Source organism: Geodermatophilus ruber, assembly GCF_900114385.1.
GTDB classification, from domain to species: Bacteria; Actinomycetota; Actinomycetes; order Mycobacteriales; family Geodermatophilaceae; genus Geodermatophilus; species Geodermatophilus ruber.
The window spans coordinates 1-55,894 of sequence record NZ_FOSW01000006.1 but is presented as its reverse complement, the minus strand read 5'-3'; the positions used below and the strand labels follow the sequence as shown (position 1 = coordinate 55,894).

Genomic DNA, 55,894 nt, shown 5'->3' with positions numbered 1-55,894 from the left:
CCATGCCGAGAACCGCGACCGCCGACCGGGTCGACCGCGCCGCCCTGGAGGAGTTCCTGCGCCCGAGGCACCGGGCGGTGCTGATGACCCGCCGCAGCGAGGGCGGCGCCCAGCTCTCGCCGGTGACCTGCGGCCTCGACGACCAGGGGCGGGTCGTCGTCTCCACCTACCCCCAGCGGGCCAAGGTGGCCAACGCCCGGCGCGACCCGGCCGTCTCGCTGTGCGTGCTCTCCGACGACTGGGACGGGCCATGGGCGCAGGTCGACGGGCGGGCGGAGGTCCTGGACCTGCCCGAGGCACTGGAGCCGCTGGTCGACTACTACCGCGCGATCAGCGGGGAGCACCCCGACTGGTCCGAGTACCGCGCGGCCATGACCCGGCAGGGCAAGTCGCTGCTGCGGATCACCATCGAGCGCTGGGGGCCGATCGCGACCGGCGGCTTTCCGCCGGAGGTCGTCGACAAGCTCTGAAGCTTGCCTGCGACGGGGGCCGGTTGCGAGGCTGGCCGGGTGCCGTACGTCCTCCTCCTCGACCCGGATGCGCGGAGCGCACGGGACCGGGTGCCGGACGCCGTGCGGCGGCTCAACGAGACGGTGCCGACGGTTCTGCCGTTCGAGCGGACCACCGGGACCGAGTTCCAAGGGGTCCTGGCCGAGCCCGACGCCGTCGTCGACGTCGTACTGGAGCTGGTCCGCGCGGCGGGCTGGTGCATCGGCGTGGGCGCCGGCCCGGTGCCCGACGGCCCGCGCACCGGCGCCGGGACCGCGTTCCGCTGTGCCCGCCGTGCGGTCGACGCGGCCGGGCAGCGCGCGGCCCGCCTGGCCGTGCGGGGCGCGGTCCCGGCCGAGGCCGGCGACGCCCAGGCGGTGCTGACCGCGCTGGCCGCGCTCGTGCAGCGGCGCAGCGCGCACGCCTGGGAGGCGATCGGGCTGGTCGCCGCCGGCCGCACCCAGGCCGAGGCGGCTGCGGCGCTGGGCATCTCCCGGCAGGCCGTGGGCCAGCGGCTGGCCGCCGGCTCCTGGGAGCTCGAGCGGGAGCTGCGGCCCACCGCCGCCCGCCTGCTCGCCCGCGCGGCCGGGTGAGCCCAGCACGCCGTCGCCGCGCGCCGGGTTCACCGGGCGACGAGAATGGCGCCACCGCCGTCCTGTCGTCCCTGGGAGTGCCCGTGTCGTCCGCACCGAGTGGGATCCGCAACCTCGAGCTGCTCGGCATCTATCTCAATGACCACCTGGCCGCGTCCACCGGCGGGATCGAGCTGGTCAGGCGCATGCTGGGCCGCCACCGTGCCAGCACCTACGGGCCGCGGCTGGAGGAGCTGCTCGGCGAGCTGCGCGAGGAGCGGAGCGCGCTGAAGACGACCATGCAGGCGCTCGGCATCCCCGTCCGCCAGTACAAGCAGGCCCTCACCTGGGTGGGGGAGAAGCTGGCGCGGGGCAAGCTCAACGGCGCCCTGCTGTCCCGGTCCCCGCTCAGCGACCTCGTCGAGTTCGAGTTCATCGCCATCGCGGTGCTGGCCAAGCGCGCCGGGTTCGAGACGCTGCTCTCGCTCACCGACGTCGACCCGCGGATCGACCGCGTCCTGTTCGAGCGGCTGATCAACCAGGCCGACAAGCAGCACCACTGGCTCGCCGACGCCCGCCGTGAGGTGGCGGCGGAGCTCTTCGGCGGCCGGTCGGAGCTCGCGGACGCCGCCGCCGACACCTGAGCACGGCTCGCTGGGCGGCCCGGTCCCGGCCCCGGTACAAATCGGGGCATGTGCCATGACCCCGACAGCCGACCGCCCGCGCCGCCCCGGACCGGGGACGTCGCCGAACGAGGACTGCTGACCCTGACCGCCGCTGACGGCACCGAGGTGGCCGCGGCCCATGCCACCCCCGCAGCCCCCGCGCGCGTAGGCGTCGTCGTCCTCCCCGACATCCGCGGCCTGCACCCCTACTACGTGGCGCTGACGGAGCGGTTCGCCGAGGCCGGGCTGGCCGCGGTCGCGATCGACTACTTCGGGCGCACCGCCGAGCCCTCGCCCACCGGCACCCGCGACCAGGACTTCGACTGGCAGGCGCACATCCCGCAGACCACGGAGGCCGGCGTCGACGCCGACGTCGCCGCGGCGATCGGCTACCTGCGGGAGCGGACCGGCCCGGACCTGCCGGTGGTCACCGTCGGGTTCTGCTTCGGCGGCAGCCACTCCTGGCGGCTGGCCGGTGGCGAGCTGGATCTCGCGGCCTGCATCGGCTTCTACGGCCGGCCCTCCATGGTGGGCGAGGCCGCCAAGCGCGCGTCCCGGCCGACGCTCATGATCATCGCCGGGGCCGACAGCGCCACCCCCGTGGCCGACCAGCTGGCCCTGGCCGAGACCATGCGCGCGGGCGGGGCCGAGGTCACCACCGCGGTCTACGACGGCGCGCCCCACTCGTTCTTCGACCGGGCGCACGGCCAGTGGGCCGACGCCTGCCAGGACGTCTGGCGGCGGGTGCTCGCGCTCACCGACCGGGTCGCCGCCGGCTGACCGCACGCCGGGCGCCACCGCCCTTGCGCGCGGCCGCCCGCGGGTCTAGGACGAACGGCACGGGCGGGGGCCCACGCCCCCGGCCGCGGTGGTGCCCGGTCGCCCGCGGGCCCACCGGGGAGCCGCCGGTGCACGAGCTCGCGATCACCCAGGCCGTCGTGGACGCCGTCGTCGAGCAGGTCGGCGGTGCGCGGATCGGCGACGCGCGGATCACGGCGGTGCACCTGCGGATCGGCCGCGTGTCGGGGGTCGTGCCCGACGCCGTGCGGTTCTGCTTCGACCTCGTCGCCGCGGGGACCCCGGTCGCCGGGGCCCGCCTGGAGATCGACGAACCCCCCGGGGTCGGCTGCTGCAACTCCTGCGGGGCCGTCTTCGCCGTGGAGGACCTGCTGCTGGGCTGCCGGTGCGGCAGCACCGACGTGCGGGTCCGCGGCGGGGACGATCTCGTCGTCACGGCCGTGGAGGTGGCCTGACATGTGCCGAACCTGCGGGTGCGGCGACGACGGCGCGCGGCTCACCCGGCTCGACGCCGGGCCTTCCGCCGCCCACGACCCCGCGCACCACGGCCACCCCCACCACGCCCCCGAGGTGGACGGCGGGTCCCGCACCGTCCGCCTCGAGGAGGCGGTGCTCTCCCGCAACGAGGAACTGGCCGCAGGCAACCGGGCCGAGTTCGCCGCCCGGGGCCTGGTCGTGGTGAACCTGATGAGCTCGCCGGGCTCGGGGAAGACGACGCTGCTCGAGCGCACCATCCGCACGCTCGGCCGGCCCGTCGGCGTCGTCGAAGGCGATCAGGAGACCGTCGTCGACGCCGAGCGGGTGCGCGCGGCCGGGGCGCCGGTCGTGCAGGTCAACACCGGCTCGGGCTGCCATCTCGACGCCGGCATGCTGCACCGGGCCATGGCCGCGCTGGACCCGGCCGACGGCACGCTGGTCGTCGTCGAGAACGTCGGCAACCTCGTCTGCCCGGCGCTGTTCGACCTGGGCGAGACCTGCCGCGCCGTGGTGATGTCGGTGCCCGAGGGCGAGGACAAGCCCGCCAAGTACCCCCACATGTTCCGCACCGCCGACGTGGTGCTGGTCAACAAGGTCGACCTGCTGCCCTACGTGTCCTTCGACCTCGCCCGCTGCCTGGACCTGCTGCGCCGGCTGCGCCCGGAGATCACCGTGCTGCCCGTGTCGGCCACCCGCGGTGACGGGATGGCCGACTGGCTCGGCTGGCTGCGCACCCGTGCCGCGGCCGCCGTCGGCCCCGCGCTCCCGGTGATTGACAGCCCCGCGCGCCCAGGTGTCTGATCCGTGCCACGTCTGCTGTGCCGGTACGGCGGAGGGCGGTGAGAGCTCCGATGCGCGCAGCCCTCGCCGCGGCCCTCCGGATCGACCGCCCACCCGGGCCGCCGCCCGAACCGGGAAGCGCCGCGCGATGACGCCGGCGGCCGGACGGACCGGGACCCCGCTGCCCAGCGGTGCTCCCCGGAATGCCTCACGGCCGCCGTCCGGGCGCGACACCCCCGCACCTCCCGCCGGTCTCGCGCGGGCCCGCGCCGTCGCGGACGCCGTCCTCTGGGAGGGCTACCTGCTCTACCCGTACCGGCGTTCGTCGGGCAAGAACCGCGTGCGCTGGCAGTTCGGCGTGCTCGCCCCCCGCCCGTGGCTGGAGGCTCGCGGGTCGGTCCGCGCCACCGTCGCCGGCTCCGCCGACGCCTGGCACCAGCTGACCGAGTGCCTGCTCGAGGCAGCCGACGAGGCCGCCCTGGACGAGGCGTGGCTGCACGTGTGCGTGCGCTTCCTGCAGGTGCAGCACCGGTCCGTCCAGCGAGCCGCGGCCGACGGCTGGGTCACGGTCGACGCGCTGGAGGCCGGCGACCGGCGCTGGCTGACCTTCGACGAGGCCGTCGCCCGCGAGGTCGCCGTCGCCGCCCGGGTCGGCGACCTGGCCACCGGCCGGCGGGTCCCCGTCGAGGTGCCCGGCGGGGAGGAGGTAGAGCTGCTGGACGGCGGTGCCGGCCGGCTGGTCCGCCGCCGGTGCCCCCTGCGCGGCGAGCTGCTCCTGGAGACCAGCCCGACGCCCGCACCGGGCCCGCTGCGGCGGCTGCGCCTGGTGCTGGCGAACACCACCGGTGCCGCCGAGCTGCCGCCGGACGCCCCGCGGGACGAGGCGGTCCGGCGCTCGCTGGTCGCCGCGCACTGCCTCGCCGGCGTCACCGGGGGCGCGTTCGTCTCGCTGCTCGAGCCGCCGGAGGAGGCGGCCGCGGCCGCCCGGGCCTGCCGGAACGAGCACACCTTCCCCGTGCTGGCCGGGGCGCCCGGCGAGCGTGACGTGCTGCTCTCCTCGCCGATCATCCTGTACGACCATCCGCGGATCGCCCCCGAGAGCCCGGGGGAGCTGTTCGACTCCGGCGAGATCGACGAGATCCTGTCGCTGCGCACGCTGACGCTCACCGACGAGGAGAAGCGTGAGGCCCGGGCCACCGATCCGCGCGCCGCCGCCATCCTCGACCGGGTCGACGCGTTGCCGGGCGAGGTCTGGAACCGGCTGCACGGCGCGATCCGGTCGCTGCGCCCGGTCCCTCCCGGTGGCGAGGCCGAGGCCGGCACGCTGCCCTGGTGGGACCCCGGCGCCGACGCCGCCGTCTCGCCGGAGAGCGACGCGGTGGTCGTCGACGGCGTGCGGGTGGCCCGGGGGTCGCGGGTGCGGCTGCGGCCGCGCCTGCGCGGGACCGATCCGCAGGACCGCTTCCTCGACGGGCGCAGCGCCCGCGTCGCCGCGGTGTTCCTCGACGTCGACGGCGGCCGGCACGTGGCGGTGACCCTCGAGGACGACCCCGCCGCCGACCTGGCCGGGGCGTCGGGCCGCTACCGCTACTTCGCCCCGGAGGAGCTGCGTCCCCTCGGGCACGAGCCGGGGCCGTGACCGGCCGGGTGCTCGTCGCCGGCATCGGCAACGTCTTCCTCGGCGACGACGGGTTCGGCGTCGAGGTCGTCCGGCGGATCGACCCGGCGGCCCTGCCCCCGGGCGTCGACGTCGTCGACTACGGCATCCGCGGCGTGCACCTCGCCTACGACCTGCTCGACGGGGCCCACGACACCGTCGTCCTCGTCGACGCCGTCCCGCTCGACGGGCCGCCCGGCACCCTCGCCGTCCTGGAGGTGCCGGCCCCCGGGGCGGGCGGGCACGCCCCCGCGGGGTCCGCGGCGGTGGTGGACGGGCACGGGTTGGACCCCGACGCCGTCCTCCACCTGCTCGGCGACCTGGGCGGCTCGGTCGCCCGCGTGCTGGTGGTCGGCTGCGCACCGGCCGACGTGCACCCGGCCATGCACCTGTCACCGCCGGTCGCGGCGGCGGTCGGGCCCGCCGTCGCACTGGTGCACGAGGTGGTGTCCGGCGCGGCCGCCCGGCCGGGGGAGGAGGACGGCGTCCGCGGCTGAGCCCGCGCAGGGATCGACACGAGAGGGGACGGCGGGCCGGAACGACCCCCGACCGGACGGAGCGACAGATGACCGCAACGCGCGAGGCGACCCCGGCGCGCGAGGCCGGGTTCGACGAGGTGCACATCCTCTGGATCTCCGAGGGGATGAGCTGCGACGGGGACACGGTCTCGGTGACCGCCTGCGACCAGCCCAGCATCGAGGACGTGGTCACCGGGGTGGTGCCCGGCCTGCCGACGGTCCACCTGCACAACAAGGTGCTCTCCCCGACGCTCGGTGGTGAGGAGTTCCTGGCGCCGTTCCGCGCGGCCGCCGAGGGCGAGCTGACGCCGTTCATCCTCGTCATCGAGGGCTCGATCCCGAACGAGAAGATCAACGGCGAGGGTTACTGGACCAGCTTCGGCAACGACCCGCAGACCGGGGAGCCGCTGACCCTGAACTGGTGGTTGGACCGGCTGGCCCCGCGGGCGTGGGCGACCGTCGCCGTGGGCACCTGCGCCGCCTACGGCGGCATCCACGCGATGGCCGGCAACCCGACCGGGTCGATGGGCCTGGCCGACTACCTGGGGTGGGACTACCGCAGTACCGGCGGCCTGCCGATCGTCAACATCCCGGGCTGCCCGGTGCAGCCGGAGAACTTCATGGAGACCCTCACCTGGGTGCTCTACCACGCCGCCGGTGCCGCGCCCCCGCCGCCGCTGGACGACCAGCTGCGCCCGCAGTGGCTGTTCGGCCGGACCGTGCACGAGGGCTGCGACCGCGCCGGGTACTACGAGCAGGGCGACTTCGCCGCGGACTACAACTCGCCCAAGTGCCAGGTGAAGATCGGCTGCTGGGGGCCGGTCGTCAACTGCAACGTGCCCAAGCGCGGCTGGATGCGAGGCGTGGGCGGCTGCCCGAACGTCGGCGGGATCTGCATCGCCTGCACCATGCCGGGCTTCCCCGACAAGTTCATGCCGTTCATGGACATGCCGCCCGGCGCCAGCCTCTCCTCGGTGCTGATCAAGCCCTACGGCGCCTTCACCCGCCGGCTGCGCGGCATCACCAACCGCACCGTCAACAAGGAACCGAAGTGGCGGCACAACCGCGACGTGCTGACCTCCGGCTACGACCCCCGGTACCGGCGGTGAGCGCCGCGGGCACCCCCGACCCGGCACGTTCCCGCGACCCCCGAGGAGGGACGCAACGATGACCGCCACCGACCGGGCACCGGCAGTCGAGAAGCCGGGCCAGCTCATCGAGATGTCGTGGGACCCGATCACCCGCATCGTCGGGAACCTGGGGATCTACACGAAGATCGACTTTCCCAACCAGCGGGTGGCCGAGTGCCACAGCACCTCGTCGCTGTTCCGCGGCTACTCGGTCTTCATGAGGGGCAAGGACCCGCGCGACGCCGGATTCATCACCAGCCGGATCTGCGGGATCTGCGGCGACAACCACACGACCTGCTCGATCTACGCGCAGAACATGGCCTACGGCATCAAGACCCCGCCGATGGCGGAATGGATCATCAATCTCGGCGAGGCGGCCGAGTACATCTTCGACCACACCATTTTCCAGGACAACCTGATCTTCGTGGACTTCTGCGAGGCGATGGTCAAGGACACCAATCCCAGCGTCCTGGCCCGGGCGGAGAACACCCCGGCACCGCACGCCGACGTGCACGGCTACCGGACGATCGCCGACATCATGCGCTCGTTCAACCCGTTCGAGGGGGAGACCTACAAGCAGGCGCTGAAGGTCAGCCGGATCACCCGCGAGATGTTCTGCCTGATGGAGGGCAGGCACGTGCACCCCTCGACGCTCTACCCCGGCGGGGTGGGCACGATGCCGACCCCGACGCTGTTCACCGACTACCTCTCCCGGCTGCTGCAGGTGCTCGACTTCGTGAAGAAGTCGGTCGCGCTCAACGACGACGTCTTCGACTTCTTCTACGAGGCGCTGCCCGGCTACGAGGAGGTCGGCCGGCGCCGGGTGCTGCTCGGCTGCTGGGGCGCGTTCCAGGACCCCGCCGTCGTCGACTACCGCTACGAGTCGATGAACGCGTGGGGCAAGGCCATGTACGTCACGCCCGGCGTGGTGGTCGACGGGCGGCTGGTGACCACCGACCTGGTCGACATCAACCTCGGCATGCGCATCCTGCTGGGCAGCTCGTACTACGAGGACTGGGTCGGCGAGGAGCCGTTCGTCACCCACGACCCGCTCGGCAACCCCGTGGACATGCGCCACCCGTGGAACCAGACGACCCTGCCGGCGCCCGGCAAGCGGGACTTCGGGGACAAGTACAGCTGGGTGATGAGCCCGCGCTGGCTGCACCCGGAGACCGGCGAGCACCTCGCCCTCGACACCGGTGGGGGCGCCTACGCCCGCCTGTACACGACCGCGCTGGCCGACATCGTGGACACCCCGTACGTGAGGTCGACCGGGCACAGCGTGCAGATCCACCTGCCGAGGAGCCACCAGCTGCCCGAGCAGACCCTCGAGTGGCGGATCCCGCTGTGGTCCAACGCGATCGAGCGGGACCGCGCGCGGGTCTACTTCATCGCCTACGCCTGCGCCATGGCCCTCTACTTCCTGGAGCGGGCGATGGCCGGCCTCCGCCGCGGGGACCTGAAGGTGTTCCAGGACTTCGAGGTGCCCGACGCGGCCATCGGCGTCGGCTTCCACGAGGCCGTGCGCGGTGTGCTCTCCCACCACCTGGTGATCCGCGACGGCATGATCGCGAACTACCACCCGTACCCGCCGACCCCGTGGAACGGCAGCCCGCGGGACCGGTTCGGCACGCCGGGGCCGTACGAGGACGCCATCCAGGACATGCCGCTGTTCGAGGAGAACGGCCCGGACGACTTCCGGGGCATCGACATCATGCGGGCCGTCCGCAGCTTCGACCCCTGCCTGCCGTGCGGCGTGCACATGTACCTCGGGGGCGGGCGGACCCTGCAGCAGGCGCACTCGCCGATGTTCGGCGCCAGCCATGGCTGATCAGCGGCTCGACGACCCGCAGGTCGAGCAGCGGTTGACCCGGCTGGACGACCTGCTCGCCCAGGTGGAGGCCACGCCCGGGCCGGCCGGTGCGCTGGCGATGGAGGCGGTCACCGCGCTCGCGGAGGTCTACGGGGAGGCGCTGGCCCGCGCGCTGGCCGCCGCGCCGCCCGCCGCGGTCGAGGTGATGCTGGGCGATCCGCTGCTGGGGCACCTGCTCGTCCTGCACGGCATCCACCCCGAGCCGGTCGAGCGGCGCATCGAGCGGGTGCTCGAGGGCCTGCACCCCGGCCTCGGCGGGGAGGTCTCGCTGGTCGGCGTCGCCGACGGCGTGGCGGCCGTCCGGCTGCCGGCCGGCTGCGGGCACACCACGGCGGAGGCCGCGCACGTCGTCCGGGAGGCGGTCCTCGCCGTGGCGCCGGAGCTGGCCGACGTCCGGCCGGTGGCGGCTGCGCGGGCCCCGGCGTTCGTGCCGCTGGACGCCCTGCGCCGCCCGGCGGGCACGCCGTGACCGCCGTGCCCACCCCGGCGCTGGAGCGGGTCGTCCGCCGGGCGGCGACCCGGGCCGAGGAGAGCCCGCGCTGCGACCTGTGCGCCGCGCCGCTGGCCGAACGGCACCGGCACCTCGTCGACCAGGAGCGCGCGGACCTGATGTGCGCCTGCCGGGCCTGCGCCCTGCTGTTCTCCCGCGAGGCGGCCGGCCGCGGCCACTACCGGCTGGTGCCCGAGCAGCGGCGGCGGCTGGGCGGCGCCGAGCCGGGCGAGCTGGGTGTGCCCGTCGGCCTGGCCTTCTTCGTCCGGCGGCCGGACGGGTCGGTGGAGGCGCACTACCCGAGCCCGCTCGGCGCGACCCGGTGGGACGTCGCCGACGACGTCTGGGCCCGGCTGGCGGCCGAGTCCCCCGAACTGGGTGCGCTGCAGCCCGACGTGCAGGCGCTGCTGGTCAACACCGCCCGCGGCGCGCGGGAGCGCTGGATCGTGCCGATCGACGACTGCTACCGGCTGGTGGCGCTGGTGCGTCGCACCTGGACCGGGCTGTCCGGCGGCGACCGGGTCTGGCCGGCCATCGAGGGGTTCTTCGCCGAGCTGGCCGGCCGGGCACCCGGCGCGGCCTCGGTGGACAGCGGCAGGGACGACCGAGGAGGGAACCAGCGATGATCCGTGTGGGCAGGCCCGACGTGGCACCCGACGCGCCGGCGCACGTACCCGGTGTGCCGGAGGGCAACGAGGGCGACGCCTTCCACAACGAGCCCGGATTCCACCCGGACGGCACCGTCGACGCGCGGCGCTCCACCGGCATCGACCCGTCGCGGCGCAACCCGATCGTGGCCGCGATGCCCAACCTGCCGCCCGGCTGACACCCTCGCGAGGAGGACCGACGTGAAGGCACGCCCGATGCTGCTGGCCGCCGGCCTGGGAGCCGCGGTGGCGCTGCGGCACGAGTACCCGTCGTTGGTGCGGTACCTGAGGATCCGGCGGATGTGACCACGACCGGGCCGTCCCGGCTGACCACCCCGGCGCCCCCGGCGGGGATCCGGCGGCGGCTGGTGCTGTCCGGCGTCGTCCAGGGCGTCGGGTTCCGGCCCTACGTGCACGGGCTGGCCACCGGCCTCGGGCTGGCCGGCACGGTCCGCAACGACGCCGGTGGCCTGGTCTGCGAGGTGGAGGGCACGCCGGGCGCCGTCGCGGAGTTCACCGCCCGGCTGGTGCCCGGCGCCCCGCCGCTGGCGGTGATCGACGACGTCCGAACCGCTGACCTGCCGCCCTCGGGCGGGCACGGCTTCACCATCGAGCGCTCGGCCGCCGGGTCGGCGGCCGAGCCCACGCTGGCCGCCCCGGACGTCGCCACCTGCGCCGACTGCCTGCGCGAGGTCCGCGACCCGCGCGACCGCCGCTACCGGCACCCCTTCGCCACCTGCACCAACTGCGGCCCGCGGTTCACCATCACCACCGCGCTGCCCTACGACCGGGCCACGACCACGATGGCCGGGTTCCCGATGTGCCCGCGCTGCGCCCGGGAGTACGCCGACCCCGCCGACCGCCGCTTCCACGCCCAGCCGATCGCCTGCCGCGACTGCGGCCCGCGCCTGGAGTTCCGGCCGGCCGACGGTGAGCCGGTGCCCGGGAACGAGCCGGCGCTGGCCGCCGCGCGCGCCCTGCTCGGCGGCGGCGGCGTCCTCGCGGTCAAGGGCATCGGCGGCTACCACCTGGCCTGCCGGGCCGGCGACGCCGCCGCCGTCGGGACGCTGCGCCGGCGCAAGCGCCGCGGCGCCAAGCCCTTCGCCGTCATGGTGGCCGACCTGCCCGCCGCCCGGGCGCTGGCCGAGGTGGACGACGCCGCCGCCCGGCTGCTCACCGGCCCGGCCCGGCCGATCGTGCTGCTCCCACGCCGGGCGACCGCGGCGGCCGCCGCCGCGGTCGCCCCCGGCAACCCCGACCTCGGGCTGCTGCTGCCCTACACCCCGCTGCACCACCTGCTGCTGGGCCCCGGACCCGACGGGCCGGGGCCCGGGCCCCTGGTCATGACCTCGGGCAACCTCGGCGGGGAGCCGATCGTCGCCGACGACGGCGAGGCGCTGACCCGGCTGGCCGCGCTCGCGGACGGGTGGCTGCGGCACGACCGGCCGATCCACGTGCCCTGCGACGACTCGGTGGTGCGGATCGTCGACGGCGAGGAGCTGCCGGTGCGCCGGTCCCGGGGCTACGCGCCGCTGCCGGTGCGGCTCCCCGTCGCCGTCCCGCCGGTGCTCGGGGCCGGGGCGGAGCTGAAGAACACCCTGTGCCTGGCCGCGGGCCGGCGGGCGTGGCTGTCCGGCCACATCGGCGACATGGACGACCTGGCCACGCTGGACACCGCCACCGCCGCCGAGCGGCACCTCGAGCACCTCACCGCCGTCCGGCCGCGGGTGGTCGCCGCCGACGCCCACCCGGGCTACCGGTCCCGGGCGTGGGCGCAGCGGCGAGCCGGGAAGCAGGGCGTGCGGTCGGTGCAGCACCACCACGCGCACGTCGCCTCGCTGATCGCCGAGTCCGGCCGGCCCGCCGACCGGCCGATCGTGGGCGTCGCGTTCGACGGCACCGGCTACGGCACCGACGGCGCGGTCTGGGGCGGGGAGGTGCTGCTGGCCGACGGGGCCGGGTTCACGCGCCGGGCGCACCTGGCCTACGTGCCGCTGCCCGGCGGGGACGCCACCGTCGACCGGCCGTACCGGATGGCGCTGGCGCACCTGGCGGCCGCCGGCGTGCCCTGGCACCCGGACCTGCCACCGGTCGCCGCCTGCCCCGCGCCGGAGCGGCGGGTGCTCGCCCACCAGCTGGCCACCGGGCTGGGCTGCGTGCCCACCTCCAGCGTCGGCCGGCTCTTCGACGCGGTCGCCGCGCTGGCCGGGATCCGGCAGGTGGTCGACTTCGAGGCGCAGGCGGCCATCGAGCTGGAGGCCGCCGCCCGCGGCACCGACCCGGGGGAGCGGCGCTACGCCTTCCCGGTCCGGCCGGGCCCGGTGCGCACCGCCGACCCCGGCCCCGTGGTGCGCGCGGTCGCCGACGACGTCCGCGCCGGCGTGCCGCCCGCCGTGGTGGCCGCCCGCTTCCACGCGGCGCTGGCCGACCTCGTCCGCCGCCTCGCCGGAGACGTCTGCCGCGACACCGGCTGCGACGTGGTCGGGCTGACCGGCGGGGTCTTCCAGAACGCCGTCCTGCTGTCCGCCGCCGGCCGGGGGCTGCGGGAGGACGGGCTGACCGTGCTGCGGCACCGCGTGGTGCCGCCCAACGACGGGGGGCTCGCCCTCGGCCAGGTGCTCGTGGCCGGGAGCGCCCCGCGCGACGGAGAGGAGTGAGCGCCATGTGCCTCGCGGTACCGGGTCGGGTGGTGGGGCGGTACGACCGGGACGGCACGGCCATGGCCGAGGTCGACTTCGGCGGGGTCCGCAAGCAGGTCTGCCTGCAGTACCTGCCCGAGGTGGTGCACGGCGACTACGTGATCGTGCACGTCGGCTTCGCCATCCAGCGGCTCGACGAGCGCTCCGCGCTGGAGAGCCTGGCCGAGTTCGAGCGGCTCGGGGTGCTCGAGGAGGAGTTCGGCGACGGGTTCACCGCCGCGGCGCGGCAGGCCGGCCGCGGGCCGGCCGAGGGGGAGGGACGACCGTGAAGTACCTCGACGAGTTCAGCGATCCGGACCTGGCCCGGCGGCTGCTGGACCGGATCGCGGCGCTGACCACCCGGCCGTGGGCGCTCATGGAGGTCTGCGGCGGCCAGACGCACTCGATCATCCGCCACGGCATCGACCAGCTGCTGCCCGACGGGATCGAGATGATCCACGGACCCGGCTGCCCGGTGTGCGTCACCCCGCTGGAGCTGATCGACAAGGCGCTGGCGATCGCCGCCCGGCCGGAGGTCACCTTCTGCTCCTTCGGGGACATGCTGCGGGTGCCGGGCAGCGACGCGGACCTGTTCCGGGTGAAGAGCGCCGGCGGGGACGTGCGGGTCGTCTACTCCCCGCTGGACGCCCTGCAGCTGGCCCGGGAGCAGCCCGACCGGCAGGTGGTCTTCTTCGGTATCGGCTTCGAGACCACCGCCCCGGCCAACGCGATGACGGTGTACGAGGCCCGGCGGCTGGGCATCGGCAACTTCTCGCTGCTGGTCAGCCACGTGCTGGTGCCGCCGGCGATCGCGGCGATCATGGAGTCGCCGTCCTGCCGGGTGCAGGGCTTCCTCGCCGCCGGGCACGTGTGCAGCGTCATGGGCACCCGGGAGTACCCGCCGCTGGCGCAGCGCTACGGGGTGCCGATCGTGGTCACCGGGTTCGAGCCGCTGGACGTCCTCGAGGGGATCCGGCGCACCGTGGCCCAGCTCGAGGAGGGCCGGCACGAGGTCGAGAACGCCTACCGCCGGGCCGTGCCGCCCGAGGGCAACCCGGCCGCCCAGGCGATGCTGCGGGACGTCTTCGAGGTCACCGACCGGGCCTGGCGGGGCATCGGCGTCATCCCGGACAGCGGCTGGCGGCTGGCCGACGCCTACCGGGAGTTCGACGCGGAGGCCCGCTTCGACGTCGGCGGGCTGCACACCGACGAATCCGCGGTCTGCCGCTCCGGCGAGGTGCTGCAGGGGCTGATCAAGCCGCACGAGTGCGCCGCGTTCGGGCACGAGTGCACGCCGCGCAACCCGCTGGGCGCGACCATGGTCAGCTCCGAGGGCGCGTGCGCGGCCTACTACCTCTACCGGCGGCTGGAACTGCTGGAGCCGGAACCGACGGGCGCTCGCCGTGGCTGATCACGTCGCCCCGCCCGCCCGGGCCGGCGACCGCCCGGACATCACCGGCTGGAGCTGCCCGCTGCCCCTGGCCGACTCGCCGACGATCGTCATGGGGCACGGCGGCGGTGGGCAGATGTCGGGGGAGCTCGTCGAGCACCTCTTCCGCCCGGCGTTCGGCGGTCAGGGGGAGCTGACCGACTCCGCCGTCCTGCCGGTCGGGGCCGCGCGGGTGGCGTTCTCCACCGACTCCTTCGTCGTCCGCCCGCTGTTCTTCCCCGGCGGCAGCATCGGCGACCTGGCGGTCAACGGCACGGTCAACGACCTGGCCATGTCCGGTGCGGTGCCGCTGGCCCTGTCGACGGCGTTCATCGTCGAGGAGGGGACGGCCCTGGCCGAGCTGGGCCGGGTGGCCACCGCGCTGGGCGCGGCGGCCCGGGCGGCGGGCGTCGCGGTGGTCACCGGCGACACCAAGGTCGTCGACGCCGGTCACGGCGACCGGGTCTACGTGACCACCACCGGCGTCGGGCTGGTGCGCGAGGGCGCCGACATCCGGCCGGGCCGGGCCCGGCCCGGCGACGTGGTGCTGGTCAGCGGGGAGGTCGGCCGGCACGGCGTGGCGGTGCTCAGCTGCCGCGAGGGGCTGGCGTTCGGGACGACGGTGGAGAGCGACACCGCCCCGTTGCACGGGCTGGTCGCGGCGATGCTGGACACCGGCGTGGACGTGCACGTGCTGCGCGACCCGACGCGGGGCGGGCTGGCGGCCGCGCTCAACGAGATCGCCCGCACCGCCGGGGTGGGCGTCGAACTGGTGGAGCGGCAGGTGCCGGTGCCGGCCCCGGTCGTCGACGCCTGCGCGCTGCTGGGGCTGGACCCGTTCTACGTGGCCAACGAGGGGCTGCTGGTCGCCTTCGTGCCGCCGGAGGGTGCCGAGCAGGTGCTGGCCGCGATGCGGGCCCGGCCGGAGGGCACGGCCGCCGCGGTGATCGGCACGGTCGTCGACCGGCACCCCGGCATGGTGGTGGCGCGCACCGGCCTCGGCGGTACGCGGGTGGTCGACCTGCCGGCCGGGGAGCAGCTGCCGCGCATCTGCTGAGCCGTCCCCGCCGGGACCTCCTACGCTCGGCTCGTGACCGAGGAGCAGGGCGGCGGGATCGACCCGGGCGTCATCGAGCTGGCCGGTCGGGTCTTCGACCTGGCCCGCGGTGGGTACACCGAGGAGCTGGCGGCCTACGTCGACGCGGGCGTGCCCGCGAACCTGACCAACGACAAGGGCGACACCCTGCTGCTGCTGGCCGCCTACCGCGGGCACCCCGACACCGTGGCCGCGCTGCTGTCCCGCGGCGCCGACCCCGGGCGGGTCAACGACCGCGGCCAGACGGCGCTGGCCGCCGCGGTCTTCAAGCAGTCCGCCGACACCGTCCGGCAGCTGCTCGCCGCGGGCGCCGATCCCGACGCCGGGGGTCCCACCGCCCGGGAGACCGCCGCGTTCTTCGGCCTGCCCGACATGACGGCGCTGCTGGACGGTGGGGAGTCCTGAGGAAGCGGCCCCGACATGTCAGGCTGGGGCCCAGAGAGTGCGGCGCCGCACGGGGGGAGAGCGGAGGGCTCATGGTCGCCACCGGCATCGGGACGTCCTGCAGGCACGGGTCCGACCGCTCCCGCCGCACGGCCTGAGCCGGCGGAGCGGGAACGATGGTCGCGCAGCGGGGGCTGTCGCAGGGGGGCGCTGCCTGCGCCCGGGCCGCCGGTGCCACGGCGCTGTCTCCGGCCGACGTGGCCGAGGTGAAGGCCGGCCAGGAGACCGCCGGGGACGGCGGCCCGGCCCGCTCCGAGGAGCTCGCCGCCCCGTCGACCGGGGGGATCCCGCGCTGGCTGGTGCTGCTGGTCGGTGGGGCGGCTGCGACCGTCGTGATCGCCGGCGTCCGGTCCCTGGCCTGGCTGGTCGGCCCGGTGCTCCTCGCCCTGGTCGTGGTCGTCGCGCTCATGCCGGTCCAGCGCTTCCTGCAGCGGCACGGCTGGCCGCGGTGGGCCAGCGCCACCGTGCTGCTGGTCCTGGTCTGGACCGTGCTGCTGGCCTTCGTGGCGCTCCTGGTGGTGTCCATAGCCCAGTTCGCGGCGCTGCTGCCGGACTACGCCGGCCAGGCCGAGGTGCTCCTGGCCCAGGTGGTCGCCGATCTCAACGACGCGGGGATCGCCTCCGGCCAGCTCTCCGACCTGGTCGCCCAGTTCGACTACAGCCAGCTGGTCGGCGTGGCCACCGGGCTGCTGTCCCGGCTCACCGACGCGGCCACCACGCTGGTCCTGCTGCTGTCGGCGCTGGTGTTCCTCTCCATCGAGTCCGGGGGGTTCGGCCGGCGGCTGGCGCTGGTCGCCGCCGAGCGGCCGCACCTGCCGATCGCCCTGGGGCTGTTCGCCCGCGGCACCCGCAGCTACCTGCTGGTCAGCACGGTGTTCGGGGGGGTCGTCGCGATCGGCGACACGATCGCGCTGGCCGTCCTCGGGATCCCGCTGCCGGTGGTGTGGGGGCTGCTGGCCTTCATCACCAACTACGTGCCGAACATCGGGTTCGTCCTCGGCCTGGTGCCGCCGGCGATCCTGGCCCTGCTGGCCGGCGGATGGACCGCGTTCTGGATCGTCGTCGCGGTCTACTCGCTGCTGAACTTCGTCGTCCAGACGCTGGTCCAGCCCCGGTTCGTCGGCGACTCGGTCGGGCTGTCGATGACCGTCACGTTCGTCGCGCTGCTGTTCTGGGGCTGGGTGCTGGGGGCGCTCGGTGCGCTGCTGGCCATCCCGCTGACCCTGCTGGTCAAGGCGTTGCTGGTGGACGTCGACCCGCGCGGGCACTGGCTGGACGCGCTGCTGCGCGAGGAACCCCGGGCGCCCCGGACCAGCCGCGCCCGGCAGCGGGCCGACGCCCGCCGGGCGGCGCTGGCCGCGGTCCGCGCGCTGCACGTCCCGCGCCCCCACCGACGGTCCTCCGAGGAGGGAACGCCCAGGTCAGCGGGGAATGTCGGACCCCCGGAGGACGTTGACACGTAGTCGGGCGCACGGCCCGGCGAGACGTCTTCGGAGGCATGCGATGAAGGGCGACCGCGTAGAGGTCGTGATCGACGCCGGCGGCAGCACCCGCACGTACGAGATCGAGGCCACCCGGGCCGGGCGGCGGGTGGACGTCACCCACGGCCGCGGGCTGGTGGAGGTCACCGAGAGCACCCGCGGGGGCACCGCGGTCCGCACGGCCCGGTTCATGTCCGGCCGGGTCCTCGCGCTGGTGGAGCACCCGGCCCCCCGGCCGGCGCTGGACGACGACGCGGCGGTCACGCCGCTGCGGCCGTCCGCCTGAGGATGGACCCCCTCCCGGGCCCGGGGGCGTCGAGGAGGGGGCCGGAGCTGGTCGTGATGGCCGGCGTGCAGGGCAGCGGCAAGTCCACCTGGGTGGGCGAGCACCTGGCCGGCACCCACGTGGTGGTCAGCAAGGACCACTGGCCCAACGCCCGGCGCCGCGAGGCCCGCCAGCGGCGGGTGGTCGCGGAGCTGCTCGCCGGGGGCGAGAGCGTCGTCGTGGACAACACCAACCCCACGCCCGAGGACCGCGCGCCCCTGGTGGCCGCGGCCCGGGCGGCCGGTGCCGCCGTCCGGGCGGTCTGGCTGGACACCCCGGTGACCACCAGCGCCGAGCGCAACGCGGCCCGCGCCGGCCGGGCCCGGGTACCGCCGGCCGGGCTCTACGGCACGGCGAAGCGGTTCGTGCCGCCGTCCACGGCCGAGGGGTTCGACCGGGTGGAGGTCGTCCGGCCCGGGAGTGGGCATGCCGCCACCGACGAGTGGAGGCCGGTGCGGTAGACCTGTGGTCCGCCGCCCCCTGCCCTGGAGGTCCCGCCCGTGCTGGCCAGCATCGGCTACGCCGTCGCCTACACCGGAGTCGGCATCGCGCTGCTGACCCTCGGGTTCTTCGTCCTCGACCTGCTCACCCCCGGTCACCTGGGCCGGCACATCCACGAGCAGCGCTCGGTCAACGCCGGGCTGGTCCTCGCCGCCGGGTTCCTCGGCCAGGGCGCCGTGGTCTTCGCCGCGATCTGGACGAACGCGACCAGCGGCTTCGGCCCGGCGTTGCTGTGGACCGTCGTGTTCGGGGTGCTGGGCGTCCTGCTGCAGGCGGTGGCTTTCCTCGTGCTCGACCTCATCACCCCCGGCCGGCTGGGCCAGCACGTCACCGAGGTCCCGTTCCACCCGGCCAGCCTGGTGCTCGCGGCGATGCAGCTGGCGGTCGCGGCGATCATCATCGCCTCGATCTGGCCCTGACCCGCGCCGTCCGCTACCGGCCGGTAGGGCCGGGAGGGCGCGGACGTACCGTGTCCCCCGAGCAGTCGGACGGTTGCAGACGGGAAGGAACACGTATGAGCGAGGCAAGCAGCACCGGGTCCCGCGTGGCCATCGTGACCGGCGCCGCCCGCGGTATCGGGGCCGCCACCGCGCTGCGGCTGGCGCAGGACGGGTGCGCGGTGGGCGTGCTGGACCTGGAGGAGTCCGCGGGCAAGGACACCGTGCAGGCCATCGAGGCCGCCGGTGGCCGGGCCCTGGCCGTCGGCGCGGACGTCAGCGACGCCGAGCAGGTCGAGGCCGCGGTCGCCCGGGTCGCCGCCGAGCTCGGTGCGCCGACCGTGCTGGTCAACAACGCCGGGGTCACCCGGGACAACATGCTGTTCAAGATGACCGAGGCGGACTGGGACGTCGTCATGAACGTGCACCTGCGCGGCGCGTTCCTCATGACCCGCGCGGTGCAGAAGCACATGATCGACGCCAAGTGGGGCCGGATCGTCAACCTCTCCAGCGTCTCGGCGCTGGGCAACCGCGGCCAGGCCAACTACTCCACGGCCAAGGCCGGGCTGCAGGGCTTCACCAAGACCCTCGCCATCGAGCTGGGCAAGTTCGGGGTGACCGCCAACGCGATCGCGCCCGGCTTCATCCAGACGGACATGACCAAGGCGACCGCCGAGCGGATCGGCATCCCGTTCGAGGACTTCATCGCCGGCGCCGCCAAGGAGATCCCGGTGCAGCGGGTGGGCCAGCCCGAGGACATCGCCCACCTGGTGTCCTTCTTCGTCAGCGAGGGTGCCGGCTTCGTCTCCGGCCAGGTGGTCTACGCCGCGGGCGGCCCGAAGGCCTGACCCGGCCCGCAGCCCGCTGTCGATCATGGGGTTGTCGCACGCGGACACGCCGCTCCCGGCGTGATCGCGTGCGACAACCCCATGATCATCTCCGGGCGGGGGGCGTGGCCGGCGCGCCCGGGCGGGCAGCCACGTCTCCGCGAGGTCCACGGCCCGGTCGTGGCAGGCGGCGGCGGCGCCGTCAGGAGGTCCCGGGCAGCCGCTCCGCGAGCAGCTCGGCGAGGTGGACGCCGCGGCGGCCGGCGAGCTGGTCGAGCTGGGTCCGGCAGGAGAACCCGTCGGCGAGCACGACCGCGTCCGGTCCGGCCTCCCGGACCGCGGGCAGCAGCTGCTGCTCGGCGATCGCCACGGACACCTCGTGGTGGCCGCGCTCCACGCCCCAGTTGCCGGCCAGCCCGCAGCAGCCGCCCAGCCGGCGCACCGCGGCGCCGGCCCCGCGCAGCAGCCGCTCGTCGGCCGCCCAGCCCAGGACCGCGTGGTGGTGGCAGTGCGGCTGGGCCACCACCTCCACCCCGGCCAGGGACGGCGGCGTGAAGCCCGGCGTCTCCCGGAGCAGCTCGGCCAGGGTGCGGGTGGCGGCGGCGACCCGTTCCGCGTTGCCTCCCCCGGCCGGCCCCCCGACCAGCTCGAGCGCCTCGCCGCGCAGGACCGCGGTGCACGAGGGCTCCACGCCGACCACCGGGATACCGGCCTCGGCCAGCGGGGCGAGCAGCTCCACCGTGCGTCCGAGGGTGCGGCGCGCGGCGTCGAGCTGGCCGGTGGTGATCCAGGTCAGCCCGCAGCAGGCCTCGGCCGGCGGCACCAGCACCCGGTAGCCGGCCGCCTCGAGGACGGCGACGGTGGCCTCGGCGACCTCGGGGGCGAAATGGTCGGTGAAGGAGTCCACCCACAGCGCCACCGGCCGCCCGCCCTCCACCGGGGCTCGGCCGTGCCATCGCTGCCGGAAGGTCTGCTCGGCGAAGGCCGGGAGGCTGCGACGCCGGTCCACCCCGGCACCCCACCGGGCCAGCCGGCCGCCGAGCCGAGAGGCCATCACCGCGTTGACCAGCCGGGGTGCCCGGGCGGCCAGGTCGGCCCACCGGGGCAGCCGGCCCAGGGTGTAGTGCGAGCGCGGCCGCAGCCGGCGCCGGTAGCTCTGGTGCAGCACCTCGGCCTTGTAGGCGGCCATGTCCACGCCGGTCGGGCAGTCCCGCGAGCAGCCCTTGCAGGACAGGCACAGGTCCAGGGCGGCGTGCACCTCCGGCGAGCGCCAGTCCCGCACCGGACCGCCGGGGGCGAGCATCTCCTGCAGCACCCGCGCGCGGCCGCGGGTGGTGTCCTTCTCCTCCCGCGTCGCCGGCCAGGACGGGCACATCACCCCGCCGCTGCCGAGGTCGGCCCGGCACTTGCCGACGCCGGTGCAGCGGTGCACCGCCGCGCTGAAGTCCCCGCCGTCGTGGCGGTAGGCCAGCGCCAGCCCCTCGGTGAGGCGGGGGGCGGCGGCCACCCGGATGTCGTCGTCGATCCGTGCCGGGTGCACCAGGACCCCGGGGTTGAGCAGGTCGCCGGGGTCGAAGAGCCCCTTCACCCGCTCGAACAGCCCCAGGGCCTCGGGGGAGTACATGTGCGGCAGCAGCTCGCTGCGGGCCCGCCCGTCGCCGTGCTCCCCGGAGATCGACCCGCCGAAGCGGGCCACCAGCGCGGCCGCGTCGGTGACGAAGGCGCGGTAGGCGCCGCGCCCCCGGTCCTCGCCGCGCCCGAAGGGGAAGTCGATCCGGACGTGCACGCAGCCGTCGCCGAAGTGCCCGTAGGGGACCCCCTGCAGGCCGTGCTCGGTCAGCAGCGCCTCGAAGCCGCGCAGGTAGGCGCCCAGATGCTCGACGGGCACGGCGGCGTCCTCCCAGCCGGCGTGGGCGGGGCGGCCGTCGGAGGTGCGGGCGGCCAGCCCCGCGCCGTCCTCGCGGATCCGCCAGATCGCCGCCGCGTCGGCCGGGTCGGTGACCACCAGGGTGTCCAGCGCGCCGGCGTCGGCCACCACCTTCTGCGCCGCGTCGGCCACCTCGGCCGCGCTCGCGCCGGTGAGCTCGACGATCAGCCACCCCTCGCCGCGCGGCAGGTCGGGCACGACCGCCGCCGGGACGTCGCGCAGCCGCTGCACGATCCGCTGGTCCAGGCCCTCGCAGGCGGTGGGCCGGTGCCGCAGCAGGGTGGGGGTCGCGTCGGCGGCGTCGGCCATCGACGGGTAGCCGAGCACGACCAGCCCGCGGTGCGGGGCGTCCGCGACCAGCCGCACGGTCGCGCCGCGCACCAGGACCAGGGTCCCCTCGCTGCCGACCAGCGCCTTGGCGACGTCGAAGCCGCGCTCGGGTAGCAGGTGCTCCAGCGAGTAGCCCGACACCTGCCGGCCGAAGCGACCGAACTCGGTGCGGAGCAGCGCGAGCTCGCCCGCCACCAGTCGCTGCAGCTCCCCGAGCACCCCGGCCGCCCCTGTGGCCACTGTGGCCGCCGGATCCTGGGCCCGTGTGGCCACGGAGGCCGTCGGCGAGGTGAGGGTCAGCCGGTCGCCGGCGCCGGTGGTGACGTCGAGGCCGACCACGTTGTCCGACGTCCGGCCGTAGCCCAGGGCCCGCGAGCCGCAGGCGTTGTTGCCGATCATCCCGCCGACCGTGCACCGGTTGTGGGTGCTCGGGTCGGGGCCGAACCGCAGCCCGTGCGGCTGGGCGGCCGCCTGCAGCGCCGCCTGCACGACGCCGGGGTCGACGGTCGCCGTCCGCGCCTCGGGGTCGATGTTCCGGACCCGGGCGAGGTGCCGGCTGGTGTCGACGACGACGCCGGGGCCGACCGCGTTCCCCGCGATCGAGGTGCCCGCCCCGCGGGCGGTGAGCGGCACCGCCAGTTCGCGGCACACGGCCAGCACCGCGTCCAGCTCGTCGGGGTGCCGCGGCCGCACCACGGCGCGCGGGAGCACCCGGTACAGCGAGCCGTCGGAGGAGTACAGCGCCCGAGCCAGCCCCGAGCCGTCCACGTCGGCCACCCCGGCGCGGCGCAGGGCGGCGAGCAGGTCGGCGTCGGAGAGATCGGGCCCGGTTCCCGAGGGGCTGCTCACCCGGCCAGTCTCTGCCCGCGGGCCGGGCAGCGGCGACCGGGGTCAGTTCCAGTGCGCGGCGGGGTCCTCGGGCAGGTGGGTGCGGGCCCACAGCGCGGCCGAGGTCCGGTCCCGCACCCCGATGCGTTGGAACACGCTGGTCAGGTGTGCCTTCACCGTCCCCTCGCGGATGCCGAGGGCCCGGGCGATCTGCTTGTTGGCCAGCCCGCGGCCGACCAGCGCGAGCACCTCCTGCTCCCGCTCGGTGAGGTCTGCCAGCCGGGCCGGACCGCGCCGCGCGTGCAGCACGGTGCGGGCCACCCGGGGATCCAGCGGTGAGTACCCGCGGGCCGTGGAGCGGATCGCGGCCAGCAGGTCGGCCGGCTCGGTGTCCTTGAGCACGTAGCCGCCGGCCCCGGCGTCGAGGGCCTCCATGACGCGCTGCTGGTCGGAGAAGGAGGTGAGCACGAGCACCTCCACGTGCGGGTGCTCCGCGGCGATGCGCCGGGTGGCCGCGACGCCGTCCATGACCGGCATGGACAGGTCCATCAGCACCACGTGCGGGGACAGCCGGGTGACCGCGGCGAGGGCCTCGGCGCCGTCGGCGGCGGTGCCCACCACCCGCATGTCGTCGGTGGCGTCGATCAGACCGGACAGCCCCGTCCGCATGAGCGCATGGTCGTCGACCACCAGGACGTCGATCACGACCACGGCACCTCCAGCCGGAGGCTGGTGCCCGCTCCGGGTGCGGTGCGCACCGCGAGGAAGGCGCCCTCGGTGGCAGCCAGGTCGCCGAGCAGCCGCAGGCCCAGGTGGTGGTCGGCGCTGCGCCTGGGCGCGGCGAGGTCGAACCCGACGCCGTCGTCGGTGACCTCCAGGACCAGGCCCGCCGCGGTCTGCTCGACGGTGACGTCGACGCTGCGCGCACCGGCGTGCTTGACGACGTTGCGCAGTGCCTCCTGGACCGTCCGCAGCACCACGGAGGCGGCCGCGGGGGGCGGATCGAGGTCGTCGTCGACGTGCAGACGGACCTCGATCCCGCGGGGTCGCAGGCGGCCGGCCAGGTCGGCGAGGGCCATCGGCAGCCCGGCCTGCTCGAGGGTCGCCGGATAGATCTCCACCAGCAGGGAGCGCAGCGAGCCGACGGACTCCCGCAGCGCCCCCGCGGCCTGCCCGAGGCCCTCCCCGACCTGGCGTGCGCCGGCCGCGCGCAACTGGTCGGCGGCCCGCGCCACGAGCAGCGCCGAGGCCGAGACGTCCTGCACGATCCCGTCGTGCAGGCTGCCGGCGATCAGCCGGCGCTCCTCGGTGGAGGCGTCCAGCGCGCGGGCCTGCAGCTGCTCCCGCTCGCGCTGGGTGGCCCGCAGCTGGGTGGCCATGCGGTGGCCCAGCGGCAGCTGGACCGCGACGAGGATGAGCACGACCGCCACCAGGATCGGCGCGAACCCCCACCAGATCTCCCGCTGCCGGGCCGTGGCCTGCTCGTAGGGCGTGTAGGTCTCCAGCAGCAGCGGCTGGCTCGCCGGCCCGTCGATCTGCCGGTAGACCTCCAGCAGCCGGCCTTCCGAGCGCTCGAACCGGTTCTCGGGGCGGCTCAGATCACTGACCTCCGCCCGGGTGACGCCGTCCCGGAGGGCCCGCCGGTCCTCGGCGTCCAACTGGTACGGCTGGCCGATCAGCGCCGCCTCGTCGGAGTAGACGATCCGGCCGTCGGCCGTCCAGATCTTGACCCGGATGACGCCCGCCTCGGCCAGCCGCTCGCCGAGCGAGGTGTCGAACGCGGCCAGGGCCGCCGGGTCACCGGCCATCACCCGCTCATCGAGGGTCGGCTCGACCAGCAGGGTGGCCAGCAGGTCGGTGGTGTGGCGGGCGTCGGCGAGGGCCTCGTTCTCGGCTGCTTCGATGCTGGCCCACACCCCGCCGGCCAGCAGCAGCAGCACGGCGACCAGGTTGGCCGCGACGAAGCGGCTGACGACCTGGCGCACCGACGGCGACCGGCGGCGCGAGCGGCCCGCGCTCGCACCGTCGACGAGGACGACCCACTCGGGCCCGCCGTCTCCCGGCGCGCGCTGCCCGGCGGTCGCCGTTCGCTCCGCGGTCCGCACGGTGTCCGTGGTCATCGCCCACCCCCGCCTGCGCCGACGACGCACCCGACACCCCATCCGGACCCCAGCGGCACCGGCCTGCCCGGGAGTTGTGCCACTCCGGAGGTGGGGAGCGCAAGGGGACGGAGGTCTTACGACCTCATCCGGTGACCCTCTGCCACAGCCACTGGAGCCGGCCGCCGCCCGGGTCGCCGTCGGGCAACCCGGCCACCGCCTGGCGCCCGGCGCTGCTCAGCGCGGCCGCCCGGTCGGGATCGTCGAGCAGGCCGGCGACCGCCAGGGCGAGGGCGACCGGGTCCTCCGGCGGCACGAGCAGTCCGGTCTCGCCGTGCCGCAGGACGTGCGGGGCCACCGCGCGCGTGGCCACCACCGGGCGGGCGCAGGCCAGGGCGTGCCGCAGCACGGGCAGGAGTGCGCCCTGCCCGTCGTGGTCGTTGCTGCCGGCGACGTCCGCCCGGTGGGGGAGGACCAGCATCGCGCTGCGCTGCACCACCGCCCGCACGGCCGGCCAGGGCTGCGGTCCGCGGAAGTGCACCCTCTCGGCCAGCCCCATCTCCTCGGCGGTGCGGCGCAGCACCCGGCCGAGCGGCCCGCCGCCGACGATCTCCAGGGCGAGCCCGGGCCGGTCGTCGACGAGGAGGCCGAAGGCGGTGAGCAGGATGTCGACCCCGCCTGCCGGGACCAGCCGGGAGACGCACACCAGCGGGCGTCCGGCAGGCGCTGGTGCCCTGGTGGCCATGGGTTGCTCCCTCGTACCGGTCCCGTTCACGGGCGGTAGTCGACCAGCGGCCCGGTCGAGCGCGCATCTGGACGGGCGACGTAGGACCTCCCCGGACGCACCGGAGTGGATCCGTCCGCGTCACGCCGACGGATCCACTCCGGTGCGCGGCCTCATTCGGTCGGCGGCTCGTCCTTGCCCTCCTCCTCGAGCCGGTCGGCCTCCTCCTTGGTCTTGTGCACCGCGCCGTCGGCGTGCTCCGGCGGGCCGTAGACGGTGTAGAGGACCAGCGGGTTGGGCCCGGTGTTGACGAAGTTGTGCTTGAGCCCGGCCGGGACGACGACCAGGTCGCCCTGGGCCACGTTCTTCTCCGAGCCCGAGACGATCGCCTTCCCGGTGCCGCTGACGAAGGTGAGGATCTGGTCGGTGTCCTCGTGCACCTCCTCGCCGATCTCGCCGCCCGGCGGGATGGTCATGATGACCAGTTGGGTGTGCTGGCCGGTCCACAGGACGCGGCGGAAGTCGGCGGACTTCTCGGCCTCGGTGGCGATGGTGAAGTGGATGACGGACGCCATGGACGGCGCTCCTCTCGTCGGGCGGATCAGCTGCGTCCGGGCGAGGGGCAGGCGACCGGACGGACGCCGTCCCTTCTGCCCGTCTGCCCCGGCGCTTACTCGTCGTGGAGCGAGAAAATGATCACTCCGGGTGAACGGGTGAGGCGGTTCACCCGTCGGCCCGGAACAATCCGGGCCCGGCAGGTGTCGCAACCGGGGTGACGACCCCGACCGCTGCCCGCCCCACGGCCCGCGCCTACGTCGTCTGGCTCGTGGCGCTCGCCGCCTACGCCGTCGCCGTCTTCCACCGCGGCTCCCTGGGGGTGGCGGGGGTGCAGGCGCAGGAGCGGTTCTCGGCGGGCGCCTCGGCGGTCTCGCTGTTCCTCGTCCTCCAGCTGGCCGTCTACGCCGCCCTGCAGGTGCCCGTGGGGGTGGCCCTGGACCGGTTCGGCTCCCGGCGGCTGATCCTCGCGGGCGCGCTGACCATGGCTGCCGGGCAGGCGCTGCTCGCGCTCGCCACCGACGTGCCCACCGCAGCCGCGGCGCGGGTGCTGGTCGGCGCCGGGGACGCGATGACCTTCGTCAGCGTGCTGCGGGTGATCGGCTTCTGGTTCCCCGGGCGCACGGTCCCGCTGATCACCCAGCTGACCGGCATGCTCGGCCAGCTGGGGCAGGTGGTGGCGGCCTACCCGCTGGTCGCGCTGCTGCACGGCACCTCCTGGGAGCGGACGTTCCTCGGGGCCGCGGCGGTCGGCGTCCTGGTCGCCGTCCTCGTGCTGGTGGCCCTGCGCGACGCCCCGGCCGGCACGGAGCCGGCCGCGCCGGCCGGGCTGGCCGCCGTCCGGCGCAGCCTGACCCTCACCTGGCAGGAGCCGGGCACCCGGATCGGGCTGTACACCCACCTGGTCACCCAGTTCTCCGGCACGGCGTTCGCCCTGCTCTGGGGCTACCCGTTCCTGGTGGTCGGCCAGGGGCTCAGCCCCGCGGCGGCGGCCTCCCTGCTCACCGTCCTGGTCGTGGTCGCGATCCTGGTCGGCCCATTGCTGGGCCGGCTGTGCGGCCGCTGGCCGCTGCGCCGCTCGGTCCTGGTCTTCGCCATCCTCGGGGCGACCGCGGGGGTGTGGACGGTGGTCCTGCTGTGGCCGGGGCGGGCGCCGCTGCCGCTGCTGGTGCTGCTGGTCGTCGTCCTCGGCACCAACGGGCCGGGCTCGATGATCGGCTTCGACTTCGCCCGCACGTGGAACCCCGCCGAGCGGCAGGGGAGCGCCAGCGGCGTGGTGAACGTCGGCGGCTTCCTGGCCTCGCTGCTCACGATCCTCGCCATCGGGGCGGTGCTGGACGTGCTCACCCCCGGCGCGTCCACGGACTACTCGCTGGACGCCTTCCGCGCCGCCTTCGCGGTGCAGTACGTCTTCTGGGCCGTAGGGCTGGTCGGCGTGCTGCGGCACCGGCGCGAGCTGCGCGCCCGGCTGGCCGGCGACGGCGTCGTCCTGACGCCCCTGCGGGTCGCCGTCGGCGCCCGCCTGCGGGGTTCCGCCGACCACTGACGCGGTCGGAGTAACGAACGGTAGCCGTTCCGGTACCTGGGGGCGGGGTACGCCGGGAGGCCTCCGCACCCGCTCCCGGAGGGGCTGCCGGGGCGGCCGGGTCTGGCAATCTCGCCTTCCTCAGCAGTTGCCGAACTGGCCGGGCGCCCGGACCGGGGCGAGCAGTGCGGAGGAGCGGGCGCCGGTCCCGAGGGAGACCCACATGTTCCGACGCAGCGAGGGCGTGGTCGTCGATGGCTCCCGGCAGCAGGACGCGCCGGCGACCGCGCCGGGGGCCGAGATCCGGTTCCGCCGTCCCAATCTCGCCGGTGACCTGGAGAGCATGCTCGATCCCGGCCCGATCTTCCGGTCCGCGCTGCGCGGCTACGACCGGCTGCAGGTGGACAACTACGTCTCCTGGGTGGAGATCGAGCTGCGGGCGGTCCGCCGCGAGAACGACGACCTGCTGAACCGCTACGGGGCCTCCTCGGCCGAGCTGGAGATCTCCCGGCGCCTGCTGGCCTGCTCGCCGGAGGGGCGCGAGCTGGTCCGGACCTCCCAGCGGGTGGGGGAGATCCTCCGGCTGGCCGCCGACGAGGCCGCCGGGCTCACCCAGGCCGGCGCCGCCGAGGCCGACCGGGTGCGCGCGAAGGCGCGGGCCGAGGCCGACGGCGTGCTGCGCCGGGCGCACGAGATCAAGACCGCCGCGGTCGCGGAGAGCATGCGGCTCGGCGAGGAGGTGGAGCAGACCCGGGAGGAGTTGGCCACGGAGGTGCAGCAGGCCCGCGACACCGCGGCGGCCCACCTGCAGCAGGCCCGCGTGGAGGCCGACCGGGTGCTGGCCGCCGCCGCCGCAGAGCGGGCCCGGCTCGCCCAGGAGGCCGCCGCCGAGCGGGCCCGGCTCGCCCAGGAGGCCGCCGCCGAGAGGGCCCGCGCCGCCACTGCCGCAGCCGACCAGCTGGCCGAGCTCGAGGCCCGCACCCGCAGCGCGCTCGCGGAGGAATGCGCCGGCCGGGTGGCCGCGGCCCAGGCCGAGGTCGATGCCCTGCACCGCCGGCGCGAGGAGGCGCGGGCGGCCCTGCGGCGGCTGACCGGCCAGATCGACGCGGCACTGCGCGACCTCACCACGGTCCTCGCCGACGAGCTCGGGGACGACGAGGAGCCGCAGCTCGCCAGCTGATCCCGGTGGCGGGCGAGCCGGGGCGTCAGGCGCCGCGGAGCAGGTCCTCGAACGAGGGCACGTCCTCGAACGGGTCCACCGGGCGGACAGCGGCCGGCCGGCCGGCGACCAGGCCGGCCAGCTCCCCGGCGGCGCGGTCGATCCGACCGGCCAGCGCCCGGTCGATCCCGTCGCCGCCGGCCCAGTCCTCCGTCGCGGCGAAGACCCCGGTCGGGACCGGGACCGCCCGCAGGTAGGCGAACAGCGGCCGCAGCGCGTGGTCGATCACCAGGGAGTGCCGGGCGGTGCCCGCGGTGGCGCCGAGCAGCACCGGCGTGCCGGTGAGGGAGTCCTTGTCCAGGACGTCGAAGAACGTCTTGAACAACCCGCTGTAGGAGGCGGAGAACACCGGGGTGACCGCGATCAGCGCGTCGGCGCCCACGACGGTGTCGACGGAGCTGCGCAGCGCGGCGTTGGCGAAGCCGGTGACCAGGTTGTCGGCGAGGTCGCGGGCGTGCTCGCGCAGCTCCACGACCTCCACCGTCGCGTCGTCCCCCCGGTCGCGGAGGGCGGCGACGGTGGCGGAGGTCAGCCGGTCGGCCAGCAGCCGGCTGGTCGACGGGGTGCCCAACCCGGCGCTGACGACGGCCAGGGTGCGGGTGCTCATCGGGCGTCGACCTCCTGGGGAGCCGCGGACGCGGTGCGGGCCGCGACGCGCGCGGCGTGGGTGGGGGCGTCCGGCACGTGCGCGGGCTTGAGCGCGGCGAACTCCTTCCGGAGCACCGGCACGACCTCCTCGCCGAGGATGTCCAGCTGCTCGAGCACGGTCGTCAGCGGCAGGCCGGCGTGGTCGATGAGGAACAGCTGCCGCTGGTAGTCCCCGACGTAGTCCCGGAAGCCGAGGGTGCGCTCGATGACCTGCTGGGGCGAGCCGACGGTCAGCGGGGTCTCCCGGGTGAACTCCTCCAGCGACGGGCCGTGCCCGTAGACGGGGGCGTTGTCGAAGTAGGGCCGGAACTCGTTGACGGCGTCCTGGCTGTTCTTGCGCATGAAGACCTGCCCGCCCAGGCCGACGATGGCCTGGTCGGCGGCGCCGTGGCCGTGGTGCTCGAAGCGGCGGCGGTAGAACTCGACCATCCGGGCGGTGTGCTCGGCCGGCCAGAAGATGTGGTTGTGGAAGAACCCGTCGCCGTAGTAGGCGGCCTGCTCGGCGATCTGCGGGGAGCGGATCGAGCCGTGCCAGACGAACGGCGGCACGCCGTCCAGCGGCCGCGGGGTGGAGGTGAAGCCCTGCAGCGGCGTGCGGAACTGCCCGGACCAGTCGACGACGTCCTCGGTCCACAGCCGGCGCAGCAGCGCGTAGTTCTCCACCGCGAGCGGGATGCCGTTGCGGATGTCCTGCCCGAACCACGGGTAGACCGGCCCGGTGTTGCCGCGGCCCATCATCAGGTCGACCCGGCCGCCGGCCAGGTGCTGCAGCATCGCGTAGTCCTCGGCGATCTTCACCGGGTCGTTGGTGGTGATCAGCGTGGTCGCCGTCGACAGCTGCAGGGTCTGCGTCTGCGCGGCGATGAAGCCGAGCGTGGTGGTGGGGGAGGAGGAGAAGAACGGCGGGTTGTGGTGCTCGCCCAGGGCGAAGACGTCCAGCCCGACCTCCTCGGCCTTCTTCGCGATCGTGAGGATCGCCTGGATCCGCTCGGCCTCGCTGGGCGTGCGGCCGGTCGTGGGGTCGGTCGTGATGTCGCTGACCGTGAAGATGCCGAACTGCATGTCCGTCTCCGGTTGCTAGTTGAGAGTGCAACTACTGGCCACTGCAACACCGGCTCTCTCGCCGCTATGCCCGGCTGCCGGCTCCTACCCTCGGTCACCCCGCCCCGGCCGCCGGTAGGGGCGCCCGGCGCGTCGCTACCGGGCAGGTGAGTACCGGCCCCGTCCCCGTGTCGGGGCCACTAGCTTCGCCCCCTCAGCCGAGCCCCGTGAGACCAGGGGGTGCCGCCGATGGCCGGTCGCCGGCGTACCGATCGCCCGCAGCCGCCCGCGCCCCCGCACCCGGCCGCGGCCCGGGACTCCGCCACGATGCCGGCCGCGCCCGCCACCGACGGCCCGCTCCCCGCGGGCTGATCCGTCCCGTCAACGCAGATCGGAGAGTGGCGACATGCCAGACGTGGTGTTCACGGTCGACCAGGCCAAGTCGATGCGGGACCAGGCGGTACCCGGTCACAACCGGTGGCACCCCGACGTCCCCGTCGCCACGATGGTGCGCCCCGGGCAGACGCTCCGGGTCGAGTGCCGGGAGTGGACCGACGGCCAGATCGGCAACAACGACTCGGCCAACGACGTCCGCGACGTCGACCTGACCCGGGCGCACATGCTCAGCGGGCCGATCGGGGTCGAGGGTGCGGAGCCCGGCGACCTGCTGGTCGTCGACATCCTCGACCTGGGCCCGGTCCAGCCGCCGCAGGAGTACGGCGACGCGCCCGGCCAGGGCTGGGGCTACACCGGGATCTTCGCCAAGGTCAACGGTGGCGGCTTCCTGACCGACTACTTCCCCGACGCCTACAAGGCGATCTGGGACTTCCAGGGCCAGTTCGCGACGTCCCGCCACATCCCGGGAGTCCGGTACGCCGGCATCACCCACCCGGGGCTGTTCGGGACGGCGCCGTCGGCCGAGCTGCTCGCCCGGTGGAACGCCCGGGAGCGGGCGCTCATCGATACCGACCCGGACCGGGTGCCGCCGCTGGCCCTGCCGCCGCTGGAGGACCAGGCCCTCGGCGGGACGGCGAGCGGGGACGTCGCCCAGGGCATCGCCCGGGACGGCGCCCGCACGGTGCCGGCCCGCGAGAACGGCGGCAACCACGACATCAAGAACTTCTCGCGTGGTTCACGGGTCTTCTACCCGGTGCACGTCAGGGACGCGAAGCTCTCCGGCGGCGACCTGCACTTCAGCCAGGGCGACGGCGAGATCACCTTCTGCGGCGCCATCGAGATGGGCGGGTTCATCGACTTCCACGTCGACCTGATCAAGGGCGGCATGGAGACCTACGGGGTGACCACCAACCCGGTGTTCATGCCGGGCATCGTGGAGCCGCGCTACTCGGAGTTCCTGACGTTCATCGGGGTCTCGGTGGACCACGACACCGACACGAACTACTACCTGGACGCCACGGTGGCCTACCGGCGGGCGTGCCTGAACGCCGTCGAGTACCTGAAGAAGTTCGGCTACTCGGGGGAGCAGGCCTACCTGCTGCTCGGCTCGGCGCCGATCGAGGGGCGGGTCAGCGGCGTGGTCGACATCCCGAATGCCTGCTGCTCGCTCTACCTGCCGACGGCGATCTTCGACTTCGACATCCGGCCGTCGGCGTCCGGACCGGTCCGGGCCGACAGGGGGCAGTGCGCGGTCACCTCGTGACGCTCACCCGCGAGTGATCCGTGCGGACGGGCCCGGGCGCTGTTTCCTGGTGGCCGGGCCCGTCCCGTCGTGACCGTCGGCCGGGCCGTGACGACGACCGGTCCGCCGCAGTTCCAGCACGACGGCTCTGCTCCACGACCGTCGGTCGCGTCCCGCCCCTCGACCTCGCAGGGACGGCACGCCCAGCACACTTCGATCCGGGAATCCACGGATCGTCTCCTCGGGGTGGATCCAGTGGCTCCCGGGGTACTCAGGTTGCCGCAGAGTCCCTACCCACCGCGCGCCGTTTACCCACCCGAGTCCGGGGATGACCCAGGGTCACCCGGTGGCGGTCGGTGCACCCCTGGAGCGGCCCGATGACCGAGCAGCGCCCCTCGACCGAGCGCGCGCCGATCGAGCCGCATGCCGCCCGCGACCGGTTCGGGAAGACCGCGTTGCGCACCGCCGCCGCCATCTCCGGCGCGCTCGCCGGCCCCGAGGGGGGCGAGGACCCGGTCGTCCTCCGGACCGACCGGCCGCACGTCAGCATCGCCGGGCTGCGGGCCCTTCTCGACGAGGCCCTGCGCGACGAGGACGACGCTGTCGGCCGTTCTGGTTCCGATTCATAGCCGGACGGCCGGACGGCGGCCCTCATCCGGCGGTGGCGACGCGAGTCACCCCACAAATCTTCAGCCAGAGATTGTCACGGCTGTGTAACGACCCCTACGGTGTGAGGCGTCCGGCCGGTCGTCACTCCCCGCTCGGGGAGCCTGGCCGGACGCCGCCGAGTCAGGTCCACCCCGCGTGGAGCTGAGCCGGGGACCCACCGAAGTACTGGGGTGAATCCTGCCCGCCGAGCCTCGCTCGGCGGCCGGGTAGGGCGCCTTCCCGCCCGAATCCGTCAGCTAACCCGGTAGGCGGCCACGGAAGAAACGGAGAGCCTCCGCATGCCCCGCACACGGGCCCTGGCCGCACGCTGCGACAGCCGACCACGCGCACCACGCGCCTTCTTCCCGGGTCGCTGATCCCGCCTGCCGCCGCCGCGCCGTCCGGTCCGGACGCCGCCGCCACCCCGTAGACCCGCCGCCGTCGCAGGCTGCCCTCCGCACGGGAGGGGGCCGGTTCGCGCGCGCCCTCTCGCTCCGGAGCACCCCACCCGATGACGCACCGCCCGCAGTTCTCCCGCCCGCTCGAGGACGGCCAGACCGCCCCTGACCTCGAGCTCCCCGCCGGCGACAGCACGGCCGAGCTCGACACCGCGGCCGCCCCCGACGCCGACGCCGACGCCGAGGCGGCCCCGGCCGGCCGTCGCCGGCTGCGGCTGCCGGCCAGGGGCCGCCGCCCGGCGATCCTGCTGGCCGCGGCCGCCGCCGGTGCCCTCGTGGTCAACGTCCTCGTCAGCGGCCAACCCGCAGCCGAGGCCGAGCCGGTCAGCGCCTCCACCAGCGTCGCCGAGCAGCTCGGCATCACCACCGAGTCCGCCGCCGGCGACGACCTCGCCGCGCTCGAGCAGCTGGCCGCGTCCCGCAGCGAGCGCGACGCCGCGCAGGCCAGTGCCGCCGAGGCCCAGGCCGCCGCCGACCAGGCCGAGCTGGACCGCCAGGCCGCCGAGCGTGCCGCCGCGGAGAAGGCTGCCGCGGAGAAGGCCGCCGCCGAGCAGGCGGCTGCGGAGGCCGCCGCGGCCGAGGCCGCGCGCGCTGCCGAGGCCGAGCGGGCCGCCGCCGAGCAGGCCGCTGCCGCGCCGCCCCCGGCCGCCCCCGCCGCCCGGGGCTCCTTCAAGGAGTACGCGATGAGCCAGGTGGGCGCCCAGCAGTTCGGCTGCCTGGAGAACCTGTGGGGCAAGGAGAGCGGGTGGAACCCGAACGCCCAGAACCGCACCAGCACCGCCTACGGCATCCCGCAGTTCCTCGACTCCACGTGGGCGAGCACCGGGATCGCGAAGACCTCCGACGGCTACCGGCAGATCGACGCGGGGCTCATCTACATCGAGAGCCGCTACGGCAGCCCCTGCGCGGCCTGGGCGCACTCGCAGGCCAAGAACTGGTACTAGGCCCCCTCCACACGCCGACCGGCGCCGGGCCCCTCTCGGGGGTCCGGCGCCGGACGCGTTCGCGGGGTGCTGGACTGCAGGTGTGAGTTCCCGCGTCATCCCCGCCTGGTTCGTCCGCGCCCACACCCAGGTCGGCCGGCCGTCCTCCGTGCCCGAGGTGCGGCTGCACGTCGCCCAGGACGTCGTCGCGCTCTGGGAGGCGATGGAGGCCGAGCGCGGCGGTGCGGGCGAGGCGCCGCCCTTCTGGGCCGCGGCCTGGCCGGGCGGGCAGGCGCTGGCCCGGTACGTCCTGGACGAGCCGGCCGCGGTCGCCGGGCGCAGCGTGCTGGACCTGGGCTCGGGCAGCGGCCTGGTGGCGATCGCCGCGGTGCGGGCCGGGGCCAGGAGTGTGCTGGCCAGCGACGTCGACCCGTTCAGCCGGACGGCGATCGGCGTCAACGCCGGGCTCAACGGCGTCCCCGGGATCAGCGTGACCGGGGACGTCCTGGGGCGGGACCTGCCCGGCGTCGAGGTGATCCTGGCCGGCGACGTCTGCTACGACCGGGAGATGACCGAGCGGTTGCTGCCCTTCCTCGAGCGGGCCCGCGCCCGCGGCTGCGCGGTCTACCTCGGCGACCCGGGGCGGATGTACCTGCCGCACGACCGGCTGACCGCCGTGGCCCGCTACGAGATCCCGGAGACCGAGGGCCCGGGGTTGCGGCCCACGACGGTCTGGCGGCTGCCCTGATCGACAGGGCCCCGACCGTGGCGCCCCGCCGCCCGGCGCCTCCGTGGCCGGCGTCCCCGCCGATCGCGGACGCCGCAACCGCCGCCCTGGCCGTCGGTCTGAGGCGCGGGGTCACCTCGCGTGGCCGGCGGCGTTCCACATGTCGAGGATCGCGTCGATCCGGTCCCGGCACTCCTCGACGCGCCGCCGGGTCGCGGGGGTGTCCCGGGACCGGCACACCGCCTCGGCATCGGCCAGCTCGACGCACGCGGCCCGGAAGTCGGACGCCATGGCCTCGCCGGGGCTCTCGCTGAGCAGCATCACCGCCGCCTCCAGGCTGGTCCGGGCGGTCACGCGGGTGGCCGCGGCTTGAGCACTCCGCCCCCTCCAGGGTGCGCGCTCGGCCGCCATATGCACAGGGCCCACGCCACGACCCGGAGGCCGACCGGGCGCAGGGAGCGCGGCCCGGGTGCAGGAACGGGACACTGGGCAGCGGTCGAGCGAGCGAGGAGGAGCCGCATGAGTGAGCCCGAGGACGGCCGCCGGGAGCCGGGGTCCGGGCGGGTCGCCCGCTCGGTCGAGGAGTTCGTCAGCCAGCTGCGCGCGTTCACCGACCGGGCGCGGGGGCTCGCCGGGAGCGCGGTCCCGTTCTCGCTGCCCCGGCTGCCCTCGCCGCCGGGGGCGCTGTCGGCCGCCCAGCTGCGGGCGATCGACCAGGCGGTGCGTGGCCAGCGGCAGCAGATCGCGGCCATGATCGCCCAGCTGCAGGCCTTCGACGAGCAGCTGGCGGTCTTCGAGCGGATCCTCGACCCGCTGGTCGAGTGGAGCGCCACCTGGGCGCGGCTGGAGGAGTCGGTCGCCGACCTCGTCCGCGGCCCGGTCGACGGTCCCGACCCGAAGAGCTGAGCTCAGCGCTGGTCGCGGCGCAGCGGGTGGTCCGCCGGCACCTCCACCACGACGATGCGGATGCCGTCGGGGTCGGCCACCCACATCTCGACCAGCCCCCACGGCTCCCGGTGCGGCTCGCGGAGCACCGGCACCCCGGCGGCCCGCAGCCGGTCGTGCTCGGCGGCGACGTCGCGCACCTGGAGCCACAGCGCGAGCCCCTGCGGCGGCGCGCCGTCCCCGCCGGAGATCTCGAGCAGGCCGTTGCCGAGGAAGAACACCACCCCCGGGTGCTCGGGGGGGCCGAACTCGCGGTACACCGCCAGCCCCAGGACGTCGCGGTAGAAGGCCTGCGACCGCTCCGGGTCCTCCGGGCGCAGCAGGATCCGGCTGCTCAGCACGTCCATTCCGGCATCATGCGGGGTGGACGACCACCCCGGCAGGCCAGGCAGGAGGACGCCGTGATCGGCCAGCGTGTCGAGTACAAGGTGATCGAGCTCCGGGAGGGGCTCCTCGGGGGGAAGATGTCCGGTGAGAAGCTGGAGAAGGTGCTCAACGACCACGCCCGCGAGGGGTGGCAGCTGAAGGCGGTCACGTCGGTCGACGTGAAGGGGCGCATCGGCCCCGGCAGCGTCGAGGGCGTGCTGGTCACCCTGGAGCGCCCGATCGCCTGAAGCCACCCCCGGAGGACGCCGGTGCCCGACGACGACCACCTCCGCTCCGGGTTGCGCGCCGACTGCGCCCGGTGCGCGGGGCTGTGCTGCGTGGCCCCGGCGTTCGCCGCGTCGGCCGACTTCGCCGTCGACAAGCCCGCGGGCCGGCCGTGCGGCAACCTGCAGCCGGACTTCCGCTGCGGCATCCACGCCGACCTGCGCGACCGCGGCTTCCCCGGCTGCACCGTGTTCGACTGCTTCGGGGCCGGCCAGCAGACCGTGCAGCACACCTTCGGCGGGCGGGACTGGCGCAGCTCGCCGGAGCTCGCCGCGCCCATGTTCGCGGCCTTCGGGGTGCTCCGGCAGCTGCACGAGCTGCTGTGGTACCTGACCGAGGCGCTGACCCTGCCCGCGGCCGCCCCGCTGCACGCCGAGCTGCGCGCCGCCCGGGACCGCACGCAGCGGCTGGCCGACGCCGGGCCCGACGAGCTGGCCGCCGTCGACACCGCGCTGCTGCGGCAGGAGGCCGGCGCGCTGCTGCTGTCGGTCAGCGAGCTGGTCCGCTCCGGCCTGCCGGGCCGGGCCCGGGACCGGCGGGGCGCGGACCTGATGGGCGCCGACCTGCGCGGCGCGAACCTGCGGGGCGCCGGCCTGCGCGGCGCCTACCTCATCGGCGCCGATCTGCGCGGTGCCGACCTGCGGACCGCGGACCTGCTCGGTGCCGACCTGCGGGCCGCCGACCTGCGCGGGACGGACCTGACCGGCGTCCTCTTCCTCACCCGGCCGCAGCTGGCCGCCGCCCGGGGCGACGGCAGCACCCGGATCCCGGCCGCGCTGGACCGGCCGGCGCACTGGACGGCGGCCGCGCCGCCGGCGGCGCCCCGGCGCCGGCGACGGTGACCCGGGCCGACCCCGAGGACGCCGTCCGCTGGCTGGACCGGCACCGGGGCGGAGCGGCCCCGGGCGACGTCCTCGCCTTCTTCGACCGGCTGCCCGCCGTCGGCCCGGCCTCCCTGATCGGCCGCTGGCGCGGCGCCGAGCTACCCACGGGGTCCCCGCTCGACGGGCTGCTGACCGCCCACCGCTGGCACGGCAAGGAGGTCGTGGACGCCGAGACGGTCCACCCGCTGCTGTTCCCCGACCGGGCCGGCGTGCCGCGGCCGGTGCAGCCGGCGTTCGTGCCGCTGTCGGTCCTGCGTTTCCTGCCGCAGTCGGCCCGCAGTGCCCCGGCCCGGGTCGCGTTCGCCGCGGCGCGGCCGCTGCTGCGCACCCGGCGGTCGGCGGCGCGGCTGCGCGTCGTGGAGCACCGCGGGGTGGCGACGGCGGCGCTGGTCTACGACCGGCTGCCGGTCATCGACGTGTTCCGGCAGGTCGGCCCGGGGCTGCTGCTCGGGCTCATGGACCTGCGGGGCCTGGGCGCCCCGTTCTTCTTCGTGCTGGAGGGCGACCGCGGCGCAGTACCCGGGGGCGGCGGCGGATCAGACCGGCGCGCCGTCCTCCGGCCGGCCGCGGCGGCGCAGGACGCCGGTGACCGCGCCCACCCGCGCGGTCGCCTGGCGCAGCCCGTGGATGAGGGGCAGCAGGTCCTCCGAGATCAGCCGCAGGGTGTCCGGGACGGTGTCGATCGCCGGGTCGTCGAGCACCCGGCCCGCCCGCTCGAGCCCCGGCTTCAGCGCCCGCACCGGCTCCTCGAGCTCCTCGACCAGGCCCTCCAGGCGCTCGGCGGTCCGCTGCGCGGAGGCGATCGCCTCGGTGGCCACCGCGGTCGCGGCGATCAGCTCCCGGACGGCGCTGTTGAGGTCGGTCATCGTGCGGGGCAGCTGCGCCAGCGCCTCGGTCTGGGCCTGCAGCGCGGCGATGAGCTCGGACAGCCCCGGGATGCGCGGGAGCCCCAGGCTCCGGAAGGGGTCCATCCCGCAACCGTCCGCGCCCTGAGCTCCCGCCGCAACCGGCGGGAGCCGCTCACAGCGCCTTGAGGATGTCCTCGACCCGCTCCCGGGCGTCGCCGAAGAGCATCCGCGTGTTCTCCCGGAAGAACAGCGGGTTCTGCACGCCGGCGTAGCCGGTGTTCATCGACCGCTTGAACACGATCACCTGCTCCGCCTCCCAGACCGCCAGCACCGGCATGCCGGCGATGGGGCTGCCCGGGTCCTCCAGCGCGGCCGGGTTCACCGTGTCGTTGGCGCCGATGACCAGGACGACCGAGGTGTCGGGGAAGTCGTCGTTGATCTCGTCCATCTCCAGGACGATGTCGTAGGGCACCTTCGCCTCGGCCAGCAGCACGTTCATGTGGCCGGGGAGCCGGCCGGCGACCGGGTGGATGCCGAAGCGGACCTCGACGCCGGCCTCGGTGAGCTTCCGGGTGAGGTCGGCGACCGGGCCCTGGGCGTGCGCCACGGCCATGCCGTAGCCGGGGGTGATGATCACCGACTTGGCGTCGCGCAGCAGGTCGGCGGCGTCGTCGGCGGTGATCTCGGTGTGCTCCCCCTGCGCCCCCGCGGCGACGGTGGCGCCCTCGTTGCCGAACCCGCCGGCGATCACCGACAGGAAGGACCGGTTCATCGCCTTGCACATGATGTAGGAGAGGTAGGCACCGGAGGAGCCGACCAGCGCGCCGGTGAGGATCAGCAGGTTGTTGTCCAGCAGGAAGCCCGACGCCGCCGCGGCCCACCCCGAGTAGCTGTTGAGCATCGACACGACCACCGGCATGTCGCCGCCGCCGATCGAGGCGACCAGGTGCCAGCCGAGGGCGAGCGCGAGGACGGTGACGGCGGTCAGCTCCCCGAGGCTCGGGCTGGCCACGAACGTGCCGGTCAGGACGACGAAGGCGGCCAGTGCCCCGAGGTTGAGCCAGTTGCGGCCGGGCAGCATGAGCGGGTTGCTCTTGATCCGCGCCGAGAGCTTGAGGAAGGCGACGATCGAGCCGGTGAGGGTCACCGCGCCGACGAAGACACCGATCGCGACCTCGGCGGAGTGGATGCCGAGCAGGTTCGCGGGCACCTCGGTCTGGCTGCCGCTGCGGGCCTCGACCGACAGGTAGCCGTTCCAGCCGACCAGCACCGCGGCCAGGCCGACGAAGCTGTGCAGCAGGGCGATCAGCTCGGGCATGCCGGTCATCTCGACCCGGCGGGCGCGCCAGAGCCCGATGACGGCGCCGACGGCCATCGCGACGAGGATCAGGGCGATCGCGGAGGCCTCCACGCTGCGGGCGGCCAGGCCGACGGTCGCCGCCAGCGCGATCGCCATGCCGGTGATGCCGTAGACGATGCCGGAGCGGGCCGACTCGTGCCGGGACAGGGCGGCCAGGCTCAGGACGAACAGCAGGCCGGCGACGATGTAGGCGGCCGACGCGGCGGTGGTGGCGGTCATGACGGGGTCCGGGTGGGCCGGGTGGTGGTGAACATGCCGAGCATGCGCCGGGTCACCGCGAAGCCGCCGAAGACGTTGATGCTGGCCACCAGGACGGCGACGAACGCGAGCACGCCCACCAGGGTGCTGGTGTGGCCCAGCTGCAGCAGGGCGCCGACCACGATGATCCCCGAGATCGCGTTGGTCACCGACATCAGCGGGGTGTGCAGCGCGTGGTGCACGTGCCCGATGACGTAGAAGCCGACCACGATCGCCAGCGCGAACACGGTGAAGTTCTCGATCAGCTGGTCGGGCGAGAACGCGGTGACCAGGAAGAGCAGCACCGCGCCGATCCCGACCACCGCGAACGTGCGGGCGGGGGAGGCCGGTGGCTTCTCCCGCGCAGGGGCCGGCGGGGGCGACGCCTGCGCGGCGGCCGGGGTCGCCGAGACCTGCACCGGGGGCGGGGGCCACAGCGTCTCGCCGTCCCGGACGACGGTCATCGACCGCTGCACGACGTCGTCCAGGTCGAGCACGATCTGCCCGTCCTTGCCGGGGGTCAGCAGCTTCACCAGGTTGACCAGGTTGGTGGCGAACAGCTGCGAGGCCTGCGCCGGCAGCCGCCCGGGCAGGTCGGTGTAGCCGATGATCGTCACCCCGTGCGGTGTGGTGACCTTCTCGTCGGGCACCGAGCCGGCCACGTTTCCGCCCTGGGCCGCGGCCATGTCGACGATCACGCTGCCCGGCCGCATGCTCGCGACCATCTCCTCGGTGATCAGCCGCGGCGCCGACCGGCCGGGGATCAGCGCGGTGGTGATCACGATGTCGACGTCCCGGGCCTGCTCGGCGTAGAGCTCGGCGGCCCGCAGGTTGTAGTCGTCGGACATCTCGCGGGCGTAGCCGTCGCTGCTGACCTGCGTCTCGGCCGCGCGCACGGCCACGTACTCACCCCCCAGCGAGCGGACCTGCTCGGCGACCTCCGGGCGCACGTCGGTGGCCCGCACGATCGCGCCCAGGCTGCTGGCCGCGCCGATCGCGGCCAGCCCCGCGACGCCGGCGCCGACCACGAGCACCTTCGCCGGGGGCACCTTGCCGGCCGCGGTGACCTGGCCGGTGAAGAAGCGGCCGAAGGCGTGCGCGGCCTCGACGACGGCGCGGTAGCCGGCGATGTTGGCCATGGAGCTGAGCACGTCCAGCGACTGGGCGCGGGAGATCCGGGGGACGGCGTCCATCGCCAGCGCGGTGATCGGGCGGGCAGCGAGCGTGTCCACCAGCTCGGGGTCCAACGCCGGGGTCAGCGAGCTGATCAGCAGCGCCCCGTCGCGTAGCTGCGCCACCTCCCCGGGGGTCGGCTTGGACACGTGCAGGACCACGTCGGCCGACCACGCCTCGGCGGCCGTGCCGACCCGCGCACCCGCCTGGGCGAAGGCCTCGTCGGGGAAGCTGCTGGCCGACCCGGCCCCGCTCTGGACGAGTACGTCGTAGCCGAGGCCGATCAGCTGCCGCACGGTGACCGGTGTCGCCGCGACCCGTGTCTCCCCGGGGCGAGCCTCCCGCGGAACTCCGATGAGCACGTCCACTCCCCTTCCGGCAGGTCGGTCGGCCGCCGGCGGGGCCGCGACCGCGAGGTGCGTGGTGCGAGGCGAAGCAGGGCCCGCCTGTGCCGGCGGGGACCGGGGTGGCGTGCGGGGTGCCGCAGCCGTCCCCGATCATGCCGTCCGCGTTCCGACGCCGCCCGAAGGGGTGACACGCCGGTGCGTCGGCTGCAGGTACGGCCCCACGCTGCCGTACTGGGAGGTGGGTCGGAGAGGTCCGGCCCTGGCCGGAGCCACCCGGCTCCGGAACGGAGGAGGAGCGTGTCAGCGTCGACCGTGCCTGCCGGATCATCCGTCTCGCCGGAGATCGTCTCGTCGATCTTCTACGGCGTCACCGTGAGCGACACCCTGGCGCTGCTGGTGGCCGAGATGGTCGGCGGCACCCCGCGGATCACCTGGGGCAACGAGGGCGCCGTCCGGCTGCTCGGCTACGCGGCGGAGGACCTGGGCGCGCTGCCGGTGAGCACGCTGGTGCCCACGCTGCGCGGCGGGGAGGTCAAGCTCCTGCTGCGCCGCGAGCGGGCCGCCCGGATGCGCCTGTCGGTGCGCACGGCCAGCGGCGCTTTCGTCGAGTCGGTGGTGCTGAGCACGCCCTCGCCGACGGGACGGATGTGGACGCTCCGGGTCGTCCCGGCCGCCAGCGAGCAGGAACGCGCGCTGCGGGCCACCGCCGACGCCCACGAGCAGCGGTTCGCCACGCTGACCGAGCGCTCGCCCATCCCGACCCTGCTCTCCGAGCAGGGCATGCGCCTGGCGCACGTCAACGACGCTTTCTGCAGCCTGGTGGGGCTGCGGTCCGAGCAGCTGCTGGGCACCGGCTGGATGTCGGTCGTCCACCCCGAGGACCTCGACGCCGTGATCGAGCAGGTGGTCGTCGTCCTGGGCGGTGGGGACGGCGAGGCGCGGGCCCGGCTGGTGCGTGCCGACGGCTCGGAGCGGATGACGGTCATCCGGTTCGCCCACCTGTTCACCCCCGGCGTCGGCGCCGGTTTCGTCGGCACCATCGAGGACATCACCCAGCGGCTGGCCTTCGAGGCCCGGCTGGCCCACCAGGCCAACCACGACCCGCTGACCGGCCTGCCCAACCGCACACTCCTCGCCCAGTACGTGTCCGCCCGGTTCCGCCCCGGCGGCAGCGGCCTGGCCTGCCTGTTCCTCGATCTGGACAACTTCAAGGTCGTCAACGACTCCCTCGGCCACGGCGCCGGTGACGAGCTGCTGGTGGAGGTCGCCGCGCGGCTGCGGGCCACGGTCCGGCCCGGTGACCTGGTCGCGCGCTTCGGGGGCGACGAGTTCGTCGTCGTCTGCGAGGGCGTGGGGGAGGCGGAGGCGATCACCCTCGCCGAGCGGATCGGTGCGGCACTGGCCGTGCCGGTACGCCTGGGCGGGGTCGACGTGCGGCCGCGCGCGAGCGTGGGGGTCACCGCGCAGACCGCGGAGCACGCGGCCGCCGAGGAGCTCATCCGCGACTGCGACATCGCCATGTACCAGGCCAAGACCGGTGGCAAGGGGCGGATCACCGTCCTCGACCAGCAGGCCCGCGCGGAGGCGCGGGAGAAGCTGCTCCTGGTCGCCGAGCTGCGCGACGCCATCGAGCGGCGCGAGATCACCCTGCTCTACCAGCCGATCTTCAGCGCGACCGACGGCACCGCCACCGCCGTCGAGTCGCTGGCCCGCTGGCACCACGCCGGGCGGGGGGCGATCAGCCCGGGCACCTTCGTGGGCCTGGCCGAGGAGAGCGGCCTGATCGGCGGGCTCGGCCTGCTCGTGCTCGACGAGACCTGCCGGCAGCTGGCCGACTGGGACCGCACGCTGGGCGTCGCCGCGCCCCGGCGGGCCAACGTCAACGTCTCGGCGCTGCAGCTGGACGCCAACCTGCTCCCGCAGGTGATCGCCGCACTGGACCGGCACGGCCTGTCCCCGTCACGGCTGTCGATCGAGATCACCGAGTCGGCGCTGATGAAGGATCCGGCCTCGGCCCGCGAGGTGCTCGCCGGGCTGCGCGCGCTCGGGGTGCAGTTGGCGATCGACGACTTCGGGACCGGTTACTCGTCGCTGGCCTACCTGCGGCACCTGCCGGTGGACTGCCTGAAGGTCGACCGCACGTTCGTCGCCGAGCTCGCCGACGGGCACACCGAGATCGCCTCCGCCGTCATCGCGCTGGCCCGCAGCCTCGGGCTGACCACCGTGGCCGAGGGGGTGGAGACCGCCGCGCAGGCCACCGAGCTGGCCCAGCTGGGCGCGGGTTTCCTCCAGGGCTACAGCCTCGCCCCGCCGATGACCGGGCCCGACACCGCCGCGTGGTTCGCCGCCCGATGACCCCGAACCCCCGTGCCCGCGCTGGAGGCGATGTGCCGCCGATGTTGACCGCCGCGCCGTCCTTCGACGTGGAGAAGGTGCTGGCCAGCATCGACACGATGGCCGCCCAGAAGCCGGTCGCCGCGCAGATCGTGTCGGTGGCCAACTCCGACGACACCAGCGCCCGGGAGCTGGCGCAGATCCTGGGCAGCGACGTCGCGCTGGCCGGTCGCGTCATGAAGCTGGCCAACTCCGCCTACTTCGGCATGCGCGGCCGGGTGACCTCGCTGCAGTTCGCGGTGACCGTCGTCGGGTTCACCACCGTCCGCACGATGGCGACGGTGGCGCTGACCGACCTGGACGACGAGTCCCGGCTGCCGGCGAACTTCTGGCGGGTGAGCACCAGCGTGGGCCTCGCTGCCTCGACGCTCGCCCCCCGGTTCGGCGAGCGGCCGCAGGACGCGCTGTGCCTGGGCCTGCTCGCCCCGCTGGGGATCGCGCTGCTGCACCACGACGACCCGGAGGGCTACGCCGCGCTGACCGCCACCGAGCGGACCACCGCGGCCCGCCGGGCGGCGGAGGTCCGCCGGTACGGCATCCACGCACTCCGGCTGACCGCGGTGGCCCTCGAGCAGTGGGGCTTCCCGCGCAGCATGGTGGCGCCGCTGACCGGCGTCGACGACCTCGGGGCGGAGGAGAGCGCGCTGCTGCGGGGTGCTCTGGAGGTCGCCGCGCGGCTGGCCACGGACGACGAGCCGGTGCCGGTCGAGCGGCTGACGTGCGGCCTGCTGCGGGAGGACGCGCTCCCGCCGGTCATCGACAAGGTGCGCGCGGAGGCCGAGGAGCTGCGCCTGGCGATGCTGGGCCAGTAGCCGCGAGGCCATCGTGGCCCCAGGGGCCGCTCATGGAGCGGCCCCTGGGGCCACAGTGGCTGCCGCGGCCCGCCGTTTCGGGATACCGCGTCAGGCGGGGGTGTAGGGCGCGCCCAGCGGGTCGACCGTCTCGTACTCGCCGACCCCGTCGGCCAGGCGGGCCAGGGCCCAGTCGCCGTCGCCGAGCAGGTGGTCGATCGCGGTGAGCCGGCTGGTGTAGTGGCCCACCTGGTACTCGGCGGTCATGCCGATGCCGCCGTGCAGCTGGATGGCCTCCTTGCCGATGTGCCGGCCGGCGCGGCTGGTCTGCAGCCGGGCGCGGTCGGCCGCGGCGACGACGTCCCCGCCGGCGTCGACCACCATCGACGCCCACAGCGCGGTGCTGCGGGCCAGCTCCAGCGACACGTACATGTCGGCGGCGCGGAAGGTCAGCGCCTGGAACTTGTTCAGGGTGATCCCGAACTGCTTGCGGGTCTTCAGGTACTCCGCCGTGGTGCGCAGCGCGGTGTCCATGGCCCCGACCGCCTCGTGGCCGTAGGCGATCCGGGCGACGGCGAGTGTCCGCTCGACGTCAGGAGTGCGGTCGCCGGTGCCCTCGCCGAGGAGCTCGGCCGGGGTGCCGTCGAAGCGGACGTGGGCCGCCCGGCCGCCGTCGTGGGTGCGGTAGCCGGTGCGGGTGAGGCCCTCGGCGTCGCCGCGGACGACGAACAGCGCCGTCCCCCCGCCGGTGACGGCGCTGACGACCAGCACGTCGGCCCGCGCGCCGTTGGGTACCGGCTCCTTGACGCCGGTCAGCCGCCAGGCGCCGCCGTCCGCGGTGGCGGTGACGCCGGCGGCCGCCGGGCTCCACCGGGTGCCGGGCTCGGCGAGCGCCGCGGCGGCCAGGGTCGTGCCGGCGGCGATGCCGGCCAGGATCTCGCCCCGCTGCGCACCCGTGCCGACGGCGGCGACCAGCCCGCCGGCCAGCACGACCGCCTCGACGAAGGGCTCGGGCGCCAGCACCCGGCCGATCTCCTCGGCGACGATCGCCACCTCGATCGGCCCGGCGCCCATGCCGCCGTGCTCCTCGGCGAAGGGCAGCCCGAGCAGGCCCATCTCCGCCAGCCGGAACCAGGTCTTCTCGTCGAAGCCCGGGTCGGACGCGACCACCTTCCGGCGCTGCTCGCTGTCGCTGTAGGCGCGCCCCAGCAGACCGGCGACGGCCTCGCGGAGGTCGTTCTGCTCGCTGTCGTAGTTGAAGTCCACTCAGATCACAGCCCCAGGATCGTGCCGGCGATGATGGTGCGCTGCACCTCGTTGGAGCCCCCGTAGATGGAGACCTTGCGGTAGTTGAGGTACTCCGGCGTGGCCACCCGGGCCCAGTCGGGGACCAGCGAGTCCTCCTCGGCGAAGGACGCCACCGAGAGCGGGCCGGCGATGTCGACGATCAGCTCGGTCGCGGCCTGCTGCAGCTCGGAGCCGCGGAGCTTGAGCACCGAGGACGCCGGGTGCGGCTTGCCGTCGGCCGAGTTCGCGACCACGCGCAGCGCAGTCAGCTCGAGCGCCAGCAGCTCGTTCTCCAGCTCGGCGATGCGGGCCGCCATCCGCGGGTCCTCGGCCAGCGGGCGGCCGCCGACGACGACCTCCCGGGCGCCGGCCTTGGCCTGGGCCAGCAGCCGCTTGGTGTAGCCGATGCGCGCGATGCCCACCCGCTCGTTGCCGAGCAGGAACTTCGCGTAGTCCCAGCCGCGGTTCTCCTCACCGATGAGGTTCTCCGCCGGCACCCGGACGTCCTCGAAGAAGACCTCGTTGACCTCGTGGCTGCCGTCGATGAGCTCGATCGGGCGCAGTGTGACCCCGGGGGAGTCCATCGGGAACACCAGCAGGGAGATGCCCCGCTGCTTCTTCTCCGCCGTGGGGTCCGTGCGGACCAGGCAGAAGATCCAGTCGGCGTACTGGCCCAGGGTCGTCCAGGTCTTCTGGCCGTTGACCACCCAGTCGGCGCCGTCGCGCACCGCGGTGGTGCGCAGGCCGGCCAGGTCCGAGCCGGCGTCGGGCTCGGAGAAGCCCTGGCACCACCAGATGTCGAGGTTCGCCGTCGCCGGGAGGAAGCGCTCCTTCTGCTCCAGGCTGCCGAACGCCGCGAGCACCGGGCCGATCATGCTGGCGTTGAAGGCGAGCGGCTCGGGGACGCCGGCCAGCTGCATCTCCTCGCGCCAGATGTGTCGCTGCAGCGGCGTCCAGTCCTTCCCGCCCCACTCGACCGGCCAGTGCGGTACGGCCAGACCGGCCGCATTGAGGATGCGCTGGGTCTGCACGTACTGGTCCTTGGTGAGGTCCCGGCGGGCCGCGACGGTGTCACGGATCTGCTGGGGCACCTCGGTGGTGAAGAACGTCCGCATCTCCTCCCGGAAGGCTTCCATCTCCGGGGACAGCTGCAACCGCATCGGACCTCTCTCCTGACGCCGGCCCCCTCGGTGTGGCCGCCGTCTCGCAGGGTGGGTCCTCGACGATCCCACATTTCCTACTCGCCGGTAATGCTGGGCCGGACCGTCCCGGCGTGTCCGCGCCGTGCCGGGCGGGCTGTTCGGCTGAGCCCGCGGGCGCCGGCGCGCGTGGGGCGGCGTGCGGTGGGGCAGGGAACGGGTGTGTTCGTCGTCGACTGGATGGGGCAGGTCTCCCGCGACGTGCTGCGGGAACGGCTGCCCGCGCTGATCGCCGAGACGTGCGCCTGGAGCGTCGGGATCTCCGACCGGCCGCACCACGAGCGCCGGCGGGGCCGGCTGGTGGCCACCGGCGGGACCATGGGCGACCGCGCCGCACGCGGCCAGCCGCTCAGCGGCGAGGAGGACGGGCGGCTGGACCTCGGTGACGCGCGGCCGGGCAGCTTCCGGGACGTCCTCAACGCGGTGGACGCCGCCGGAGTGGTGTACGCCGACCGGTTCGACCAGGAGGTGCTCGAGCCGTTCGTGCTGGACACCTGCGTGCTGGCCGCGGAGCGGGCCCGGGAGACGCGGAAGGCGGCGTGGGCCGAGCTGCTCGACGACCTCGGCGAGGGCGACGACGACCTGGTCGCGGTGGTCCGCGCCGGCGGGTGGGAGGCGCCGCTGCGGACGGAGGCCGAGCACCTGGTGCTGGCCGCGCTGGCCGATGTCCCGCTGCTGGAGGTCGAGGCCGAGGGGCTGCCGCTGGCGCTGGTCCGTGCCGCCGCGGCCCTGGCCCGGGACGCCGCTCCGCCGGTGGCCGCCCCGGCCGCGGAGGACCCGGCGGTGTCCGGCGCGCTGTTCCTCGCCCGCACGGCGCTGCAGGCCGCCGGGCTTCCCGAGCCGGTGCCCCCGGCCGATGCCGACCGGCTGCTCGCCGCGCTGCTGGCGGAGGGCCTGGAGCCCGATGAACTGCCGGCGCTGCTGCCGCACCTGCCGCTCCGGCCCGGCACGGCCGGCGCCGTCCTCACCCTGCTCGACGCCGGCCGCTGACCCGTCCGGCACGGTTGCCGGGCGAACCGTCCTAGAGGTCGAGCGGGAGGCCGGTGTAGTTCTCGGCCAGCTCGCGGGCGGCCGACTCCGAGGCGACGATCCGGCGCAGCTGGGAGAGCTGCAGCTCGGCGTCGAAGTCGTCCCCGGAGCGGTGCAGCATCGAGGTCATGAACCAGGAGAAGTGCGTGCACCGCCACACGCGCGCCAGCGCCCGGTCGGAGTAGCTGTCGACCAGGTCGCTCTGCTTCTCCTGCAGCAGCCGGACCAGCGCCGTTGCCAGCAGCGTCACGTCGGCGACGGCGAGGTTGAGGCCCTTGGCGCCGGTCGGCGGCACGATGTGCGCGGCGTCCCCGGCGAGGAACAGCCGGCCGCGGCGCATGGGGGCGCTGACGAAGGACCGCATCGGCAGGATCGACTTCTCGGTGACCGTGCCGGTGGTGATCTCCCAGCCCTCGTGCGCGAACCGCGTGGCGAGGTTGTCCCAGATCCGGTCGTCGGACCAGTCCTCGATCTTCTCGGTCGGATCCACCTGCAGGTACAGCCGCGACACCTTCGGCGAGCGCATCGAGTAGAGGGCGAAGCCCTCGGGGTGCCAGGCGTAGATCAGCTCGTCGGTCGCCGGGGCGGCGTCGGCCAGGATGCCCAGCCAGGCGTAGGGGTAGGTGCGCTCCCAGGTCCGGCCCTGACCGCCGCCGGTGACGATCGGCCGGGAGACGCCGTGGAAGCCGTCGGTCCCGGCGATCACGTCGCACTCGAGCACCTGCTCGGTGCCGTCGGCGTCGACGAAGCGGATCCTGGGGGCGTCGGTGTCGACGTCCTCGGGGCGGACGTCGGAGACCTCGAACAGCAGCGGCGGGCCGCCGTCCAGCTGGGCCTTGATGAGGTCCTTGGTGACCTCGGTCTGGCCGTACACCCACACGCTGCGCCCGCACAGCTCGGGGAAGTCCAGCTTGTGGCGGGTGCCCGGGTACTGCAGGTAGATGCCCCGGTGCTCGAGGCCCTCACGCTGCAGGCGGTCACCGAGGCCGGCGGCGGTCAGCGTGTCGACCGTGTGCTGCTCCAGGATGCCGGCGCGGATGCGGGCCTCGACGTACTCCCGCGACCGGTTCTCGAGCACGACCGAGTCGATCCCCTGGAGCGCGAGCAGCCGCGACAGGAGCAGGCCGGCCGGGCCGGCGCCGATGATCCCCACCTGAGTACGCACGGGCCGAGTGTGACCGCCGCGGCCCGCGGGGGGGAACCTCGGCCTTCTGCTCAGTGGAAGTGGGAGGCCCGCGAGAGCTGTCGGCCGATGCCGCGGGCGGCGACCTCCAGAACCGGGACGAGGCGGGCGAGGTCGCGGCGGTGGCTGGCGGCCACGACGCCGAGCGCGGCGACCACCGCGGGCCCGTCGGCGCGCTCGGTCCGGACGGGGACGGCGATCGAGACGGTGCCCAGGGACATCTCCTCGGCGGTGCGCGCGAACCCCCGCCGGCGCACCTCGGCCAGCTGGCGGCGCAGCCGGGCGGGCTCGATGACGGTGTGCCGGGTGGCCCGGGTCGGCGCGCGCAGCACCGCCGCGACGACGTCGTCGGGCGCCGCGGCGAGCAGCACCTTGCCGACCCCGGTCGCGTGCAGCGGCAGCCGGCTGCCCACCTGGCTGACCACCGGCACCGACACCCGGCCGGAGATGCGCTCGACGTAGAGGGCCGAGTGCCCCTCGCGGACGGCCAGGTGGACGGTGTCCCGGGTGGCGGTGTGCACGTCGAGCAGGAACGGGGCGGCGACCTGGCGCAGCTCCAGCTGGACGGGGGCCAGCAGGCCGAGGTCCCAGAGCTTGCGGCCGATCTCGTAGCGGCCGTCGGCCCGCCGCGACAGCGCGCCCCACTCGGTGAGCTCGCCGAGCAGCCGGTGCGCGGTGGACAGCGGCGTCCCGGAGCGCTCGGCGATCTCCGAGAGCGACAGCCGCGGGGAGGCGCTGTCGAAGGCGTCGAGCACCGCCAGGGCGCGGGAGGTCACCGATCTCCCGGACGTCGCACTGCCACCGGCCACCGCGCACTCCATCCGCCCGGCGAACGACCGGGCGGGAGCATGCTAGACCGCGCAACCCTCCCATCCAGTGGAAGCCCCGGCTTGGGGTGCCCCGGTCGCCGGCCGTACGGTCCGTGCATGACCGGGACCACATCCGGCAGCCGGCTCCACCTGCCGCGCTACCTGCGCGAGGACGCCTCGCTGCGCACGCCCCTCCGCTACCCCGAGTACAAGAGCACCGGGCTGCGTGCGCCGCTGCGCACGCCCGTCGACCTGCCGCACCGGCTCACCGAGGTCACCGGCCCGGTGCTGGGCGAGGACCGCGTGACCGCGGCCGACGCCGACCTGACCAAGCGCGCCGGGGGCGAGGCCCAGGGCCAGCGGATCATCGTCCACGGCCGGGTGCTCGACAGCGACGGCCGTCCGGTGCCGGACACCCTGGTGGAGGTCTGGCAGGCCAACGCCGGCGGGCGCTACCGGCACGTGGTCGACAACTGGCCGGCGCCGCTGGACCCGCACTTCGACGGGCTGGGCCGGGTCATGACCGACGACCAGGGCCGCTACGAGTTCACGACGATCAAGCCGGGCGCCTACCCGTGGGGCAACCACCACAACGCCTGGCGGCCCGCGCACATCCACTTCTCGCTGTTCGGCCGCGCGTTCACCCAGCGCCTGGTCACCCAGATGTACTTCCCGGACGACCCGCTGTTCTTCCAGGACCCGATCTTCAACGCGATCCCGGAGGCCGCCCGGCCGCTGGCGATCAGCCGCTTCGACTACGAGCGGACCGTCCCCAACTGGGCGCTGGCCTTCCAGTGGGACATCGTCCTGCGCGGCGCGGACCAGACCCCGTTCGAGACCGAGGACGACGGAGACGTGGCCTGATGACCCAGCCGCTCACCACCCCCAGCGCCACCGTCGGCCCCTACCTCGCGATCGGGCTCACCTGGGACGACGGCCACCTCGTCGTCCCGGAGGGCACGCCGGGCGCGATCCGGATCCGCGGGGTCGTCCTCGACGGCAACGGCGAGCCGATCGTCGACGCCATGGTCGAGACCTGGCAGGCCGACCCCGACGGCCGCTTCGACCACCCCGACGACCCGCGCGGTGCCAGCGCCTACCCGGGGTTCCGCGGGTTCGGCCGCGCGCAGACCGTCGGCGGCGGGTTCGAGATCTGCACGCTCAAGCCCGGTCGGGTGCCCGACGGCGAGGGGGGCCTGCAGGCGCCGCACATCGACGTCTCGGTCTTCGCCCGAGGCCTGCTCGACCGCGTGGTGACCAGGATCTACTTCGCCGACGAGGCGGAGGCCAACGCCGAGGACGCCGTCCTGCGCACGCTCCCGGACGACGCCGCGCGGCAGACGCTGATCGCCACCCCCACCGAGGACGGCTACCGGTTCGACGTCCATCTGCAGGGGGACCGGGAGACCGTGTTCTTCGCGGTCTGAGCGGCGCGGTAGGAACAGTGGCGTGACAGTTCTGTTCGCCGGCACGTTCGCCCGAGGGGGAGCGGCCGCCGCCGTCTCCGACGACGCCTGGTTCCGGGCGCTGCTCGACGTGGAGGCCGCCCTGGCCCGCGCCGCGGCGGGCACCGGGCTGGTGCCGATGACGGCGGCCGATGCGGTGACCGCCGCCTGCGCCGATCCGTCCCGGCTGGACCTCGCCACCGTGGTGGCGAAGGCCGCCGACGCAGGCAACCCGGTGCCCCCGCTGGTGCGGGCGCTGCAGGACGCGGTGGGGGAGCGCGACGCGGTCGCCGTCCACGTGGGCGGCACGAGCCAGGACATCCTCGACACCGGCCTGGTGCTGCTGGCCCGGCGCGCGATCGCGGCGATCGACGCCGACCTGGCCGCGGCGGCCGAGTGCGCGGCCGGGCTCGCCCGCGCCCACCGGGACGACGTGGTCATGGGCCGCACGCTGATGCAGCAGGCGCTGCCCACGACCTTCGGGCTCAAGGCCGCCGGCTGGCTGGCCGGTCTGGACGGCGCCCGGCTGCGGCTGGCCGAGGTGGTCGCCTCCCTGCCGGTGCAGTACGGCGGTGCGGTGGGCACCCTCGCCGCCAGCGACGGGGCCGGCGTCGCGCTGCGGGCGGCGCTGGCCGAGGAGCTGGGGCTGGTGACCACAGCCGTCCCGTGGCACACCGTGCGGCTGCCGATCGCCGACCTGGCCGGGGCGCTGGGCGCCGCGGCCGGCGCGCTCGCCACCGTCGCCGTCGACGTGGTGCTGCTCGCCCAGTCCGAGGTGGCCGAGGTGGCCGAGGTCGGCGAGGGGCGCGGCGGCTCGTCGGCGATGCCGCACAAGCGCAACCCGGTGGCCGCCATCTCCGCCCGCGCCTGTGCCCGCCGGGCGCCGGGCCTGGTCGCCACGCTGTTCGCCGCGATGGAGCAGGAGCACGAGCGGGCCGCCGGGGCCTGGCACAGCGAGTGGCCGGCGCTCACCGAGCTGCTCACCACCGTCGGCTCGGCGGCCGCCTGGCTGGCCGAGAGCCTGCGCGGGCTGCAGCCCGACGTGCCGCGCATGGCGGCCACCGCCGCGGCGGCGGCCGAGGGACCGCTGGCCGGCGCCCTCGCCGAGGCGCTCACGGCCGCGCTGGGCAAGGGGGCCGCCCACGATGCCGCGGCGGACGCCGTCCGCCGGGCTCGCGAGAGCGGCCGCGCCCTGGCCGAGGTGGTCGCGGAGCGGGCCGATGTGGACACTGCGGCCGTGCTCGCCGCGGCCGCACCCGATGTGGGCGAGGCCGGCGCCCAGGTGGACGCCGCCCTCGCCGAGCACGAACGACTCACCGAAGGGGCACCGTGACGGCAGCAGAGGTCTCGTACACCGAGGAGGGGCCGCGCGACGCGCCGGTCGTCGTCCTCTCCAACTCCCTGGGCGCCACCCGGGCAATGTGGGACGCGCAGGTCCCGGCGCTGGCCGAGCGCTTCCGGGTGGTCACCTACGACACCCGGGGGCACGGCGCCTCGCCGGTCCCGGCCGGCCCGTACTCCCTCGACGACCTGGTCGACGACGTCGTCGCGCTGCTCGACCGGCTCGGGATCCGGCGGGCGCACGTCGCGGGGCTCTCCCTCGGCGGGATGACCGCGATGCGGCTGGCCGCCCGGGAGCCCGAGCGGGTGGACCGGATCGCCCTGCTGTGCACCTCGTCGCTGCTCGGCCCGCGGGAGGCGTGGACCGACCGGGCGCGGACCGCGCGGACCGAGGGCACCGGGGCGCTCGCGCCGACCGTCGTCGGCCGCTGGTTCACCCCGGGTTTCGCCGCGGCCGAGCCGGAGCTGGTCGGGCGGATGCAGGCGATGATCGCGGGCACCCCGGACGAGGGCTACGCGAGCTGCTGCGAGGCGATCGCCGACATGGACCTGCGCGCGGACCTGCCCACGATCACCGCGCCCACGCTGGTGGTCTCCGGCGTCGAGGACCCGGCCACCCCGCCGGAGCACCAGCAGGCCATCGTCGACGGCATCCCGGGTGCGCGGCTGCTCTCGGTCAGCCCGGGCGCGCACCTGGCCAACATCGAGCAGGCGTCCCAGGTGACCGGCGCGCTGCTCGCCCACTTCGACGCGGCCGGAGGTGCCCGATGAGCGACTCCGAGCTGCCCTCCGGCGACGAGGAGCGCCGGGCTCGGCCCCCCGGCACGGACGACGAGCGCCGGGATGCCGGGATGGCGACCCGGCGCCAGGTGCTCGGCGACGCGTGGGTGGACCGGGCCGTGGCCGGCACGACGCCGTTCACCGCCGACTTCCAGGACTTCATCACCCGGGTCGCCTGGGGCGACATCTGGCAGCGGCCCGGACTGGCGCGGCGCGACCGCAGCCTGATGACGCTGTCGATCACCATCGCGCTGCGGCACTGGGACGAGTTCGCCCTGCACGTGCGGGCGGCGAAGAACAACGGCCTCAGCGACGAGGAGATCGCCGAGGTCATCCAGCACGCCGCCGTCTACGCCGGGGTGCCCTCGGCCAACCACGCCTTCAAGGTGGCCCAGCCGATCCTCGAGGAGCTGCGCCAGGGCTGAGCCGGGCGCTCCGGCCCGACGACGAGGCCGTGGCGGTGCGCCGGGCATGGCAGCACCGCACGGCCTCCTTCTGTGCCGGCCCGGGCTCGGGGCCCGGGGCGCACCGTGGCGTCAGGCGTCCCCCGAGCCCTGGTCCGGGGTGCCGTCGTCGTCGGTCGGGGCGGGCGTGGCCGGGTCTGGGGTGGCCGGGTCTGGCGTGGTCCCGGGCACGTCACCGCTGCCCTGGTCCGGCGTCCCGTCGTCGTCGGTCGGGGCGGGCGTGGTCGGGTCTGGGGTGGACGGGTCTGGGGTGGCCGGGTCGTCGGTGGACGGCGGCGTCGTCACCGGCAGCGCGGTCTCCTCGGCGTCCCGCGGGAAGGTGAAGCGCCACACCTGGCCGCCCTCCACGACGTCGGTCGTGAGCGGGTCGTCGCCGTCCGCGGCGAAGGTGCTGTACGCCGAGACGTAGACCGCACCGTTGCGGCCCAGTGCCAGCCCGGAGGGGAAGGGCACGTCGACGGTCGCGTAGGTCTCCGCCGCCGTGTCGAACCGGACGACGGTGCCGGTCCCCGCCGGCGGCCCGTCGCTGCCGAAGACCTGCGCGACGTACACGTGCTCACCGTCGCGGTCGACGGCGAGCCCGTTGATCCCGGTGAAGCCGTCCCACCGCCCGGTCTCCTCGCCGTTCCGGTCGTAGCGCCCGACCGCCGCGTTGCCGGCCACCGCGGCGCCGACCCCGCCGACGTAGACGTTCCCGTCCCGGTCCTGGGCCAGGGCACTGGGCGCGAACTCGTCGGACGTCGTCGGGTCGTCGTCGGCCTGGTAGGCGGCGAAGACGCTGATCTCGTAGCCGGGCAGACCGTCCTCGTCGCGGTCGGAGAAGTCCGGGGTCACCTTCCACACGGCGTTGGCCCCTGCGTCGGCGACCAGGACGTACTCGGCGCCGCCCCGGCCGGGGTCGACCGCGAGCACCGCGTTCGGGTTGCTGTCGAGGGCGGCCTTGCCGTCGGGGTTCAGCTCCTCCTCGGCCGCGCCGAGGTCCACCCACGGCACGGCCGCGCCGTCGATGCTGAGGAGCAGGTGCTCCTGGGTCTCGGCGTCGGCGTCGTCGGTCTCGAGGCCGGCCCCGGCGAGCAGCTCCGGGGTGCCCTCGCCCTGGGCGATGACGAGGACGTCGCGGATGCCGGTGGCCGCGACGCCGTCCGAGCCCACGGTGCCCTCGGCGGTCTCCACGGAGTAGAGCTGGTCGACGATCCGCTCGGGCTCGGTGTCCTCGGCCCGTCCCGGTCGCTCGACGGCGGATATGCCGCCGGTGAAGCCGCCGCAGACGCCGTCGTCGGAGGTGCCGTCGTCGGGCAGCGGGGTGTCGGCGCCGGGGGTGGGCGGGACGTCGCCGGTGCCCTGGTCGGGGGTGCCGTCGTCGTCGGGCAGCGGCGTGTCGGGGGTGGGCGGGACGTCGCCGGTGCCCTGGTCGGGGGTGCCGTCGTCGTCGGGGGCAGCGGGCGTCTCGCCGGTCGGCGTCTCGGGGGTGGACGGCTCCTCCGCCGGCGTCTCGGCCGGGGCGCAGTCCTCCCCGCCCCGGCCGCCTTCGGCGATGAGCAGGGTGCGCCCGTCCCAGCTGAGCTGGCGGGGGTTGTCCAGGCCGGAGGCGACCACCACATGGTCGGATCCAGCCGTGCTGTCGGGGTCCTCGGCGGCGGACGCCGTCGCGGTCGCGCTGCCCAGCAGGAAGGCGAACGAGGCGGCGGCGATGAGGGTTCTGCGCATGGGGTGCTCCGCTGGTGGTCGGCCGTGTTCGGGAAGACCGCGGAATCCGGGCCGGGGAACGAATGACCGCGGAGGCCGCGATGCCGACCGAAGCTAGTTACGGGTCCACGCCGGGCCGAATCCCCAAGACTGGGGACGGAACGGTCCGTCCCGTACCGCGCCGGCGTGGTGACGACCCTGAGTCAGGAGCGGGTCGCCCCCGGGCGGCCGCCGGGCGCACGAGGACCCCTGGGCGGTCGTCGTGACGACCGTCCAGGGGTCCTCGTGCGGGTGGGGCTCGTCAGACGCTGGCCGGGAGGGTCATCTCGTGGACGTCGTCGGGGATGGTGAGCGGGGCGCCGGTGGCCGCGATGATCTCGTCGAGGGGAACGCCGGGGGCGGTCTCGCGGAGGGTGAAGCCGGCGTCGGTGATGTC

The 55,894-nt window shown here is 75.1% G+C and carries 57 protein-coding genes, 1 pseudogene and 1 riboswitch; of the genes and pseudogenes, 41 read left to right on the top strand and 17 right to left on the bottom strand.

From position 1 onward, the window contains the following. Positions 1–2 precede the first annotated feature (2 nt). The 23 genes from BMZ50_RS11275 to fabG all read left to right on the top strand — a co-directional run bounded on the left by BMZ50_RS11275 (position 3) and on the right by fabG (position 19,335). Positions 3–470, top strand: coding sequence for a PPOX class F420-dependent oxidoreductase (locus tag BMZ50_RS11275; protein WP_091324332.1), 468 nt, complete (start codon positions 3–5; stop codon positions 468–470). A 39-nt stretch (positions 471–509) separates the two neighbouring features. After that, entirely contained in the window at positions 510–1,082 is a 573-nt protein-coding gene (locus BMZ50_RS11270; protein WP_091324329.1) for a hypothetical protein, read from the top strand. A gap of 83 nt (positions 1,083–1,165) precedes the next feature. After that, complete coding sequence (locus BMZ50_RS11265; RefSeq protein WP_245753569.1) at positions 1,166–1,705, top strand: hypothetical protein; 540 nt, start codon at positions 1,166–1,168, stop codon at positions 1,703–1,705. A 48-nt stretch (positions 1,706–1,753) separates the two neighbouring features. After that, positions 1,754–2,506: a dienelactone hydrolase family protein gene (locus tag BMZ50_RS11260; RefSeq protein WP_091324324.1), complete on the top strand. Its 753-nt coding sequence runs from the start codon at positions 1,754–1,756 to the stop codon at positions 2,504–2,506. A 128-nt stretch (positions 2,507–2,634) separates the two neighbouring features. Continuing rightward, entirely contained in the window at positions 2,635–2,979 is a 345-nt protein-coding gene (locus BMZ50_RS11255; RefSeq protein WP_091324322.1) for a hydrogenase maturation nickel metallochaperone HypA/HybF, read from the top strand. A gap of 1 nt (position 2,980) precedes the next feature. Beyond that, entirely contained in the window at positions 2,981–3,802 is an 822-nt protein-coding gene (gene hypB, locus BMZ50_RS11250; protein ID WP_091324320.1) for a hydrogenase nickel incorporation protein HypB, read from the top strand. A 127-nt stretch (positions 3,803–3,929) separates the two neighbouring features. Then, a complete protein-coding gene (locus BMZ50_RS11245; protein ID WP_245753567.1) occupies positions 3,930–5,420 on the top strand; it encodes a hypothetical protein in 1,491 nt (496 codons plus the stop codon). Then, positions 5,417–5,935, top strand: a complete 519-nt coding sequence (locus BMZ50_RS11240; protein WP_091324317.1) for a hydrogenase maturation protease — start codon at positions 5,417–5,419, stop codon at positions 5,933–5,935. Before BMZ50_RS11245 ends, BMZ50_RS11240 begins: the two co-directional genes overlap by 4 nt. Positions 5,936–6,003: 68 nt before the next feature. Then, positions 6,004–7,065 carry an NADH-quinone oxidoreductase subunit B family protein gene (locus BMZ50_RS11235; RefSeq protein WP_091324315.1) on the top strand — a complete coding sequence of 354 codons (1,062 nt, stop codon included), beginning with the start codon at positions 6,004–6,006 and terminating at the stop codon, positions 7,063–7,065. Between the two features lie 58 nt (positions 7,066–7,123). Further along, positions 7,124–8,917, top strand: coding sequence for a nickel-dependent hydrogenase large subunit (locus tag BMZ50_RS11230; protein ID WP_091324312.1), 1,794 nt, complete (start codon positions 7,124–7,126; stop codon positions 8,915–8,917). Next, the gene (locus BMZ50_RS11225) at positions 8,910–9,428 is read left to right on the top strand and encodes a hypothetical protein (RefSeq protein ID WP_091324310.1); all 519 of its coding nucleotides are present in this window, start codon (positions 8,910–8,912) and stop codon (positions 9,426–9,428) included. The genes BMZ50_RS11230 and BMZ50_RS11225 overlap by 8 nt, the downstream gene beginning before the upstream one ends. Next, complete coding sequence (locus BMZ50_RS11220) at positions 9,425–10,075, top strand: DUF5947 family protein (protein ID WP_218146210.1); 651 nt, start codon at positions 9,425–9,427, stop codon at positions 10,073–10,075. The genes BMZ50_RS11225 and BMZ50_RS11220 overlap by 4 nt, the downstream gene beginning before the upstream one ends. Next, positions 10,072–10,275, top strand: coding sequence for a hypothetical protein (locus tag BMZ50_RS11215; RefSeq protein ID WP_091324307.1), 204 nt, complete (start codon positions 10,072–10,074; stop codon positions 10,273–10,275). The genes BMZ50_RS11220 and BMZ50_RS11215 overlap by 4 nt, the downstream gene beginning before the upstream one ends. Before the next feature lie 123 nt (positions 10,276–10,398). Continuing rightward, complete coding sequence (gene hypF / locus BMZ50_RS11210; RefSeq protein WP_218146209.1) at positions 10,399–12,753, top strand: carbamoyltransferase HypF; 2,355 nt, start codon at positions 10,399–10,401, stop codon at positions 12,751–12,753. A 5-nt stretch (positions 12,754–12,758) separates the two neighbouring features. Continuing rightward, the gene (locus BMZ50_RS11205; RefSeq protein WP_091324781.1) at positions 12,759–13,064 is read left to right on the top strand and encodes a HypC/HybG/HupF family hydrogenase formation chaperone; all 306 of its coding nucleotides are present in this window, start codon (positions 12,759–12,761) and stop codon (positions 13,062–13,064) included. Continuing rightward, positions 13,061–14,185 (top strand): hydrogenase formation protein HypD, encoded by a 1,125-nt coding sequence (gene hypD, locus BMZ50_RS11200; RefSeq protein ID WP_091324305.1) that lies wholly within the window; start codon positions 13,061–13,063, stop codon positions 14,183–14,185. Before BMZ50_RS11205 ends, hypD begins: the two co-directional genes overlap by 4 nt. Beyond that, a complete protein-coding gene (hypE, locus tag BMZ50_RS11195; protein WP_245753566.1) occupies positions 14,178–15,260 on the top strand; it encodes a hydrogenase expression/formation protein HypE in 1,083 nt (360 codons plus the stop codon). Before hypD ends, hypE begins: the two co-directional genes overlap by 8 nt. A 33-nt stretch (positions 15,261–15,293) precedes the next feature. After that, on the top strand, positions 15,294–15,704 hold the full coding sequence (locus tag BMZ50_RS11190) for an ankyrin repeat domain-containing protein (RefSeq protein WP_091324302.1): 411 nt from the start codon (positions 15,294–15,296) through the stop codon (positions 15,702–15,704). 155 nt (positions 15,705–15,859) lie between these two features. After that, positions 15,860–17,206: an AI-2E family transporter gene (locus BMZ50_RS11185; protein WP_091324300.1), complete on the top strand. Its 1,347-nt coding sequence runs from the start codon at positions 15,860–15,862 to the stop codon at positions 17,204–17,206. Positions 17,207–17,246: 40 nt separating this feature from the next. After that, positions 17,247–17,510, top strand: coding sequence for a hypothetical protein (locus tag BMZ50_RS11180; protein WP_091324297.1), 264 nt, complete (start codon positions 17,247–17,249; stop codon positions 17,508–17,510). A gap of 56 nt (positions 17,511–17,566) precedes the next feature. After that, positions 17,567–18,010, top strand: coding sequence for an AAA family ATPase (locus tag BMZ50_RS11175; protein WP_091324295.1), 444 nt, complete (start codon positions 17,567–17,569; stop codon positions 18,008–18,010). Between the two features lie 39 nt (positions 18,011–18,049). Beyond that, positions 18,050–18,469, top strand: a complete 420-nt coding sequence (locus BMZ50_RS11170) for a DUF350 domain-containing protein (protein WP_091324292.1) — start codon at positions 18,050–18,052, stop codon at positions 18,467–18,469. Positions 18,470–18,564: 95 nt separating this feature from the next. Beyond that, entirely contained in the window at positions 18,565–19,335 is a 771-nt protein-coding gene (gene fabG / locus BMZ50_RS11165) for a 3-oxoacyl-ACP reductase FabG (RefSeq protein WP_091324290.1), read from the top strand. A gap of 181 nt (positions 19,336–19,516) precedes the next feature. Here fabG and BMZ50_RS11160 read toward each other — a convergent pair whose 3' ends face one another. The 5 genes from BMZ50_RS11160 to BMZ50_RS11140 all read right to left on the bottom strand — a co-directional run bounded on the left by BMZ50_RS11160 (position 19,517) and on the right by BMZ50_RS11140 (position 25,797). Then, positions 19,517–22,420, bottom strand: a complete 2,904-nt coding sequence (locus BMZ50_RS11160) for an FAD-binding and (Fe-S)-binding domain-containing protein (protein WP_091324287.1) — start codon at positions 22,418–22,420, stop codon at positions 19,517–19,519. 42 nt (positions 22,421–22,462) lie between these two features. Then, entirely contained in the window at positions 22,463–23,104 is a 642-nt protein-coding gene (locus BMZ50_RS11155) for a response regulator (protein WP_091324777.1), read from the bottom strand. Continuing rightward, positions 23,101–24,519, bottom strand: coding sequence for a sensor histidine kinase (locus BMZ50_RS11150; protein ID WP_177212755.1), 1,419 nt, complete (start codon positions 24,517–24,519; stop codon positions 23,101–23,103). The genes BMZ50_RS11155 and BMZ50_RS11150 overlap by 4 nt, the downstream gene beginning before the upstream one ends. A 124-nt stretch (positions 24,520–24,643) precedes the next feature. Beyond that, a complete protein-coding gene (locus BMZ50_RS11145) occupies positions 24,644–25,243 on the bottom strand; it encodes a glycosyltransferase (protein ID WP_091324282.1) in 600 nt (199 codons plus the stop codon). Between the two features lie 152 nt (positions 25,244–25,395). Next, complete coding sequence (locus BMZ50_RS11140) at positions 25,396–25,797, bottom strand: cupin domain-containing protein (protein WP_091324280.1); 402 nt, start codon at positions 25,795–25,797, stop codon at positions 25,396–25,398. 197 nt (positions 25,798–25,994) lie between these two features. Here BMZ50_RS11140 and BMZ50_RS11135 point away from each other — a divergent pair, with 197 nt between their 5' ends. Beyond that, positions 25,995–27,323 (top strand): MFS transporter, encoded by a 1,329-nt coding sequence (locus BMZ50_RS11135; RefSeq protein WP_091324277.1) that lies wholly within the window; start codon positions 25,995–25,997, stop codon positions 27,321–27,323. A 202-nt stretch (positions 27,324–27,525) separates the two neighbouring features. After that, positions 27,526–28,482, top strand: a complete 957-nt coding sequence (locus BMZ50_RS11130; RefSeq protein ID WP_091324275.1) for a hypothetical protein — start codon at positions 27,526–27,528, stop codon at positions 28,480–28,482. Between the two features lie 25 nt (positions 28,483–28,507). Here the strand turns inward: BMZ50_RS11130 and BMZ50_RS11125 are convergent, their stop codons facing one another. Next, positions 28,508–29,128 (bottom strand): FMN reductase, encoded by a 621-nt coding sequence (locus BMZ50_RS11125; RefSeq protein ID WP_091324272.1) that lies wholly within the window; start codon positions 29,126–29,128, stop codon positions 28,508–28,510. Next, complete coding sequence (locus tag BMZ50_RS11120; RefSeq protein ID WP_091324270.1) at positions 29,125–30,231, bottom strand: LLM class flavin-dependent oxidoreductase; 1,107 nt, start codon at positions 30,229–30,231, stop codon at positions 29,125–29,127. The genes BMZ50_RS11125 and BMZ50_RS11120 overlap by 4 nt, the downstream gene beginning before the upstream one ends. Before the next feature lie 385 nt (positions 30,232–30,616). Here BMZ50_RS11120 and fmdA point away from each other — a divergent pair, with 385 nt between their 5' ends. The 4 genes from fmdA to BMZ50_RS11100 all read left to right on the top strand — a co-directional run bounded on the left by fmdA (position 30,617) and on the right by BMZ50_RS11100 (position 34,626). Then, on the top strand, positions 30,617–31,870 hold the full coding sequence (gene fmdA, locus BMZ50_RS11115) for a formamidase (RefSeq protein WP_091324268.1): 1,254 nt from the start codon (positions 30,617–30,619) through the stop codon (positions 31,868–31,870). 356 nt (positions 31,871–32,226) lie between these two features. Further along, positions 32,227–32,478, top strand: a complete 252-nt coding sequence (locus tag BMZ50_RS11110) for a hypothetical protein (protein WP_091324266.1) — start codon at positions 32,227–32,229, stop codon at positions 32,476–32,478. Positions 32,479–32,621: 143 nt separating this feature from the next. Then, a riboswitch (cyclic di-AMP (ydaO/yuaA leader) is annotated at positions 32,622–32,784 on the top strand. Positions 32,785–33,008: 224 nt separating this feature from the next. After that, on the top strand, positions 33,009–33,899 hold the full coding sequence (locus BMZ50_RS11105) for an aggregation-promoting factor C-terminal-like domain-containing protein (RefSeq protein ID WP_245753564.1): 891 nt from the start codon (positions 33,009–33,011) through the stop codon (positions 33,897–33,899). A gap of 82 nt (positions 33,900–33,981) precedes the next feature. After that, a complete protein-coding gene (locus tag BMZ50_RS11100; RefSeq protein ID WP_091324264.1) occupies positions 33,982–34,626 on the top strand; it encodes a class I SAM-dependent methyltransferase in 645 nt (214 codons plus the stop codon). A 111-nt stretch (positions 34,627–34,737) separates the two neighbouring features. Here BMZ50_RS11100 and BMZ50_RS11095 read toward each other — a convergent pair whose 3' ends face one another. Beyond that, positions 34,738–34,959, bottom strand: a complete 222-nt coding sequence (locus BMZ50_RS11095) for a hypothetical protein (protein ID WP_091324262.1) — start codon at positions 34,957–34,959, stop codon at positions 34,738–34,740. Between the two features lie 165 nt (positions 34,960–35,124). Between BMZ50_RS11095 and BMZ50_RS11090 the strand changes: the two genes are divergently transcribed. After that, positions 35,125–35,511: a hypothetical protein gene (locus BMZ50_RS11090; protein ID WP_091324260.1), complete on the top strand. Its 387-nt coding sequence runs from the start codon at positions 35,125–35,127 to the stop codon at positions 35,509–35,511. 2 nt (positions 35,512–35,513) lie between these two features. On the opposite strand, the gene BMZ50_RS11085 is transcribed toward BMZ50_RS11090, so the two are convergent. Then, entirely contained in the window at positions 35,514–35,897 is a 384-nt protein-coding gene (locus BMZ50_RS11085) for a VOC family protein (protein ID WP_091324258.1), read from the bottom strand. Between the two features lie 54 nt (positions 35,898–35,951). Between BMZ50_RS11085 and BMZ50_RS11080 the strand changes: the two genes are divergently transcribed. The 3 genes and pseudogenes from BMZ50_RS11080 to BMZ50_RS11070 all read left to right on the top strand — a co-directional run. Then, a complete protein-coding gene (locus tag BMZ50_RS11080) occupies positions 35,952–36,164 on the top strand; it encodes a DUF4177 domain-containing protein (protein WP_245753563.1) in 213 nt (70 codons plus the stop codon). 21 nt (positions 36,165–36,185) lie between these two features. Further along, the gene (locus tag BMZ50_RS11075) at positions 36,186–37,043 is read left to right on the top strand and encodes a pentapeptide repeat-containing protein (RefSeq protein WP_091324254.1); all 858 of its coding nucleotides are present in this window, start codon (positions 36,186–36,188) and stop codon (positions 37,041–37,043) included. Continuing rightward, positions 37,040–37,573: pseudogene (locus BMZ50_RS11070) on the top strand (GXWXG domain-containing protein); the annotation flags it as partial. The gene BMZ50_RS11075 and the pseudogene BMZ50_RS11070, both read left to right, overlap by 4 nt. Before the next feature lie 48 nt (positions 37,574–37,621). Here the strand turns inward: BMZ50_RS11070 and BMZ50_RS11065 are convergent. Genes BMZ50_RS11065 through BMZ50_RS11055 form a run of 3 tightly spaced genes read right to left on the bottom strand, consistent with a single transcriptional unit; the run spans position 37,622 to position 41,065 of the window. Continuing rightward, positions 37,622–38,056: a hypothetical protein gene (locus BMZ50_RS11065; protein WP_091324773.1), complete on the bottom strand. Its 435-nt coding sequence runs from the start codon at positions 38,054–38,056 to the stop codon at positions 37,622–37,624. 49 nt (positions 38,057–38,105) lie between these two features. Beyond that, positions 38,106–39,512, bottom strand: a complete 1,407-nt coding sequence (pntB, locus tag BMZ50_RS11060; RefSeq protein ID WP_091324252.1) for a Re/Si-specific NAD(P)(+) transhydrogenase subunit beta — start codon at positions 39,510–39,512, stop codon at positions 38,106–38,108. Next, entirely contained in the window at positions 39,509–41,065 is a 1,557-nt protein-coding gene (locus tag BMZ50_RS11055; protein WP_091324771.1) for a Re/Si-specific NAD(P)(+) transhydrogenase subunit alpha, read from the bottom strand. Before BMZ50_RS11055 ends, pntB begins: the two co-directional genes overlap by 4 nt. Before the next feature lie 282 nt (positions 41,066–41,347). Here BMZ50_RS11055 and BMZ50_RS11050 point away from each other — a divergent pair, with 282 nt between their 5' ends. Together BMZ50_RS11050 and BMZ50_RS11045 are read left to right on the top strand one after the other, a co-directional pair. Then, positions 41,348–43,405 (top strand): putative bifunctional diguanylate cyclase/phosphodiesterase, encoded by a 2,058-nt coding sequence (locus BMZ50_RS11050; RefSeq protein ID WP_245753561.1) that lies wholly within the window; start codon positions 41,348–41,350, stop codon positions 43,403–43,405. 41 nt (positions 43,406–43,446) lie between these two features. After that, positions 43,447–44,256, top strand: coding sequence for an HDOD domain-containing protein (locus BMZ50_RS11045; protein WP_091324761.1), 810 nt, complete (start codon positions 43,447–43,449; stop codon positions 44,254–44,256). Positions 44,257–44,346: 90 nt separating this feature from the next. Here BMZ50_RS11045 and BMZ50_RS11040 read toward each other — a convergent pair whose 3' ends face one another. Continuing rightward, on the bottom strand, positions 44,347–45,501 hold the full coding sequence (locus BMZ50_RS11040; RefSeq protein WP_091324250.1) for an acyl-CoA dehydrogenase family protein: 1,155 nt from the start codon (positions 45,499–45,501) through the stop codon (positions 44,347–44,349). Between the two features lie 5 nt (positions 45,502–45,506). Next, positions 45,507–46,682 (bottom strand): acyl-CoA dehydrogenase family protein, encoded by a 1,176-nt coding sequence (locus tag BMZ50_RS11035; RefSeq protein WP_091324248.1) that lies wholly within the window; start codon positions 46,680–46,682, stop codon positions 45,507–45,509. A 201-nt stretch (positions 46,683–46,883) separates the two neighbouring features. On the opposite strand from BMZ50_RS11035, the gene BMZ50_RS11030 reads away from it, so the two are divergent. Next, positions 46,884–47,711 carry a hypothetical protein gene (locus BMZ50_RS11030; RefSeq protein ID WP_091324246.1) on the top strand — a complete coding sequence of 276 codons (828 nt, stop codon included), beginning with the start codon at positions 46,884–46,886 and terminating at the stop codon, positions 47,709–47,711. A gap of 31 nt (positions 47,712–47,742) precedes the next feature. On the opposite strand, the gene BMZ50_RS11025 is transcribed toward BMZ50_RS11030, so the two are convergent. Both BMZ50_RS11025 and BMZ50_RS11020 read right to left on the bottom strand, forming a co-directional pair. After that, positions 47,743–48,915, bottom strand: coding sequence for a 4-hydroxybenzoate 3-monooxygenase (locus BMZ50_RS11025; RefSeq protein WP_091324243.1), 1,173 nt, complete (start codon positions 48,913–48,915; stop codon positions 47,743–47,745). 50 nt (positions 48,916–48,965) lie between these two features. Further along, positions 48,966–49,709 carry an IclR family transcriptional regulator gene (locus tag BMZ50_RS11020; RefSeq protein WP_245753560.1) on the bottom strand — a complete coding sequence of 248 codons (744 nt, stop codon included), beginning with the start codon at positions 49,707–49,709 and terminating at the stop codon, positions 48,966–48,968. Between the two features lie 150 nt (positions 49,710–49,859). Between BMZ50_RS11020 and pcaH the strand changes: the two genes are divergently transcribed. From pcaH to pcaC, 5 genes are read left to right on the top strand one after another with little or no spacing between them, the layout of a single operon-like run. Beyond that, positions 49,860–50,606 carry a protocatechuate 3,4-dioxygenase subunit beta gene (gene pcaH, locus BMZ50_RS11015; protein WP_177212754.1) on the top strand — a complete coding sequence of 249 codons (747 nt, stop codon included), beginning with the start codon at positions 49,860–49,862 and terminating at the stop codon, positions 50,604–50,606. After that, on the top strand, positions 50,606–51,169 hold the full coding sequence (pcaG, locus tag BMZ50_RS11010) for a protocatechuate 3,4-dioxygenase subunit alpha (protein WP_177212753.1): 564 nt from the start codon (positions 50,606–50,608) through the stop codon (positions 51,167–51,169). Before pcaH ends, pcaG begins: the two co-directional genes overlap by 1 nt. Positions 51,170–51,191: 22 nt before the next feature. Beyond that, entirely contained in the window at positions 51,192–52,520 is a 1,329-nt protein-coding gene (gene pcaB / locus BMZ50_RS11005; RefSeq protein ID WP_091324238.1) for a 3-carboxy-cis,cis-muconate cycloisomerase, read from the top strand. Beyond that, the gene (gene pcaD, locus BMZ50_RS11000) at positions 52,517–53,299 is read left to right on the top strand and encodes a 3-oxoadipate enol-lactonase (protein ID WP_091324236.1); all 783 of its coding nucleotides are present in this window, start codon (positions 52,517–52,519) and stop codon (positions 53,297–53,299) included. Before pcaB ends, pcaD begins: the two co-directional genes overlap by 4 nt. Further along, positions 53,296–53,733, top strand: coding sequence for a 4-carboxymuconolactone decarboxylase (gene pcaC, locus BMZ50_RS10995; protein ID WP_091324233.1), 438 nt, complete (start codon positions 53,296–53,298; stop codon positions 53,731–53,733). Before pcaD ends, pcaC begins: the two co-directional genes overlap by 4 nt. A 111-nt stretch (positions 53,734–53,844) precedes the next feature. Here pcaC and BMZ50_RS10990 read toward each other — a convergent pair whose 3' ends face one another. Beyond that, entirely contained in the window at positions 53,845–55,479 is a 1,635-nt protein-coding gene (locus tag BMZ50_RS10990) for a ScyD/ScyE family protein (RefSeq protein ID WP_091324231.1), read from the bottom strand. Positions 55,480–55,894 lie beyond the last annotated feature (415 nt).

Bases quoted from the DNA above. Each gene is read 5' to 3' on its own strand.
- BMZ50_RS11275 (WP_091324332.1), top strand. From the start codon at position 3: ATGCCGAGAACCGCGACCGCCGACCGGGTCGACCGCGCCGCCCTGGAG.
- BMZ50_RS11260 (WP_091324324.1), top strand. From the start codon at position 1,754: ATGTGCCATGACCCCGACAGCCGACCGCCCGCGCCGCCCCGGACCGGG.
- hypB (WP_091324320.1), top strand. From the start codon at position 2,981: ATGTGCCGAACCTGCGGGTGCGGCGACGACGGCGCGCGGCTCACCCGG.
- BMZ50_RS11245 (WP_245753567.1), top strand. From the start codon at position 3,930: ATGACGCCGGCGGCCGGACGGACCGGGACCCCGCTGCCCAGCGGTGCT.
- BMZ50_RS11235 (WP_091324315.1), top strand. From the start codon at position 6,004: ATGACCGCAACGCGCGAGGCGACCCCGGCGCGCGAGGCCGGGTTCGAC.
- BMZ50_RS11230 (WP_091324312.1), top strand. From the start codon at position 7,124: ATGACCGCCACCGACCGGGCACCGGCAGTCGAGAAGCCGGGCCAGCTC.
- BMZ50_RS11225 (WP_091324310.1), top strand. From the start codon at position 8,910: ATGGCTGATCAGCGGCTCGACGACCCGCAGGTCGAGCAGCGGTTGACC.
- BMZ50_RS11215 (WP_091324307.1), top strand. From the start codon at position 10,072: ATGATCCGTGTGGGCAGGCCCGACGTGGCACCCGACGCGCCGGCGCAC.
- BMZ50_RS11205 (WP_091324781.1), top strand. From the start codon at position 12,759: ATGTGCCTCGCGGTACCGGGTCGGGTGGTGGGGCGGTACGACCGGGAC.
- BMZ50_RS11185 (WP_091324300.1), top strand. From the start codon at position 15,860: ATGGTCGCGCAGCGGGGGCTGTCGCAGGGGGGCGCTGCCTGCGCCCGG.
- BMZ50_RS11180 (WP_091324297.1), top strand. From the start codon at position 17,247: ATGAAGGGCGACCGCGTAGAGGTCGTGATCGACGCCGGCGGCAGCACC.
- BMZ50_RS11175 (WP_091324295.1), top strand. From the start codon at position 17,567: ATGGCCGGCGTGCAGGGCAGCGGCAAGTCCACCTGGGTGGGCGAGCAC.
- fabG (WP_091324290.1), top strand. From the start codon at position 18,565: ATGAGCGAGGCAAGCAGCACCGGGTCCCGCGTGGCCATCGTGACCGGC.
- BMZ50_RS11150 (WP_177212755.1), bottom strand. From the start codon at position 24,519: ATGACCACGGACACCGTGCGGACCGCGGAGCGAACGGCGACCGCCGGG.
- BMZ50_RS11145 (WP_091324282.1), bottom strand. From the start codon at position 25,243: ATGGCCACCAGGGCACCAGCGCCTGCCGGACGCCCGCTGGTGTGCGTC.
- BMZ50_RS11140 (WP_091324280.1), bottom strand. From the start codon at position 25,797: ATGGCGTCCGTCATCCACTTCACCATCGCCACCGAGGCCGAGAAGTCC.
- BMZ50_RS11130 (WP_091324275.1), top strand. From the start codon at position 27,526: ATGTTCCGACGCAGCGAGGGCGTGGTCGTCGATGGCTCCCGGCAGCAG.
- BMZ50_RS11125 (WP_091324272.1), bottom strand. From the start codon at position 29,128: ATGAGCACCCGCACCCTGGCCGTCGTCAGCGCCGGGTTGGGCACCCCG.
- BMZ50_RS11120 (WP_091324270.1), bottom strand. From the start codon at position 30,231: ATGCAGTTCGGCATCTTCACGGTCAGCGACATCACGACCGACCCCACG.
- fmdA (WP_091324268.1), top strand. From the start codon at position 30,617: ATGCCAGACGTGGTGTTCACGGTCGACCAGGCCAAGTCGATGCGGGAC.
- BMZ50_RS11110 (WP_091324266.1), top strand. From the start codon at position 32,227: ATGACCGAGCAGCGCCCCTCGACCGAGCGCGCGCCGATCGAGCCGCAT.
- BMZ50_RS11105 (WP_245753564.1), top strand. From the start codon at position 33,009: ATGACGCACCGCCCGCAGTTCTCCCGCCCGCTCGAGGACGGCCAGACC.
- BMZ50_RS11090 (WP_091324260.1), top strand. From the start codon at position 35,125: ATGAGTGAGCCCGAGGACGGCCGCCGGGAGCCGGGGTCCGGGCGGGTC.
- BMZ50_RS11085 (WP_091324258.1), bottom strand. From the start codon at position 35,897: ATGGACGTGCTGAGCAGCCGGATCCTGCTGCGCCCGGAGGACCCGGAG.
- BMZ50_RS11065 (WP_091324773.1), bottom strand. From the start codon at position 38,056: ATGGACCCCTTCCGGAGCCTGGGGCTCCCGCGCATCCCGGGGCTGTCC.
- pntB (WP_091324252.1), bottom strand. From the start codon at position 39,512: ATGACCGCCACCACCGCCGCGTCGGCCGCCTACATCGTCGCCGGCCTG.
- BMZ50_RS11045 (WP_091324761.1), top strand. From the start codon at position 43,447: ATGTTGACCGCCGCGCCGTCCTTCGACGTGGAGAAGGTGCTGGCCAGC.
- BMZ50_RS11035 (WP_091324248.1), bottom strand. From the start codon at position 46,682: ATGCGGTTGCAGCTGTCCCCGGAGATGGAAGCCTTCCGGGAGGAGATG.
- pcaH (WP_177212754.1), top strand. From the start codon at position 49,860: ATGACCGGGACCACATCCGGCAGCCGGCTCCACCTGCCGCGCTACCTG.
- pcaG (WP_177212753.1), top strand. From the start codon at position 50,606: ATGACCCAGCCGCTCACCACCCCCAGCGCCACCGTCGGCCCCTACCTC.
- pcaC (WP_091324233.1), top strand. From the start codon at position 53,296: ATGAGCGACTCCGAGCTGCCCTCCGGCGACGAGGAGCGCCGGGCTCGG.
- BMZ50_RS10990 (WP_091324231.1), bottom strand. From the start codon at position 55,479: ATGCGCAGAACCCTCATCGCCGCCGCCTCGTTCGCCTTCCTGCTGGGC.